The organism is Streptomyces huiliensis, from assembly GCF_020037025.1.
GTDB lineage: Bacteria > Actinomycetota > Actinomycetes > Streptomycetales > Streptomycetaceae > Streptomyces > Streptomyces huiliensis.
The window spans coordinates 1-57,671 of sequence record NZ_JAIQLH010000048.1 but is presented as its reverse complement, the minus strand read 5'-3'; the positions used below and the strand labels follow the sequence as shown (position 1 = coordinate 57,671).

Below are 57,671 nucleotides of genomic sequence, written 5' to 3'. Positions count from 1 at the left end.
CCGGAGGGCGCGCACCGACACGTCGACACCGACGATCTCGGTGAACCGGGTGTCCTTGAGCAGCTCCCCCACCAACTGGCCCTGTCCGCAGCCCAGGTCGAGCACCCGGGCGGCGTCGGCGGCGCGCAGGGCACCGACGATGGCCTCGCGCCGTCGCACGGCCAGCGGCACCGGCTTCTCCTCGGTGTCGACCGTCTCGTCGACGGCGTTGTCGAGCTCCTCCGGCTCCGCGCCCTCGGCCTCGGCGAGGCGGGCCAGGGCGAGCCGGTCGAGGGCGTCCCGGGCGAGGGAGCGGCGGCGGGCCAGGAACCGGTCGGCGATCAGCCGCCGTTCGGGGTGGGCGGCCAGCCAGCCCTCGCCGGAGCGGAGCAGCTTGTCGACCTCGTCCGGGGCGACCCAGTAGTGCTTGGCGTCGTCCAGCACCGGCAGCAGCACGTAGAGCTGCCGCAGCGCGTCGGCGAGCAGTTGCTCGCCCTCCAGCACCAGCGCGACGTACCGGGAGTCCCCCCACTCGGGGAAGCGCTCGTCCAGCGGCAGCGGCCGTGCCGTCACCGTCCAGCCGAGCGGCGCGAAGAGGCGCTCCACCAGCGCGGCGCCGCCGCGCGCGGGGACCACGGGCAGCTCGATCCGCAACGGCAGCCGCCGCTCGGCGAGTTCGGGCCGCGCGGCGCACTTCCCCTTCATCGCGCTGGAGAAGACGCCGCCCAGGGCCACGGCCAGCAGCGAGGACGCGGCGTAGGGGCGGTCGTTGACGTACTGCGCCAACGCCGCGTCGGGCGCGCCCCCGCGCCCCTTTCCGCCGCCCCGCCGGACGAGCGCCACGGGATCGACTTCCAGCAGCAGCGCCGCCGTGCAGCGCTCCGCCGTCGCCTCCGGGTAGAAGACGTGCGCGGTGCCGTGGGAGGTCGAGAACCGCTGCGCCCGCCCGGGATGCTTGTGCAGCAGAAAGCCCAGGTCGGTCGCGGGAACATCGTCATGGCCGGTGGTGGTGATGGTGAGGAACACGCGTCCGAGTATCGCCGTGGAACCGCCTCCTCCCCCACCGGTTTTCCGACCGCCTCCCGCCGGCCGACCCTCAGCCCGGGCCCTCCAGCCGGGCGGACAGCTCCGCGATCCGCTCCGGCCCGACGCGGCAGCAGCCGCCGACGAGCCGCGCCCCCGCGGCCACCCAGGCGTCCGCCATGCCGGGATCGAAGGCGGGCCGACCCCGCCATCGCCGTGCCTCGTCATCCCACCCCTCCCCGCTGTTCGGATACACCACGACCGGTTTTCCGGTCACCCGCGCCGCGACCCGCACGGCGTCCGCCACCTCGCCCGGCTCGCAGCAGTTGACGCCGACGGCGACGACCTGGTCGTTCCCGGCGGCGAGCGCGAACGCCTCCGCCAGCGGCTGCCCGGCCCGGGTCCGCCCGCCGGCGCAGCTGTAGGACAGCCAGACCGGCACCCCGCACCCGTGCACGGCCCGCAGCAGCGCCCGCCCCTCGTCGGCGTCCGGCACCGTCTCCAGCGCCAGGACGTCAGGCCCGGCCGCGGCCAGCACGTCGATCCGCGGCCGGTGGAAGCGCTCCAGCTCCGCCACCGTCAGCCCGTACCGCCCCCGGTACTCGCTGCCGTCCGCGAGCATCGCCCCGTACGGACCGACGGACGCGGCGACCCACACCTCCCTTTCCCCCTCGGCCGCCGCCCGCCGCGCCAGTTCGACGCCGCGCCGCAGCAGCCCGGCGGTCTCCTCCCGCCCGACGCCCCGCCGGGCGAACCCCTCGAAGGTGGCCTGGTAGCCGGCGGTGATGAGCACCCGCGCGCCCGCCCGCACATAGGCCGCGTGCGCCCGCTCGACCTGCTCCGGACCGTCCGCCAGCAGCCCGGCCGACCACAGCGCGTCGGACAGGTCGCAGCCCTGCGCCTCCAGTTGGTTGGACAGGCCGCCGTCGAGGACGAGCGGCCCGCGCGCCAGCGCGGTGGCGAGCGGTGTGCGGGGTGGGGTCATCGCGGGCGGCTCTCGTTCTCCTGGTCCTGCTGGTGCTGCTGGTGCTACGGGTGCTGCCGGTGCTGCGACGGCTCCGGCCTCAGCCCAGCTGGTTCTGGACCTCGGCGGAGATCAACTCAAGGTGGTCGAGGTCGTCCAGGTCCAGGATCTGGAGGTAGACCCGGGACGCCCCGATCTCCGCGTACCTGCCGATCTTGTCGACCACCTCGGCCGGAGAGCCCGCCAGACCGTTGGCCTTGAGCTCGTCGACCTCCCGTCCGATGGCCGCCGCCCGCCGCGCGACCTCGGCGTCGTTTTTGCCCACGCACACCACCAGGGCGTTGGAGTACACCAGGTCGTCCGGCTTCCGGCCCGCCTCCTCGGCGGCCGCCCGCACCCGGCCGAACTGCCGCTCGGTGTCCGCCAGGGACGCGAAGGGGACGTTGAACTCGTCCGCGTAGCGGGCGGCGAGCCGCGGCGTCCGGGACGCCCCCAGGCCGCCGATCAGTACCGGCACCCTGGACTGGGCGGGCTTGGGCAGCGCGGGGGAGCCGGCCAGCCGGTAGTGCTTGCCGTCGAAATCGAACGTCGAGCCCACCTCCGTCTCCCACAGTCCCGTGACGATCGCGAGTTGCTCCTCCAGGCGCCCGAACTTCTCCTTGGGGAAGGGGATGCCGTACGCGGTGTGCTCCTCCTCGTACCAGCCGGCGCCCAGACCCAGCTCGACGCGGCCGCCCGACATGTGGTCGACCTGCGCCACCTGGATGGCCAGCACACCCGGCAGCCGGAAGGTGCCCGCGGTCATCAGCGTCCCGAGCCGGATCCGCCGGGTCTCCCGGGCCAGCCCGGCCAGGGTGATCCAGGCGTCGGTGGGTCCGGGCAGCCCGTCGGAGGAGCCCATGGCCAGGTAGTGGTCGGAGCGGAAGAAGGCGTCGAAGCCGAGGTCCTCGGTGGCCTTGGCCACGGTGAGGAGGGTGTCGTAGCTCGCCCCTTGCTGGGGCTCGGTGAAGATACGCAGGTGCATAACGACCATCCTGCACCTTCGAACACAGGTCAACGCACCGCCCCCGCACCGCCGCACCGGCCCCTGTCGGGTGAATCTCCCCCGCTCGCACCGGCCGTCCGGGCAGCGGCCAGTGTCCGGCCCGCACGGTGATCGTTGGCTTCGGCGGAGCCGGACCGCCCGGCCCGCGCACCGGTTTTCCCCACCGGCGGCGACGACCGTAATGCCGCTCCTCCGCCCGGGAGGAGCCCAGGGCCGAGGAGGCCACATGCACCAGGAAGCCGTGCCCGCCGAGGCGGTGCCCCACCAGGCCGCTTCCCCACGTCAGGACCCACCGAAGGGCCTGCTGCAACAGATGGAGGAGCTGATGGCGGCGCTGGACGCCGACCTGTCGCGGCTCGACGCCGACCTGCAGTCCTCGGCCGAGAAGCCCGCGCGGTCCTCGACCGACGAGCCCACGCAGTCCCCGGTCGGGGAACCCGCGCCCACCAAGCCCGCCCCCGTCAAGCCCGCGCCCGCCCGCGAGGACGCCACCGACGGCTGACCGCCCGCACCCCGGGCCGGATCCCGTCCCGTACTCCGATCCATGCCCCGACCCATGCCCCGCGCCGTACCTCATGCGGCGCCCCCTCTCTCCCGCAGGGCGAGCCGTCTCAGCAGCCCGCCCACCCGGTCCTCGGTCTCGTCGGCCGCGTCGATCGCCTCGATGCACTGCCAGTAGAGGCCGTCCTCCTCGCAGGCGCAGGCCACACCGACCAGGGCGATGCCCACGTCACCGAGGAGCGCGGCGAGTTCCGTCAGGACCCCCCAGGGGTCGCGGACGGCCGAGAGCCGCGCCGCGCGTAAGCCTCCGGAGCGCAGGGCGACCTGCCGCAGCGCCCCGGAGGCCCGGCCGCCGGCCTCGTTCAGCCCGCACGCCGCGGCCCGTGTCTCGAAGGGGCCGTGAGCGGCCAAGTGACCGCCCACGGCCTGGGCCAAGGCCTGGGTCTGCCAGGCCTCGGCGACGATGTCCTGCATCGTCCTGGCTTCGGCCAGGGCGAGCCGGGTGGCCTCGATCAACCGCAGTGCGTCCATTGCCGCTCCCCCAGTTTCCGCCTGTGCGCTCTCACTACCCAGAGTGATGACTAACCGCCGGAAAAGCCAGGGGAATTCAGAAATCTGTGGATACCAAATCCGCTGTGGACAACTCAATCACTCCGGAGAGTGACGATCCGGCGAACCCTGACGCATGTTCGACGCCCCCGCCGCTACCGGAAACCGCTGCTCGTTCCGTTCGATCTTGGCGGACAGGGCGGCCGGCAGGTCGACCCCCAACGCGTCGCAGAACTGCAGGAGATAGGCGAGCACGTCCGCGACCTCGTCCTTCACCCGCTCCGCCGTCCCGGGATCCGCCATGACCCGTGCGGATTCCTCGGGCGTCAGCCACTGGAAGATCTCCAGGAGTTCGGACGCCTCGACGCTGAGCGCCGCCGCGAGGTTCTTGGGCGTGTGGAAGGGCTGCCAGTCGCGCGCGGCGGCGAACTCCGCCAGCCTGCGCCGCAGGGTGTCGAGGTCCGGGGAGGATTCGTGGTGCCGGTCCGGAGCGGACCCGTGGTGCTCGGTCATGCCTCCAGATCTACCATCGACACCCCCGGCACCCCTGACGCCACCTCCGCCACCTCGCCCCGCACAGTACCCACCAGCCTGATGTGCCCCCGCTCGCACATGCGCGCCGCGAGTTCCACCAACTCCCGCGCCTGGAACGGGTCGAGGCACCGGTCGAGGCCGTCCGCCAGCACGGTGAGCGCCTGCAGCGCGGACAGCACCTCGGCGGCGGGCTCCACCGCGAGCACGTCCGGCCCCGTCAGCAGGACCAAGCACAGGGCGAGGTACCGCAGTTCGCCGTCCCCGAGCCGTTCCAGCGGGGTCGTGGCCCCGGCGCCCCGCGCCAGGACGGCCCGCACGAACCCGCCGTCCAGTGTGCGCGCCTCCACCCCTTCCACCCGGCCGCGGCATCCGGCGTCCGCCGCCCTCACCAGCGCCGCGTGCCGGATCGCGCACTCGCTCGCCGTCCGGCCCAGCACGGCGGCGACGTTGTCGCAGGCGCTCCGCAGCCGGCCGTCCCGCGCCGCGACGGGCGTCCGCATCAGCTCGGGCCGGGGGTCGCAGGGGAAGACCGAGCGCAGGGCGACGACGACCTGCTCCGCCGCGTCGAGCACCAGCCGCTGCCCCGCCGTCTTGCCCGCCACCCGCAGCGGCAGCAGCGCGGTGCCCAGCCGGTCGTCCGGCAGGGGCGCGCGGGTGACCGGGACGGCCCCGGCCGTGTGCCACGCCGCCTCCACCGACGGGAGTCCGGGGTCGCGCAGCGCGGTGGTCAGCAGCGTCCGCCCGGCGCCCGTCAGCCGCTCGCCCACCACCCGGACGTCCGGTTCGGCCTGGACGGCCAGGTCCAGCCGGACCGGACCCACGGGCCCGTCGACCGTGCAGCCGATCCGGAACCCGCGGCGCCCCTGCGGGTCCGGCCGGGCCCGGTGCGGGACGCAGGCCGGGGCACCGCCCGCCACCGGCGCGAGGGCCTCGGCCAGCCCGTCGCCTCCCGCGAGCCGGGCCAGCGCCTCGTACGCCTGGAGCACGCTCGACTTCCCGGTGCCGCTGGCGCCCCGGAAGAGGGTCAGCGGGGCCAGAGCGAAGGCGGCGTTGCGGTGCGACTTGAAGGCCGAGAGCCGCAGTTCGGTGACGACGGGGCGCGGGGGCCGGTGCGCGGCGGCCGAGGCGGCCGCGGCGGACGGCCGGGCGCCCCGTACGTCACGCGCCTGCGCGACCGGACCGTGAGGTGCGACGGACATGCCCGGACCGTATGGCGCGGTGGATCAGCCAAACCGTTTCAGCCTGTCGTTCTTCCTACGATCGGAGTACGAGGACGCGACCTCCGTACCTTCGGGGGTCAGCAGGAAGACATTGGTGTCGACGCGGTGCATGCCGCTGCCGAGCCCGAACACGACACCGCTGGAGAAGTCCAGGATGCGCTTGGCGACGTCGGTGTCCGCGCTGGTGAGGTCCAGCAGCACGGGCGTTCCGCCGATCAGGTGTTCCGCGACCTCGCGGGCGTCCGCGAAGATCTGCACCCGGAGGACCACGAGCCTCCGCTGGTTCGGTTCCGTCTCCGGCTCCTCCTCGGGGAGCGACCGGTGGTTGGACCAGGACGGCCAGGTGTGATGACCGCGCAAGGGCACGACCTCGGCCAGCCCCTCCCACTGCTCGTCGGTGGCCTCTGACCTGTTCACCGGATCACCCCTCCGGGGAACGCGCTGGTTATGTACATCCGGCGATTCTAGGGAAAAGGGCGCCTCCATTCGGCCCAATGACACGCGTGACGCCTCGTCCGACGTCATGAAGCCCTTTCCCCCGCGCCCCGGCCGACCCCTCCCGTCCCTCAACTCACCCCGAGCAACCGGAGAATGGCGGTCGTGGCCGCTGCCGCCACCACCACGATCAGGAACGAGACCTTCCGGAGTGCCAGCGCGGCGCCGACGAGGACACCGGCGGGACGCGCCCAGCCCGCGAAGCCGTGACCGGCCGTCAGCGCCGACACGGCCGCCATGGCGCACAGCAGGACGGTCGCGGAGGCCGACAGCACCGCGCGGACGCGTCCCGACGGCTCGAAGCGGCTGTGCAGGAGGGGGCCGCAGAGGCGGAGGAGGTACGTACCGGCGGCGAGGGCGAGGATGGTCCAGAGAATCGTCATCGGGGCTCACCCACCGACGGGCCGGAGAGCTTGGAGGGCTCGGAGAGCTTGGAGGAATCGGAGAGCTTGGAGGGACCAGAGAGCTTGGAGGGACCGGAGAGCTTGGACGACTCGGAGAACTTGGACGACTCGGAGTGCTTGGACGACTCCGAGAGCCCCGCCCGGAGCTCCGTACCCCGGCCGGGTGCCGCCTCCGTCGCCTTCCCCGCGGAGACCGCGCCTCCGGCCGGCACCGGCGTCTTCCACAGCGCCAACGGCAACCCTAGGAGCGCCAGCAGCACCGGCACGCCACTCGGCAGGAAGGGCGCGGCGGCCAGCGCCACCGCGACCCCCGCCGCCGCGGCGCGGCGCGGGCCCGCCTCCCGCAGCGCGGGCAGCACCAGGGCCAGCAGCACCATGGGCTCGGCGGCGTCGAGCCCCAGGGCGTCCGCGTCGCCCACCGCCCGGCCGGCCAGGGCGCCGAGGAGGGTGCCCGCGTTCCAGGTGACGAACAGGACGCCCCCGCTCACGAAGTAGGCGGCCCGGCGCCGGGCGGGGTCCTGTTCGGCGCGGGCGAACGCGACCGCCTGGTCGACCAGCAGGTGGCTGCCGAGCAGCCGGGCCGGCCGGCGCAGCGCCAGGACGTCGGCGACCGTCAGGCCGTACACGAGCAGGCGCGCGTTGAGCACGAGCCCGGCGGCCACCGCGGCGACGGCTCCGCCGCCGCCCAGCACGATGTCGAGCGTCGCGAACTGCGCCCCGCCGGCGAACACCGCCAGGGACATGACCAGCGGCACCCAGGCGGGCTGTCCGGCGGAGACGGCGATGGCGCCGAACGACGCGCCCACGAGGCCCAGCGCCGCACCCACCGCCCCTATGTTCCGCAGCACGGAAGGATCGAGTGTTCTCCATAGCGAACGCATGGTCGATAGAATGAACACCGTAGGCGCCGTTCGTCAAGGAGAACAAGTGGACCGCTACAGCGAACACCCACCGGAGGGCCCGGGCCGGCCGGAGCGCACCGCCCGCCCGCCGCTGGCCCGCATCGCCGCTTCCATCCGGACCGAGCGCGAGCGCATCGGCCTGTCGCTGACGGAACTGGCGAAGCGTGCCGGCATCGCCAAATCCACGCTGTCGCAGCTGGAGTCCGGCACGGGCAACCCGAGCGTGGAGACGCTGTGGGCGCTCGGCGTCGCCTTGGACGTCCCGTTCAGCCGGCTCGTCGACCCGCCCCGGCCCCGCGTCACCGTGCTCCGCCTCGGCGAGGGTGCCACCGTCCCCTCGGAGCACGCCGACTACACCGTGACCCTCCTGGCCTCCTGTCCGCCCCACGCCCGCCGCGACCTCTACGTCCTCCGGGTGGAACCGGGCGCCCCGAAGACGTCCGAGCCCCATTCGCCCGGCACGACAGAACATGCCGTGGTCGCCTCGGGGAGGGCACTGATCGGCCTCAGCGACGAGCCGCTGGAGCTGGGCCCCGGCGACTACATCAGCTATCCGGGCGACGTCCCACACATCTGCCAGGCCCTGGAAGCCGGTACGACCATCGTCGTGGCCATGGAGCACGTCTGAGCGTGGACCAAGCGGCGCCTGCGGCGTCGGTGGCGACGAGCGCGGTGGCCGTCCGTCGCATGCCGTGTGAGGCGGGCAGTTCGCCGCAAAGATCCTGATGCACCGTCATCACATGACAGGGGGGTCTTCTCACCCTATGGAGGGATGCGCATAGAGTAGTTGAGCGATTACGATGGGTTCATGTCTCGGTGGGGTCCCGCGCGCACACGACCTGTTCTCCAGGCCGTGACCGCCGTGCTGGTCTCCCTGCTGCTGGTGCTGTCCGGCGGCGACCCCGCCCTGGCGGCGGGCGACCGCGGCCGGGAGGAGAGCTCCTCGTCCACGGAGTTCGGCCTGTCCGACGACCGTACGGCGGACGCCGTCGAACCGGAGGGCGCGCCGACCGGCGTACAACGTCGGCATCGCGCCGGGCCGGCCGCTCCCGCCGCGCCTTCCGCCGTCACCCCGGACCGCCCGGCTACCCCTCAAGCCCCTCCGTCGTCGCTCCCGGCGCCCCACGCGCGGAACGCCGTCCTGCGCTGCTGAGGTGACCCGCGCCGCCCCGTCGTACGGCGGCGCCGTCGCGTCCCTCGACCACCGGCAAGAGAGCAGAGACGTCATGCCGCTCGACCCCGCGCGGGCCGTGAGCGCCTACATGCGCGCCCAGGCGTACCGCGATCAGTTCCGTCCGCGTTCCGTCGACTCCCCTTCCGGGGCCCGTGGTTCCACGGAGCCGCGCCTCGTTTCCTCCACTTCCTCCACTTCCTCCGCCTCCTACGCCTCCTCCGCTGAAGCGGGTACGGACGCGCGGGCCGATTCCGAACCGCCTCTCCTGACCGCACCGGGAGCGGGACGTCCGGACCGCCGCGCGGTCTGGCCGCTCGCCCGCCTCCTGCCGCTCCTCCGCCGGCTCCGCGGCGTCTCACCACCCCCCTCCGCCACCTCGGGCTCACCACCCTGCGGGCCGCCGCAGCGGGAGCCGTCGCGTTACGCGGGCTAAGAGAACCGTTTCCCCGCGCCGGGCGGCCGGTTGACCGCTTCGGGACTCCTCGCACGCGTCGGCCGTCGCGCGCGAGGAGCCGGGGACGGCCCAGGCCGGGCTCGCCCGCCAGTACGATCGCGGTCATGCGTACCGGACCCCTGACAAGCTTCCTGACATCGATACGGGTGATTTGTTCCCTTATGCCGAAGCACCCGGTACGATGACAGGCTTTACGCAGCGGGCAGCGGGCAGCGGGCAGCGGGCAGCGGGCAGCGGGCAGCGGGCAGCGGGCAGCGGGCAGCGGGAGGCCGGAGGCGTGCGTGTTGTTCGCCGTCCGCTCGGCCGGCGCCCTGCACCGGCTCCTGGACGTCCTCCCGGTCTTCGAGGGCGATGAACGCATCGCCGCCCGCTTCGCCCTCGTCCCCGGCTCGGACTTCGACGTGGACGCCCTCGCCGCCCTCGACCGCTCCGGCGCCCGCCTCCTCACCTGGGACGACGCCCGCTCCCGCACTCACGACCTGATCCTGACCGCGAGCCCGAAGGGCGCGATCCGCGTCCTGTCCGGCCCGCACGTGCTGCTCCCGCACGGCGCCGGCTTCAACAAGGCGCTGCCAGAGGAGGGTTCGCCACACCTGCCGTCCGGCCTCGACCCCCGCTTCCTCCTCGTCGACGGCCGCCCCTGGGCCGCCCTCCACGCGCTCGCGCACGGCGACCAGCTCGACCGCCTCGCCGAACACTGCCCGCCGGCCGCCGCCCGGGCCACGGTCGTCGGCGACCCGACGCTGGACCGCCTCCTCGCCTCGCTCGCCCACCGGGACGACTACCGCACCGCCCTGGGCACGGGGGAGCGCCGCCTCGTCGTCCTCGCCTCCACCTGGGGGCGCGAGTCGCTGCTGGCGCGGCGGCCCGAGCTGCCCGCCGCGCTCGCGCGCGTCCTCCCCCACGACGCGTACCAGCTCGCGCTCGTCCTGCACCCCAACGAGCACAGCAGGCTGGGTGCGTACGACCTCTCCCGGCACCTGGCGCCCGCCCTGCGCGCGGGCGTGGTCCTGGCCGAGCCGTACGAGGAGTGGGCCGCCCTGCTGGTCGCCTGCGACGCCGTGGTCACCGACCACGGCTCCACGGCCCTCTACGCCGCCGCCCTCGGACGGCCCGTCGTCGGCGCCTACGACGGGGGGAGCGAGCTCATACCGGGCACCCCGATGGCCGCGCTCCTCGAACAGGCGCCGCGGCTGACGGACCCCGCCGGCCTGGCGGAGGCCCTGCGGGCGGCCGCCGAACAGGACGTCCGCAAGTGCGCCGACGCCGCGTTCGACCTCCCGGGCGAGTCGCTCCCGCGACTCCGGGAGGAGCTGTACCGGCTGCTGGGCCTCCGGCCGCGGACGGTGCCAGTACGACCACACCCCCTGCCCGCGCCGAGGAAGCCCGCGGCACCGAACGGTCCGGCGGCCTACGCGGTACGGACCCGGGTGGCCGGCCTCCGCATCTCCGTCGAGCGCTTCCCGGCCGACACCACCCTCACCGCTCACCACCTGGCCGCCGAGTCCCCGCACGCCGGCCCCCGCGAGACGCAGAGCGCGGCGGTGCTTTGGCGCCGCGCCCGGCCCGCCTCCGGCAGCCCGCACACGAGCACGTGGACGGCGGGCGGCTGGACGGCCCGGACGCTGGACGAGGCGCCGTACTGCCGCACCGCCGCCGCGATCCTCACACCGGAACGGTGCCTGCTGCGGCACCGCACGGCGGGGACGTTCCGCGTCCGCGTCGAGCCGCACCGGACGGACGGCCGCGTCCTGCGCGCGGATCCGGCGGCCGTGATCTCGGCGGTCCACTCGTGGCTGGGGGGCGCCCGGCCCGAACCGACGCTTCCGGTCACGCTGGTGTGCGACGTCGGCCCGTTCCCCGTCCGGGCCGTCGTGTCCCGGCCCGACGACACCGACCTCGACCACGAGCTCTGAGGGGGAGCAGCACCTACGAACTCGACAGCCCGCCACACCGTTCGGCCAGCAGACGCGCCGCCGCCCGGTACTCTTCCGCCCCTTCCGTCTCCCCCGCCTCGTCGGCGAGCCGGGCGAGTTCCTCCAGCACGCGCGCTTCGTCGGTGGTCGAACCGCGCAGCCTGGCGTTGTCCAGGGCGGCCCGGACCAGCGCGACCGCCTCCGCCGGGCGCCCCGCGCAGCGCAGCGCGCGCCCGAGTTCGAAGCCCGTACGGGCGGTCATGCGCTCCCGGCCCTGCTCCTCGGCCATCCGATGCGCGTCCGTGAGCAGTTCGACCGCCCGCGCGTACTCGCCCATCCCGGCGGCGGCGCATCCGAGGAGGTGGGTCTGGAGCAGCACGCCGTACGCGTTCCCGATGGCCGCGTGCTCCTGCCGGGAACTCTCGAAGTCGACGACGGCGGACGCCCAGTCGCCCTGGACGGACTTCAGCTTGCCGCGGAACTCCACGACGGACGCCTTGAGCTTCCGCTCGCCCGTCGAGTCGCCCAGCGTCCCGGCGGCGTTCACCGCGTGCCGCAGCTGCTCGGCCGCCTCCTCGTAGCGCTCCTGCTCCCAGAGGGGACGGGCGAGCTGGCAGCGCATGCGGATCGCCGCGGGCACGTGCTCCTGACGCTGCGCCGCGGCGAGTCCCCTGCCGAAGGCGTCCATGACGTCCGCGTAGTGCGGATGGTCGAGGAAGTGCGTCCACAGCGGCTCGCAGAGGGCCCACGCGTCCTCGGACAGGCCACACTCGTAGGCGATCCGCACGCAGCCGTACAGGGCGAGCCGGTGCGACTCCATCCAGCGCAGCGCCTCCGCCTTGCCGGCGAACTCGACGTCGGGAACGCCGGGGAGCTCCGGGATCGGCGGCGCGAACGTCATGCGCGGACCGGCCGCCAGGAGGTCGGCGCGGTGCGCCTGGCGCCGGTACCAGCGGACCAGCCGCTCACGGGCCTCCTGCCTGCCGCCCCCGTCGTGTTCCTCCTCGCGGGACCGCCGTTCGGCGTGCCCGCGCAGCAGGTCGTGGATCCGGGCCCCTTCGGGCCGGCTCTCCAGGAGGCCCGCGCCTTCCAACTCGTCCAGGGCGTCCTCGGCCGGCGGCGCACCGCCGCCCAGCAGGGCCGCGGCGGCCGGAACCGTGACCACCGGAGCGGGGAACTCCGGCAGCAGCCGGTACAGCCACGCCGCCTCCGGCCCCAGCCCCGCGTACGCCGCGTCCCACACCGCTTCGACCATCGGGATGCCCCTCTCGTGCAACTCGGCCGAGAGCTCCGCGACCAGCCGGGACAGGCTCCGCCGCCGGTGCCGGCGGATCCACCGGCCGGCCACGTGCAACGCCGCCGGCAGCCCGCCGCACCCCCGGACCAGCTCGGCCACGGCGTCCGGTTCCTCCGCCAGGCGCGCGTCGTCGACGATGTGCCGCAGCAGGCACACCGCGTCCTCGACCGCCAGCGGTCTCATCGGCATCTCCAGCGCGGCCACGCCGTCCAGATCGTGCAGCCGCCCCTGACTGGTCACGATCACCAGACCGCCACCGGACGACGGAAGCAGCGGCAGGATCTCGTTGCCGAACCGCGCGTTGTCCACCACCACGAGCAGGCGCTTGCCCCGCGTCAGCGTCCAGTACTGCTTCGAACGCCCGGCGAACGACCGATCCAGCCACCCGGCGGCCACCCCGAGCCCGGACAGCAGCTCCCCCACCGCGTCCGCGACCTCGACCACCCCGTCCCGCCGCAGGTCATCCAGGTCGACGTACAGCACCCCGTCCGGGAACCGGTCGCTGATCCGCCGGGCGACGTGGAACCCAGCGCCGTCTTGCCGACCCCGCCGATACCGGTCAGCGCGACGACGAGCGGAGCCTCGCCTCCGTCCGAACGCCCGTCCAGTGTCCGGAGGATGCGCTCCTGCTCGGCCCGCCGGTCCTCGAAGTGGGCGATGGCGGGCGGCAGCTGATGCGAAATCGGCGGCGGCGGGGCGGCATGCACATGGTGATGCACCTCACCGATGTCGCGGGCCTGAAAGACCGCGCCCATCCGCGCCTGCCCGTCCACGCTGTTGTACGTATCGTCGGCCACGCGCAAACTCTACGATCCGCACAACGACCTGACGGGGCAACGGCAAAAGATGCCCCTGCCAAGGCAGCGCGCGACGCCCTAGGATGTGCAACCACCACAGCCGACCCGGGGAGCCCGTCCATAAATCCGATCTCTGCGAGCGTTCTCGTGGCCCTCGCCGGAGGCGCCGGCGGAGAGGCCGGCCGGCAGGTGTGGCAGGGCCTGGCTTCCCTGGTCCGCCGCCCGTTCCGGCACGGCGACGACGGTTCCCCCGAACCGGACCCGTCTCTCCAGGTGAGCACGGCCCAGCCCGAACTCACGGCTCTGCGGGACGCTCCCGGCGACCCCGACCGTGCCCAGGCCCTGGTGACGGCCTTGGGCGTGCGCGCCGCCCTGGACGCACGGTTCCGGCGCGACCTGGACGAGTGGTGGCAGCGGGCACAGTCGATCGGGACCGGCGGTGACGTGCACAATCACATCAGCGGGGGCACGCACCACGGGTCGACCATGATGGGGCGGGACTTCTTCCGAACCACCTCGACGGGGTCCTCGGGGCCGGCCGACGGCCGGTAACGCGAACGCTGCCGCACCGGTCGGCGGCAGTCCACCGCGTCGTACGGAACAATGGCCGGCCCGGGAAGCCCCGGCCACATCCCCCCTGCCCCTCACCCCTGTACGTGGTGTGCTCCCAGCGGCTCGAGAAACCGGCTCGGCGCACCGTGCCAGGAGATCGAGCCGGCCTATTGCACCGCCCTGGGGCTGCGCGAGGGGCACCTCGTCTACGCGAAAGGCAACGCGCCGCACGCGGCCCACCGGGTGCGGCACGCGGGGACCGTCATCCATCAGCACGCGCTCGACCTTCATCAGGAGCCGGCGGCGTTGCTCGCGGAGACGGCGGCACTGGCCCGTCGGATGTGCGCGGGCCTGCCCGTGCGACCGGCGTACGGAGGGCACACCGATGATGATCTGTGACAATTCCGGCTTCGCATGCTCGGGTGACCGGCCATCCCGCAGAATGATCGGGTCATGACTCCGACGCCCGACCCCGCAGCCCCGGCCCCGGCCCCGTCCGGGTACGCCCCCTTCGCGCACCTCACCGCGCCCAACTCCGCTCTGTACCGGCGGACGATGCGGGCTTTTCTCAGCGCCAAGGAGCGCTTCGCGGTGCATCTGCGTCCCGAGGACGTGCAGGCGGCGCTGGTCGCCGGCGGGTTCCCCGCGGAGCCGGAGGCGGTCGGCAAGGCGCTCGACAGCCTCGTCGAGTGGGGCAATCTGCGGGCCGACCCGGACACGGCCCGTGTCACCGCCGTCGAGGACTTCTACCGCAAGCGGTACGTCTACCAGCTCACCCAGGCGGGAGAGGCGGCGGAGGAAGCGCTGGCGGCGTACGACGAGGCGCTCGGGCGGCGGGGTGCGTTGCAGGCGGTGGCGCTGCACGACATCGTCACGCATCTGCGCGCCCTGCTCGTCCTGGCGGCCGAGGAGGAACCGGACCCGGCCAAGACGTACCTCGCGCTCGACGCGCTCAGCAGCCGGTTCGCGGCCCTCGCGGACAACGCCCGGGCGTTCATGGGGTCGTTGCAGCGCACCATCGACCTCCACGACGTCGAGGAAGAGGTCTTCCTCGCCTACAAGGACCGGTTGATCCAGTACCTGGAGCGGTTCATCCAGGACCTGATCACGCTCGGCGGGCGCATCGCCCAGCTGATTCTGGAGCTGGAGGACGGCGACGCGATCGTCCCCCTCCTGCGCGGCGCCGCCGCCCGCGAGGCCGCCGACGCCGCCCCGGAGGACGTGGAGCACGCCGAGCGCGAGGCGTACGCGCGGTGGGCCGGCCGCTGGGACGGGCTCGCCGCCTGGTTCCTCACCCGGAACGGGCGGGAATCGCAGGCGCGGCTGCTGCGCGGCCGGGCGCTCGGGGCGATCCCCCAGCTCCTGGCCGTGGTCCGGGCGCTGAACGAGCGCAGGGCCGGGCGCTCCGACCGGTCCGCCGACTTCCGCGCCCTGGCCCGCTGGTTCGCCGAGGCGCCCGACGACGACGCCCGGCACCGGCTGTGGCGCACCGCCTTCGGGCTGTACCCCGCCCGCCACCTCACCGTCGACGCCGAGACGCTCGCCGGCCGCGCGGCCCGGCCCGTGTCCGCCGGCACGCCCTGGGCCGACGCGGAGCCCCTGCGGATCAGCCCGCAGCTGCGGCGCACCGGCAGTTACGAGCGGCGCGGCAAGCCCCGCAGGGTGCAGGACCGGTCCGAGGCCCGCCGGTATCTCGCCGAACTGGCCGCGAAGCAGGCCGCGGAGACGGCCGCCGCCCGGGCGCGGCTCGCCACCGACGGTGTGACGCGGCTCTCCGCTCTCGGTGAGCTCGATCCGCTCGCGTTCGGTCTCTTCCTCCAGCTCCTCGGGGACGCTCTGGCCACCTGGCGGCCCGGGATGACGCGCACGTCGGCCACCAGCAACGACGGTTCGATGGAGATCCGTCTCACCGCCCTTGGCGACGGCACGACCGCCGAGATCACCACACCGGGGGGGACCTTCCGCGGCCCCGACCACACCGTCGAGATCATCGACCTGACCGAGAGGGCCGCCGGGAGATGAGCACCCCGCTCGCCGAGGTTCTGGACGGGCAGCACTCCGCCGAGCTGCGCAAGGCGGCCCGCGCGCTGCTCCGGGAGCCGCTGCTGCTCGCCCGGGGGCCGCGTGCGGACGAGTTCCGGCTGGTCCGCCGGCACGCGTCGGAGCTGCGTGCCTGGTTCGACCGGAACACCGGCTGGACCCTCCATGTGGACGCCGAGGCCGCGCGCCTGCGCAAGGTGCCCGGCCATCCCGCCGACCCCACGCACCCCGCCCGGGAGGCCGGCCGGGCCGGTGCCCCCTTCACCCGCCGGCGGTACGTCCTGCTCTGCCTCGCCCTGGCCGCACTGGAGCGCGGTGAGGCACAGGTGGCTCTCGGCCGGCTCGCCGAGCAGGTGGTGCTGGACGCGGCGGATCCGCCGCTGGTCGCCGCCGGTATCCGGTTCACGCTGGACCGCCGCGACGAGCGCCTCGACCTCGCCGCCGTCGTCCGGGTGCTGCTGAAGCTCGGCGTGCTGCGGCGGGTGGCCGGTGACGAGGAGGCGTACGTCAACGGGGCGGGCGACGTGCTGTACGACGTCGAGCGCCGGGTGCTGGCCGGTCTGCTCGCCACCCGCCGGGGACCGTCCACCGTACGCGCCGGATCCTTCGACGAGCGGCTGGCCGAACTGGTCGCCGAGACCGCTCTGGACAGCGACGACCTGCGGTTCCTCGCGATGCGCCGCGCGCTGACCCGCCGCCTGCTCGACGATCCGGTGCTGTACTACGACCAGTTGACCGATGCCGAGCTCGCCTACCTCACCCGGCAGCGCGGCTTCCTCACCGCCCGGATCACCGAACTGACCGGGCTGGTCCCCGAAGTGCGGGCCGAGGGCATCGCCATGGTCGACCCCGACGACGACCTCACCGACGTCCGGATGCCCGAACAGGGCACCCACGGTCATGTCACGCTGCTCCTCACCGAGCACCTCGCCGCGGCGGACGGGCCGGTCACCGTCGCCGCCCTCCGCAGCAAGGTCCGTGAACTCGCCGGGCAGTACGGCGGATTCTGGTCGAAGACCGCCAAGGAGCCGGGCGCGGAAGGCGAACTGGTCGAGCAGGCGCTCGCCAAGCTCACCGCCCTGGGCCTGATCACCCGCCGGGACGACGTGATCACACCCCGCCCGGCGCTCGCCCGGTACGCCGTCGGCGAGACCGTCGTCCGGGAACCCCGTACGTCCCGCATGCCACAGCAGCGAAAGGCCGACCGGCAGTGACCGCCCTTCCCGTTCCCACCCGCACCCGCTGGCAGCCGCTGCGCATCGGTCTCGTCGACCTCTTCCATTACGACGAGGAGGAGTTCCACTTCCGTGACGGGCGGCTGCTGCTCCGCGGCAACAACGGCACCGGCAAGTCCAAGGTCCTCGCCCTGACCCTGCCGTTCCTGCTGGACGGCGATCTCACCCCGCGCCGCGTGGAACCCGACGGCGACCCGGGCAAACGCATGGAGTGGAACCTGCTCCTCGGCGGCGAACACCCGCACTCCGAACGGCTCGGCTACACCTGGATCGAGTTCGGCCGCCGGGACGCGACGACCGGAGAGAACCACTTCCGTACCCTCGCCTGCGGACTGAAGGCCGTCGCCGGGCGGGGCATCGCCCGGCACTGGTACACGGTCACCGACCAGCGGATCGGCCGGGACCTCAGCCTCCTCGACGCCACCCGCACCGCGCTCACCCGCGACCGGCTCGCCGAGGCCGTCGCCGGGCACGGGATGGTCTACGACCAGGCCGGGACGTACCGCAGGGCCGTCGACGAGGCGTTGTTCGGGCTGGGCGAGCAGCGCTACGCGGCCCTGGTGGACCTGCTCATCCAGCTGCGCCAGCCCCAGCTGTCCAAGCGGCCCAACGAGGCCGCCCTGTCCCGGGCGCTGACCGAGGCGCTGCCGCCCATGGACCAGGCCGTGGTCGCCGACGCGGCGGAGGCCTTCCGCTCCCTGGACGAGGAGAAGGAGGAGCTGCGGGCCGCCGCCGAGGCCGAGCGGGCCGCGGCGGCCTTCCTGGAGCACTACCGCCGCTACGCCCGGATCGCCTCGCGCCGGCGGGCCCGGCTCCCCCGCACCGAGCACTCCCGCTACGAGCGTCTCCAGCGCGACCTCGCCGAAGCGCAGGCGCACCGGACCCGCGCGGAGGAAGACCGCGCCTCCGCCACGGAACGCCTCGCCGGGCTGGAGGAGACGGAGACCCGGCTGCGGGCCCAGGACGCGGCCCTGCGCGCGGGGCCCGAGATGCGCAGTGCCCGGGAACTGGAGCGGGCGGCCGGTGAAGCGGACCGGGCGGCGGACGAGCGGAAGCGCGCGGAAGCCGATCAGCGGCAGGCCGCGGATCTCCACCAGCGGGCACTGGCCCGGCTCGGCGCGGCCCGGAACCGGCTGGCCACGGCCGAAGGCCAGGCGAAGGACCATCTCACCCGGGCCCGGAAGGCGGCCGGCGAGGCCCTGGTCGTCCTGCCGGAGGAGCCGGCCCGGGACGCGGCCGAGGCCGCGATGGACCGCAGGCGGCGCACGCTGGACCATGTGGAACGCCTCGCCGGCCTGGCCGACCGGACGGCGGAGGAGGGCCGGGCGGCCTCCCGGCGGCTCGACGAAGCGGAATCCGACCTCGCCGTCGCGGAGGAGACGCGGCACCGGGCGGAGGAGGACGCGGCGGCGGCCGGGCGCGCCCTGCTGGACGCGGTGCGGCGGCACGCCGGTGAGTGCCGGGAGCTGGCCTACCCGGATCCGGTGGGCGTCCTGGACGAACTCCAGGACTGGGCCGGGCGTCTGGAAGGCCCTTGCCCGGCCCGTGCCCACGCCTCGCGCGCCCACCGCGCCGCGGCGGAGCGGCTGGCCGACCAGGCGGCCGGCCTGACCCAGCGCAAGGCCGGGCTCCGGACGCGCGTCAGGGACGTGGAACGCGAACTGGCCGCGCTCACGACCGGCGGGCAGCGCGGGCCGGAAGCCCCGTACACTCGCACCCCGGAGCTGCGGGAGCGCGTGGAAGGTGCCCCTTTGTGGCGGCTCGTCGACTTCCGTGACGGGCTCGGGGACGCGGACCGCGCCGGTTTGGAGGCGGCTCTGGAGGCGTCCGGTCTGCTGGACGCCTGGGTCCGCCCGGACGGCACGGCCCTCGGCGCCGACGGGCACGACGTGCTGCTCGCGCCGCGGACGGGACCGGTGCCCGGGCCGTCCCTGGCCGACGCGCTGCGCCCGGCCCCGGACCACGGCGATCCCCGGGCCGCGGCCGTCGCCGAGGAGACGGTGACGCGGCTGCTCGCGGCGATCGGGCTGGGCGAGGAGGGCGGCGCGGCCGACTGGGTCGCCGCCGACGGGCGGTTCCGCGTCGGCGTCCTCACCGGACGCTGGGCCAAGCCCACCGCGGAGTACGTCGGCGAGGGCGCCCGCGAGGAAGCGCGCCGGGCCCGGATGGCCGCGCTGGACGCCGAACTCACCACGCTCCGGGAGGAACTGGACGCCGCCGAGGCCGAGTCCGGGACCGTGGCCGCGCGCCGTCACACGCTCGACGCCGAGCTGGCCGCCGTGCCCGACGACGCGCCGCTGCGGCAGGCGTACGCCCGGGTGGCCGCGGCGGCCGAGGCCGTACGCCGGGACCGGGCCCGCCGCGACGAACGGGCCGCCGGCCTGGCCCGGGCGACCGAGGAGGCCGAGCGGGCGGCCTCGGAGTTCGCCACCACCGCCGCCGACGTGGGTCTGCCGTCCGACCGCGCCGAGCTCGCCGCCGTGCGCCAGGCCCTCACCGGCCTCGCCCTCGTCCTCGCCGATCTGTGGCCCGCCCTGCGGGAGCGCGCCGAGGCGGCCCGGCAGGCCGTGGAGGAACGCGACGAGGCCGAGCAGGCCGGGCGGCGGGCCGCCGAGCACGCGGTCCGGGCCGAGGAGGCGGCCCGGGTGGCCACCGCCGCCGCCGAGCGCCACGACACCCTGCGCTCCACGGTCGGCGCGGCCGTCGCCGAACTCCAGCGCCGCCTCGGCGAGACCGCCGCGTCCCTCCGCGCGTGTGCGGACGAGCAGCGCCGCGCACGGGAGGACCACACCGAGGCGGACCGGCGGGCCAGCCGCGCGGAAGGCCGCATCGAGCAGCTGGAGGACGCGATCGCCGAGGCGGCGTCGGCCCGGACCGAGGCCATCGCGGGCCTGCGGCGGTTCGCCGGCACCGGGCTGATCGCCGTCGCGCTGCCCGACCTGGCCGTGCCGCCGGCCGGTGACGGGCCGTGGGCGGCCACGCCGGCCATCGCCCTGGCCCGGGCCATGGAGACCGAGCTGGCCGCGACGGACGACTCGGACGGAGCCTGGGAGCGCGTGCAGCGGCGCCTCAGCGAGGAACTCAAGACCCTCCAGGACGCCCTGTCCCGGCACGGGCACACCGCCTCGGCCCGCATGGTCGAGGACGGCATGGTCGTCGACATCGTCTACCAGGGGCGGGAGCGCGCCGTCCCCGAACTCGCCGAGGCCCTCGCCACCGAGGTCGGCGAGCTCACCCGCATCCTGTCCGCCCACGAACGGGAGCTCCTGGAAACCCACCTCATCACCGAAGTGGCGGGCACCCTCCAGGAGTTGATCGGCGCGGCGGAACGGCGGGTCCGGGCCATGAACGCCGAACTGGAGGAACGCCCGACCTCGACCGGCATGAAGCTGCGTCTGGTGTGGCGGGCCTCCCGCAAGGCTCCGCCGGGACTCGACCGGGTGCGGGAACACCTCCGGCAGTCCGCCGACGCCTGGGCCCCCGGCGACCGGGCGGCGGTCGGCGAGTTCCTCCAGGCGCAGATCGCCCGGCAGCAGACCGACGACGCCGCCGGCAGCCGGCTCGAACACCTCACCACCGCTCTCGACTACCGCGCCTGGCACGAGTTCGGCGTCGAACGGCACCAGCAGGGCCGCTGGGTCCCGGCCACCGGCCCGGCATCGGGCGGCGAGCGCGTCCTCGCCGTGTCCGTGCCCCTGTTCGCCGCCGCGTCCTCGCACTACGCGAGCGCGGGCAACCCGCACGCACCCCGGCTGGTCACCCTCGACGAGGCGTTCGCCGGAGTCGACGACGACTCGCGGGCCAAGTGCCTGGGCCTGCTGCACGCCTTCGACCTGGACGTGGTGATGACCAGCGAACGGGAGTGGGCCTGCTACCCACAGGTGCCCGGTATCGCCATCGCCCAGCTCTCCCGGACCGACGAGGTGGCGGCGGTCCTGGTCACCCGCTGGGAGTGGGACGGGTCCGTACGGACGCGCGGGGAGGATCCGGCGGAGGCGCGGGGAGGGGCCGCGGCCGTGGAAGCGCCGGAGCCCGGCGGGCCGACGGCCGCGGCGGACGGCCAGGACCGGCTGTGGGCATGAGTACGCCGCCGCCCTCCCCCGGCGGGACCGACCCGGACCGCCTCCGCCGCCTGCTCGGTGACCCCGCCCTCGCGTGGCTGGTCGAGCGCGTACGGCGGCGCCTCGAACGCGAACAGCCGCTCACCGGAACCGTCTCCCTCACATCGCCCACAGAGGCGCAGCGCACGGCCGTCGAGCGCCTGCTGGGCCGCGCACCCGGCGGCGGCCGGTCGCTGGCCGTCCGGCTCGACGCCGTGGACGAGGTCCTGCGCCGCTCCGGTGCGAGCCGGGACGGCCTGGCCGCGGCCGTCGAAGCGCTGTCGGGTCCCGTCACCCCGCTCCGCCTGATACAGGAGGACGAGTCCCGCGCCTGGCAGGAGGCGTGCCGGCCGCTCGGGACGCTCGCCCGCGAGCGGCCCGGCCTCGCCGAGTGGGCCACCGAACCCCGCACGCGAAGTCTCGTACGACGCCTCGCCCGCACCCCCCAGGCCGCGGGCCGGCTGACCGCCGACGCCGCGAAGGTACTCCGGCGGCTTCCCGCCGAACCCGCCGTCTCCCTGCCGGCCTTCGCCGCCCGCGTACTGGGCAGCGCGCACGCGCTGGACGACGGAACGCCCCTGGCCACGCTCACCCTGGCCGGAGCCCGTGCCCTCACCGGCTTTCCCGACGGCACTGGCGCGGAATGGCGGCGCGATGCGTGGGCCTCGGCGGGACTGCTGCGCGACGAACTGTCCTCCACCGTTCTCACCCTGAACCTGCGCGGTACCCCGGCCATGGACTGGCTGGCGGACACCGGAGAGCCCACCGTCCTCACCCTCCGCCAACTCGCCGGCCGCCCGCCCGTCGCAGCGCCCCCGGTGGTACGCGTCTGCGAGAACCCGGCCGTCCTGGCGGCCGCCGCCGAGGCCCACGGCGCGCGCTGCCCCCCTTTGGTCTGCCTCCAGGGACAGCCCTCCGCCGCGGCCCTGACCCTCCTGCGCCGGCTCCACGGCGGCGGCACGCGCATCCTCTACCACGGAGACTTCGACTGGGGTGGCTTCCGGATCGCGAGCGTCCTGCTGGAGCACGTGCCGTGGCGCCCCTGGCGGTACACGGCCACGGACTACCGGGCGCTGGTGGCCGCTGTTCCCCGGCTGCCGCCCCTGACGGGCCTGCCGGCCGACGCGTCCTGGGACCCCGCGCTGGCACCGGCATTGGCCGAGTCCGGAGTCCGCGTCGAGGAAGAGGTGGCCCTGCCGTCGCTTCTCGCGGATCTCGCATGACCCCGCCTCACCTTGCGCATCGGAGAGGCACCCGGCGGACGAGGGCGGCATGACCTCTCCCTTCCGGAAGACCGACCGCCCGCCTCTCAGCCCTTCCGTCCCCTCAGCCCTTCCGCCCCCGGCGCGACAGCCGGTCCGCCGCGAAGGCGATCGGGGCCGCGAGGAACATGAAGAGCCAGTTGCCGGTGGCGTAGCTGACGCCCGCGGCCGCGACGGCTCCTACGGGGACGCCGAGGAAGGTGCCGGCGAAGCGGTCGGTGGCGCGGGTCGGGCGGTCGGGGAGGCCGAGGGGGCCCCGGCGGGGCTCCGGTGCGGCGGGGTGGGGCGCCGGAGTGAGCGCCGTGTCGGGAGTGGGCACGGTGAGGGACGGGCGGGGTTCCGGGAGGTCCTTGAAGAGGGCCTCGATGTCCGCTTGCGTACGGGCCTCGTTCAGGGCCTCGGCGCGGTCGCCGTACTCGTCGATGGTCAGCCGGCCCTGGCGGCTGTGCGTGGTCAAGGCTTCGAGGGCCTCTTCTCGCTCGTCGTCGCCGATGCGGAGAGTGGATTTGTCGAGCTTGGTCACGCGTGGGGTCCTCTCGTCGGGCGGGACAGGGTTGGAGGGGGGACGGCTGCGCCGGGGGGCGCGCCGCGCGGGCGGCGCGCCCCCCGGATCGCGTCAGGCCAGGCGCAGTTCGGGGTTGTACAGGTCGAACCAGACCGCCACGTCCAGCGCGCGCTCGATGCCGTTGCGGGCGCCCAGCGGCATCTCCGTGGCGTCGATCGCGAGGACCTGGCGCAGCCAGCCCTCGTTGACGAGCTGGAAGGCCGGGTGGTCGGAGTCGGAGAGGAGGTCGCGGGCCTGGGTCTGGAGGGCCTTGACGTAGTCCGGGTCCTGGGTGGAGGGGTAGAAGTTCTTCGCCCGCTCGACCACCGACCGGGGCAAGCGGTCGCGGGTGGCGGCGCGCAGGAGGCTCTTCTCGCGGCCGTCGAACGTCTTCATCGACCAGGGGGTGTTGTAGACGTACTCGACCAGGCGGTGGTCGCAGAACGGCACCCGGACCTCCAGGCCGGCCGCCATGCTCATGCGGTCCTTGCGGTCGAGCATGGTGCGGACGAAGCGGGTGAGGTGGACGTACGAGCTGCGGCGCATCCGGTACTCGAAGTCGCTCTCGCCCTCGACCGTGCCGACCTCGGCGCTGACCCGGGCGAAGCTCTCGTGCAGGTGGCCGCCCAGGTCGAGGGCGCCGAGGACCTCGGGGCGGACGACGCCGAGGGGGCTGTAGTCGCCGTTCTCACCGAGGTTGATCAGCCACGGGAAGAAGTCCGCCTGCTGGGCCGCCGGGTCGTGGAACCAGCGGTAGCCGCCGAAGAGTTCGTCGGCGGACTCGCCGGAGAGGGCGACCGTCGAGCGCTCGCGCACCGCGCGGAAGAGGAGCAGCAGGGACATGTCGATGTCGCCCATGCCGGCCGGCAGGTCGCGGGCGGCGACGACGGCGCGGCGCAGCTCCGGGTCGGCGAGCTGGCGGTGGTCGATGAGGATGTCGGTGTGGTCGGAGTTCACGTGTCCGGCCACGTCGTGGGCGAACGGGGTGTCGCGGGCGACGCGCAGCTCGTCGGGGGTGAAGCTCTCGTCGTGGCTGGTGAAGTCCACGGCGAAGCTGCGCAGCCGCTCGCCCTTGGCGCTCAGGTGACCGGCCGCGAGGGCGGTGATGCTGCTGGAGTCCAGGCCGCCGGAGAGCAGGACGCAGCGCGGGACGTCGGCCACCAGCTGACGCGCGACGGCGTCCTCCAGCAGCTCGCCGACGCGGGCGACGGTCTTGTCCGTGTCGTCCGTGTGGCGGTTGGCCTCCAGGCGCCAGTAGGTGTGCTCCCGGTGCCCGTTGCGGTCGACCGTCACGACGGTGCCCGGCTTGACCTCGGACATGCCGGCCCAGACGGCCTGGCCCGGGTCCTTGGTGAAGGTGAGCAGCTCGCGCAGGCCCGCGACGTCGACCGCGCGCTTGGCGAGCGGGTTGGCGAGGATCGCCTTCGGCTCGGAGCCGAACAGCACGCCGTCGGCGGTCGGGTAGAAGTAGAGCGGCTTGATGCCGAGGCGGTCGCGGACGAGGACCAGCTTCTCGGTGCGGCCGTCCCAGACCGCGAAGGCGTACATGCCGTTGAGGTGCTCGGCGACCTTCTCACCCCACTCCAGGTAGGCGTGGAGCACGACCTCGGTGTCACTGGTGGTGCGGAACCGGTGGCCGCGGCGGGCCAGTTCGTCGCGCAGCTCGGTGAAGTTGTACGCCTCGCCGCTGTACGTCAGGGCGACGGTGCCGGCGGGCGTCTCCTCGACCATGGGCTGCCTGCCGCCCTCCAGGTCGATGATGGACAGGCGCCGGTGGCCGAGCGCGACGTGGCGGTCCGTCCAGACGCCGTACGCGTCGGGGCCGCGCAGCGCCATGGTGGCGGTCATCGCCTCGACGGTGGGGCGCTCGCGCTCGAGGTCGCGGCCGTAGGAGAGCCAGCCTGCAATTCCGCACATGGTGGTTGTTCACCCAATCCTGGGGTCTGAGGTTGTGAAGTGGTCGTTCGGCCGAGGGACCGGCGGTGTTACCGGGTCTGGTACTCGGTGATCGCGAGGCCCAGCCGGCGGACGCCTTCCGCGATGCGTTCCGGTGTGGGGTAGCTGAAGGAGAGCCGCAGTTCGCTGCGGCCGCGTCCGCTCCCCTCCGCGTAGAAGGCGCTGCCGGGGACGTACGCGACCTTGTGCCGCTCGGCGTAGGGCATCAGCGCGTCCGTGTCGACGCCGTCCGGGACGGTGACCCAGACGAAGAAGCCGCCTTCGGGCCGGGTCCAGCGGCTGCCCTCGGGCAGGTGCGCGGCGAGCGCGTCGAGCATGGCGTCGCGGCGGACGCGGTAGCTGTCCCGGTACGTCTCGATCTGCGCCCGCCAGTCGTGCCGGGCCAGGTAGCGGGAGAGCACGGCCTGGGTGAAGGCGGGCGGGCAGAGGGTCGTGGACTCCGCGGCCTGCACCAGCTTCTCCCGGACGGCGGCCGGGGCGGTGACCCAGCCGATGCGCAGGCCGGGGGCGATGGTCTTGGAGAACGAGCCCAGGTAGACGACGTTCTCGGCGTCGAGCGAGCGGAGCGCCGGGAACGTCCGCCCGTCGAGTGCGAGCATGCCGTACGGGTTGTCCTCGACGACGAGGACGTCGTGCTCGGCGCAGATCGCCAGCACCTCGGCGCGCCGCTCCACGGCGAGCGTGACGCCCGCGGGGTTGTGGAAGTTCGGCACGGTGTAGAGGAATTTCGGCTTCCGACCGGCGCGTTCGGCGTCCGCCAGCGCGGCGCGCAGCGCGTCCGGGACGAGGCCGCGGTCGTCGACCGGCACCTGGACGACGTCGGCCCGGTACGAGGCGAAGACGCCGAGGGCGCCGATGTAGCTGGGGGCCTCGGTGAGGACGAGGTCACCGGGATCGCAGAAGATGCGGGTGACCATGTCCAGGGCCATCTGCGAGCCGACCGTGACGACGACGTCGTCCGGGTCGGCGGTGATGCCTTCCAGGCCCATCACCTCGCAGATCTGCTCGCGCAGCTTGGGCAGGCCCTGGGCGGAGCCGTACTGGAGCACGACCTTGCCGCCGAGGGAGACCAGGCCGGCGGTCTCGTCGGCGATGGCGCGCTGCGGGAGCCCTTCCAGGTTGGGCATGCCGCCGGCGAGCGACACCACGTCCGCGCGGCCGCGCACGGCGAAGAGGGTGGGGATCTCCGAGGGCTTGATGCCCTCGGCGCCGCGGGCCATCCGGGCGAGGTGCCGGTCGCCGGGCCGCGGCGGAGTGGTCGTCGTCATCCGGGTGCCCCCTACGCGGCCGAGGTGACGGCGCCGACGACGACCCACAGGCCGGCGACCGAGGCGAACGCCTCGAAGGTCAGCTCGGACTCGGGGATGCGCACCCCGTACTCCGTCTCCAGGTCCATCAGCAGGCTGATCATGCCCATGGAGTCGAGACCGAGGTCCATGAGGTTGGCCTCCGGGCGGAGGGCCTCCCCGGCGGGGAGGTCGGGGAGGTTGCGGCGCAGGACCTGCTCGAAACGGTCGTCCCAGTGGGTGCTCATGTATGACTCCTGTTGTCTCGGTGTGTCTGCTTGGCGTTGATGACGCGTCAGTTCAGGCTCGCCGCGAGGGCCTTCCGGTCCGGTTTGCCGTTCCCCGTGAGCGGGATGGCGGGGACGGCCAGTACGGCGGCCGGGACCTTGGCGGCCTCCAGGCGGGCACGCAACTCGCGCCGCACGACGGCCGGTTCCGGCTCTCCGACGACGAAGAGGGTGAGGTCCCGCGTGCCGTCGGGCGCGAGGGCCACGGCCTCCCGCACGCCCGGTACGTCCAGCGCGGCGGCCTCGATCTCCAGGGTGCTCACCCGCATGCCGAGGCGCTTGAAGATGTCGTCGCGGCGGCCGGAGAAGTAGAGGTGTCCTTCGGCGTCCTGGTGGCCGTAGTCCCCGGTGAACAGCCTGACCTCGCCGGTCCGTTCGCAGCGCCGGAAGCGCTGCGCCGTCTGCTCGGGCGCCCGCCAGTAGCCGGACATCACGTGCGGTCCCCGGACGACGAACTCGCCGGTCTCGCCGGGCGGCAGCGGCCGGCCCTCGTCGTCCACCACCAGCACCTGGGTGTCCGGCAGCGGGCGGCCGACCGAGCCCGGGCGGGCCAGGTCCTCGTCGGGCTCCAGGACGGAGACCCGCTTGCACTCGGTGATGCCGTACATCAACGACACCCGGGCGCCGGGGAAGGCCGCGCGGAGCGCCGCCACCGCGGGCGGCGGCAGGGCCGCGCCGGTGTTGGTGAACAGCCGGACGGAGGTGGGCTCCGGGTCCCGGGCGGCCAGCCGCACCAGCATCTCGGAGAGGGACGGCACGAGGGGGACGACGGTCGCCCCCGACTCCCGTACGCCGCGCAGCAGCATCACGTCCGGGACCTCGCCCGGCACCACGAGCTCCGCGCCGGCCAGGGCGGCGAGGAAGACCTGGTAGAGGCCGTAGTCGAAGGAGAGCGGCAGCCGGCAGTACACCACGTCGTCGGCGCGGTAGCGCAGCCGGGCGGCGACGGCCCGGGTGGCGGCCACGACCTGGGCGTGCTCGGAGACCACGGCCTTCGGCCGGGAGGTGGTGCCGGAGGTGTACATCAGCAGCGCCACGTCGCGGGAGATGGCCGCGGCGGTGACGGGGGCGGGCTCCTCGGCGGCGATCTCGTTCCACGCCTCGTCGAGGCCGAGCACGGGACGGGTGGTGAGCCCGCCGACCGCTTCGGCGTGCGCGGGGTCGGTGACGATCAGGGACGGCTTGGAGTCCTCGATGACGCCGCGCAGCTGGAAGTCCTTCATCGCCGGGTTGACCGGGACGAGGACGGCGCCCAGCGCCACCGTGCCGTACAGCAGCGCCAGGTACTCGCGGCCGCTCGCCAGGCGCACCATCACGCGGTCGCCGTAGCCGACGCCGCGGCCGGCGAGCCAGGCGGCGGTGCGGCGGCTGTGCGCGGCGAGCTGGGCGTAGCTCCAGCGGCCGGCGGCGTCGCGGACGGCCGGGCGGTCGGGGTGCTCGCCGGCCGCGCGGGCCAGGAGGTCGTAGACGGGTGTGGTGCTCATGTCGGCTGGTCCCCCACGGTGGCCGGTCGGTTGTCGGTACGGGTACGGGAGTCGGCGGAGGTACGGGAGTCGCGAGGGGTACGGGAGTCGTGAGGAGTACGGGCCGCCCGCCCCGCGCGGGCGACCGAGCGGGCCCGCCGGGCCGCGCCACGGGACACCGCCATCGGGTCCCAGTCGGCGGTCCGCCCGGGCAGCAGCGCCGGGTCGGTGAGGACCGCGCCCGCGTGCGCCTCGGCGAGCAGCCGACGGCCGGTGACCCGGGCCGCGCACAGGATGCCGCTGATCGCCACGCCCGCGATGCCGCTGCCGTAGCGGCTGCTCTGCCCGACCACGTACAGGCCCTTGACGCTCGTCCGGGCCTCAGGCCGCATGCCGAACGGCCCCCAGGAGGCGAGCCCGTACGGGGTGCCGCCGGTCGAGGAGATGTACCGCTGGTGGGTCAGCGCGGTGGCCGTCTCCAGGTGGACGGCGCTGTCGCGGATCGGGCCGAGCGCCCGTTCGGCGGCGGTGAGCAGCAGCTCGGTGACGCGTTCCTTCTCCGCCGCGTAGGCGGGGTCGCGCCGGTAGCCGCCCTGCTCCGGACCACCGTAGCGCAGCGCCAGGGGTGCCATGACCTGGAGGTTGGTGTGTCCGGGCGGGCAGACGTGGGGCGACTCGGGGTCCTTCAGGGAGGCGAAGGAGAGGAAGGCGAAGGGGAGTTCGCCGGACGGGCAGCCCTCGGCCACCTCGCGGTACGCGGCCTCGACGTCCCAGCCGTTGTGCCACCACAGGTTGGCGTTCGGGCGGTCGGAGAAGTCGCGGTCGAGGCCCGCGTACAGCACCGCCACCGGCAGCCGCATGGTCGCGTTCCGGGTGCGCTTGACCAGGGCGGGCGGGAAGTGCTCGGCGCCGGCCAGCTCCAGGATGGTGCGCGGGTAGTCGGCGTTCGAGACGACGAGCGGTGCCTCGATCTCCGTACCGTCCGCGAGCCGGACGCCGCGCGCGGTGCCGCGCTCGATCAGGATGCGCTTGACCGCGCTGCGGGTGCGCAGTTCGCCGCCGCGCGCCTCCAGCGCCTCGACGAGCGACGCCACCAGTCCCTGGGCACCGCCCACCGGGTAGTAGGCGCCGCGCAGGTAGTGGTCGAGCACCGAGACGTGGGTGAAGACGGAGGTGGTGCTGGGCGGCGAGCCGTAGTTGGCGGACTGGGCGGCGAGCACCGTACGGGCCCGCGGCGACAGCCCGCAGTGGTCGAACAGGTCGTGGAGCGTACGGCGTCCCCAACGGCCCGTGAGCGGCATCAGCTTGAGCATCCGCGGGTCGTCGAGGTCCATGTCGGCGAGGAGCGCCGCGTGCTTCTCCTCGCCGATGGCCTCGCAGATCGCGGCGAACGCGTCGATGGCCTCGGCGTCGCCGGGCAGGGCGCTCTTCAGCCGGTCCCGGTAGCGGTCCCAGCCGACCGGGACGCGGACGCCGAGGCCGGGCAGGGCGAGTTCGTCGAAGCCGTCCGGGTCCAGGGCGCGGAAGGCCACCCGGCCGGCGAGGCCGAGGCCGGAGAGGATGGCGGGCAGGATGCCGCCGGGTCCGCAGTCGCCGACGTAGTGCAGGCCGACGTCGAACTCGTAGGCGCGGCGCCGCCGGAAGGCGTGCGCGTTGCCGCCGGCCACGTCGTGCTGCTCCAGCACGAGCACCCGGCGTCCGCAGGCCGCCAGGTAGCCGGCGCAGACCAGGCCGCCGAAGCCGCTGCCGACGACGACCGCGTCCCACTGCTCCCCGGGGCGCTGCCCGTTGTCCCCCATGGTGGTCACTCCTTCGTCAGCCGGTCCGGGCCGGCAGACCGGTCAGTTCTTCTTCGATCAGGTCGAGCAGGGCGTCCGCCTTGGCACCCATGCCGGGCTCGTTGCGGCACGAGAGGGAGATCTCGGTGCGGCCCGGCGGCTGGTAGACGGTGAGGAAGGCGGGCGCGTACGGCACGTGCATGGGCAACGAGTACGCGGTCGCGGCCGTGAAGCCGCCGCCGGAGAGCGCGTCCAGGTCGACCTTGCCGAGGTCGGAGACGACCAGCGTGCAGGGATAGGTCTCCCGGTGCTCCCGGGTCGCCCGGGCCGCGCCCAGGGTGGGTGCCATACCGGACGAGGTGACGGGGAACGCGCCGATCGACGACAGCTCCTGCCGCTCGAACATGGCCCGCAGCAGGCGCCCCTGGATCTGCGCCCGGTCGGCGCCGGCCGGGACGTCGACGAACAGCGGCAGACTGAGGTTGGCCGTGGACGCGATCGACGGGTCGTGGCGGCGGATGTTGACCGGCACCATGAAGCGGCAGTCCTCGTCCGGCAGGAGCGCGCACATCGCGGCGGCGGTCCTGGCCACCACGGCGTTGTGGTTGCCCTCGACGGTCCTCCGGCGCCACAGCCAGGGCACGTCGGACGCGGCGGTCCCGGCGTCCGGACCGGCCGGCAGCCGGTCGAAGGGGTTGGGACACTCGGGGGCCGGGCCCGGGGCGGCCGCGCCGGTGCCGAAGCGCTTCACGACGCCCGACTCGGTCTCCACCGAGGGCGCGCCCTCGGGCTCCTCGCCGCGCAGGGCGCGGAAGACCTCCTGCGCCCAGGTCATGACGCCCTTGCCGTCCATGACGGCGTGGAAGGCGCGGAAGACGATCGTCGCGGGCTCGCCGGAGAGCAGCAGCACCTCGCAGTTGGGGCCCTTGACCGGGCTGAACGGCCGGCGCAGCTCCTCGCTGCCGGCCGTGTCGAAGGCCCGGCGGTCGAGGGCGGTGCCGTCCACCTCGATGACGGGCGGGGTGGTCCCGCTGTCCGCCCAGCGGTTGCCCCGCTTGACCAGGCGGGCGCCGGGGCATGCCTCCGACGCCACGGCGACGGCCCGCCGGAGCTCGTCGGCGGTGACGCCGCCCTGGCCCTCGACGAAGATCTGGATGGCCATCGGGGGCGTCACCAGGGCGCCGGCGAGGTACCCGCGTTCGGTGGGCGAGATCGGCCGGCTGTAGCCGGCCTCGGCGCGGCGTGCGCGGCTGACGGCGGTCATCGCTGCGTTCCTTTCGTTCTGGTGAGGCTTTCGGGGGCGGGGGGCTCCCCGCCGGCGTCCGCCGGGAGGGCCGGATCGCCGGCGTCCGCCGGAATGGCCGGGTGCTCCTCGCCGGCGTCCACCGGGAAGGCCGGGTGCTCTCCCGGCCCGTCCGGCGGCAGCGGGCGGATGTCGAGCGGGACTCGCGCCGCCAGCGCGACGTACGTCTCGGGCCGGGAGGACCGGGACGGCCGGGAGCCGGCCGGGGAACCGACCTGTGTGCCGGCCGGGGCATCGGCCTGGGAACCGACCGGGGCATCGACCTTGGCACCGACCGGGGCACCGACCTGAACGCCGGCCAGGCTGCCGCTCCACAGCCACCACCCGTCACCGGCGTCCCGCCACCCCGGCCGCCAGGCGGGCAGCGGCTCCAGCCGCTCGGGCCGGACACCCGCCGTGCCCCGTGCCTTGAGCAGGGCCTCGACCTCGGCCCATTCGCGGAGCGTGGCCACCGACCCGGGCGGCCGGCCCAGGACGCGGGCGAGCCAGCGCAGGGCGGCCGGACGGTCGCGGTGCTCCTGGACGTCCGCCCCCACCCAGGTGTCCCGGGCGAGGGCCGCCAGGCCCAGCGCGCCGGTGTGCGAGACGGAGCCGCGCCAGCCGGAGTCCGGCCAGTGCCAGCGGCCGTCCGGCAGCCGCTCCGGCCGCTCGCGCAGGCCGGCCGCCTGAGCCGCCGCCCCGAGCAGCACCCGTCCGGCGGGGCTGGAGCGGCGGCCGAAGGTGTCGCGCGGGAGCCGAGGGGCGGCGGTGAGGCGGACGTACAGCGTCCCGGTCCGCCCGGTCCGCTCCTCGGCGGGGATCACTTGACGAACCGGAACCGCGGCACGGCCAGGACGAAGAACAGCGCGGCCAGGCCCAGCAGGAAGCCGCTGGCCGGCAGCACCGTCCCGAGGTCGGCGCCCTTGACCATGACCTCCTGGAAGGCGTTGAGCGCCTTGCCGTGCGGGGTGAACCCGGCGATGTCCTGCATGAAGTCCGGCATGAAGACGCCGGGCACCATGCAGCCGCCGAGCGCGGCCAGCACCAGGATCACGATCGTGCCCATGCCGTTGACCTGCGACTCGCTCTTGGCGAACGAGGCCAGCAGCAGGCCGAGCGCCACCGCGCAGCAGCCCAGCGCCACGGTGATCGGCACCAGGGCGACCGGATGCACGCCGAGGTCCATCCCGAAGACGAGCTTGCCGAACGCCATCAGCACGCCCACCTGCGCCACCGCGACCATCAGGTACGGCACCACCTTGCCGAGCAGCAGCTGCCAGCGCGGCACCGGCGCGGACAGCAGCCGGCGGAAGGTGCCCTCGCGGCGCTCGACCATGATCGAGCCGGCCATGACGGTGACGATGAAGAAGACGTACATCACGGTGTAGCCGGGGACGTTCTGCTGGTACACCGAGGGGTACTTCACGCCGGTCATGCCCTTGGGGAAGGTGCTGGTCGACGTCACCCCGCTCCACGTCTCGTCGATCTTGTCGATCTGCTTCTTCAGCTGCGCCTTGCGGACCGGGTCGTGCTCGGCGGCCCGCTGCTTCTCCAGCGAGACCGCGGTGCGGGTGCTGGAGGTGACGGTCAGCACCGCGCTGCGGATGGCGGCCTGGAGCGGGTCGACGGCCTGGCGGGACGACGAGGGGTCGACCACGAAGGAGAAGTGCGGCTTCCGGCCGCTCTCCACCTCCTTCTCGAAGCCGGCCGGGATGACGACGGCGAACGAGTCCTTGCCGTCCCGTACGCGCTTGTCCGCCGCGTCGCCGGACAGGCCCGTGGTGACCTTGAGTTCGTCGCTGCCGCCGAGCGCCTTGACGACGTTCTTGGCGGCGATGCCGCCGTCCTGGTCGACGATCGAGATGTTCATCTTCGGCGCGGAGCCGAGCGTGTCGAAGGAGTTCGACAGGGCGAGGCTCATCACGGTGATGAAGAGCATCGGCGAGACGAACAGGGTGATCAGGGAGGCGCGGTCCCGCAACAGGACCAGCAGCTCCTTGCGAATCATGGCAAACATTCAGGCACCGTCCCTGATCTGGCGGCCGGTCAGGTCGAGGAAGAGGGATTCGAGGTCGGGGCGGCCGAGCCGGATGCCGCCCAGGCCCAGGCCGGTCCCGGCGGCGATCTCGGAGACCTCGCGCAGGGTGGCCGGCATGTCCTTGACCCGGATGCGCAGCACCTGCGTGCCGTCCCCGGCCGCGGCCACGGTGATCTGTCCGTGGTCCGCGAACCGCTTCTCCAGCCAGACCATGCCGCCCTGGAGCCGGTCGAGCTCCTCTCGGGTGGGCGCCCATTCGAGCAGGCCCGCGCCGAGCGGCCGGAGCAGCTCCTCCTGGGTGCCCTCGGCGAGGACCTTGCCGTGGTCGACGATGACGATGCGGTCGCAGAGCTGCTCGACCTCGGGCATGTAGTGGCTCGTGTAGACCACCGACATGCCGAACTCGGCGCGCAGCCGCAGCACCGTCTCGAAGATCTGGTTGCGGCTCTGCGCGTCGACGCCCACCGTGGGCTCGTCCAGGAAGAGGAGCCGGGGCATGTGCAGCAGGGCGGCCGCGATGTTCACGCGGCGCTGCATGCCGCCGGAGTAGGACGCGACCTTGTCGCCGGCGCGGTCGGTGAGCCCGACCACGTCGAGCGCCCAGTCGATCCGCTCGCGGCGTTCGGCGCGGGAGAGCTTGTAGGCGCCCGCGAAGAAGGTCAGGTTCTGCCGCGCGCTGAGCGTCGGGTAGAGCGCGATCTCCTGCGGGACGACGCCGATGAGGGCCTTGGCCCGCATCGGGCCGGCCGCGAATTCGGCGCCGTCCACCTGGATGGTGCCGCCGTCGGGCTTGAGGGCGCCGGTCAGCATGGCGATGGTCGTCGACTTGCCGGCGCCGTTGGGGCCGAGGAAGCCGAGGATCTCGCCGGTGCCGACGCGCAGGGACACCCCGTCCACCACGGCGCGGTCGCCGAACTTCTTGACGAGGCCGGTGGCGGTGAGGACGTCGTCCATACGCACGCCGGCCGCCGGGGCCGTCACAGTGGCGGTCATCACGCGTCCCCCTTTGAGACGACCAGCGACACGTAACTGCCGCCGTAGGCGAAGCTGGAGATCAGGGCGTGGTCGACGCTGCCCTGCCGACCGCCCTGCGGGATCAGACCGGGCAGCTCGTCCGGCGCGTCCGGGACGCCCGCCGTGCCCGGCAGCACGCCGTCGCCCATCGCGCGGAGCGCGGCGGCGAGGGCGAGGCCGGGGGCGGAGCCGTAGGTCTCGCCGAACACCGACTTGGTCGCGGTGACGGGACGTCCCGCCAGGCCGCCGGCGCGGAGCGCGGCGATCTCGGCGTCGTCGACGGCCTCGCGGCCCATGGCCGCCGAGGCGACCAGGCCGATGTCCTCGGGGGTGAGGCCCGCGGCGCGGACCGCCTCGGTCATCGAGCGGGCCCAGGCGGCACCGTCCGGGCGCAGCCCGGCGATGCCGCTGTCGTCGCCGGTGAGTCCGAAGCCGGCGATGCGGCCCAGGACCGGGCGGCCGGACGCCTTGGCGGCGTCGGTGGACTCCAGGGCGATGGCGACCGCGCCGGCGGACAGCACCGTGCCGCCGCCCCCGTACGGACGGACGTCCGAACTCCCCAGGAAGCCGGGGACCTTGACGTGTCCGGCGACCAGGGCGTCGGGGCACTCGTCCGCGACGACCACGACGATGCGCTCGGCGGCGCCGCGGGCGATCAGCCGGTAGGCGTAGTGCAGGGCGCTCAGGGCGCTGGTGCCGCCGCTGCACACGGTGGCGGTGATGCCCTTGAAGCGGTGCAGGATGGCGACGTGTCCGGCGGCGGCGTTCACCACGGTGTTCGGGAAGAACTTCGGGTTGGCACCGGCGGGTCCGCCGGCGAGCACGACACCGCTGTCGAACTCCTGGACCGGGGTGATCGGGGCCAGACCGGTGGCGAAGATGAGCCCGGTCTGGGCGGCCTCCTGGCGGCTCGGCTTGCCGTACGCCCGGTGCAGCTCGGCGACGACGGCCGCGGCCAGCCGGCTGGTGGGGTCCATCCGGCGGAGCACGGCCGGGTTGATGCCGGCGGCGATGGCCTTGAAGTCGACCGTGCCGGCCCGGCGGGTGCCGTAGCCGTCGACGTCGACCTCACCCTGGTAGACGGGGGTGCCCTCGGCGAGCGCCGCGAACAGCTCGTCGTTGCCGGTGGCCGTGCCCGCGATGCCCGCGATGCCGGTGATGACGACGTCCCGGCCCGCGGCGGCCGCGGCGGCGGCCGGCGGCTCGGTGGTGACGCGCTCGGGGTGCCGGATCACCAGGGCGGCGTTGTTGCCGCCGAAGGCGAAGGAGTTGGAGACGACGACGTCGACATCCTGCTCCCGCGCGGCCTCCGGGACGATGTCGAGGCCGCTGGGGGCCTCGGCGCCGCCGGTGTTGGCAGTGGGCGGGAGGACGCCGTCGCGCACCGCGAGGGCGCAGACCACGGCCTCGACCGCGCCGGCCGCGCCCAGGGTGTGGCCGATCATCGACTTGGTGGAGCTGACCGGCGGCGGCGTCTTGAAGAGCGTCTTGATCGCCTTGGGCTCGACCTTGTCGTTGGTCGGGGTGCCGGTGCCGTGGCCGTTGATGTAGTCGACGTCCTCGACGGTGTGCCCGGCGCTGTGCAGGGCGGCGGCCATGGCGCGCTGGGCACCCTCGCCGCCGGGGTCCGGCGCGGTCTGGTGGTAGGCGTCGGCGGAGAGGCCGTAGCCGGCCACCTCGGCGATGGCGGTCATGCCGCGGGCCGCGGCGGCGTCCGCCTTCTCCAGCAGCAGGAAGCCCGCGCCCTCGCCGAGGTTGAGGCCCTCGGAGCGGGTGTACGGGGAGCAGCCGCCGGAGTCCAGCGCGCCCAGCGAGTTGAAGCCGTTGAAGGACAGCTCGGCCAGCGGGTCGACGCCGCCCACGAGCACGGCGTCGGCCTCGCCGCTCCACATGAGCTCCAGCGCGTAGCCGATGGCCACGGCGCCGGCGGCGCAGGCGTTGGAGAGCAGCGAGCGGGGACCGGCCAGGCTCAGCTTCTCGGCCACGGCGTCGGCGACGCTGTGCAGGGCGTAGCCCTTGAGCAGCCGGACGTCGGCCTTGCGCAGGCCCTCGCGGATCCACTGCTGGTGGAACGTGCCGACGCTGCGGCTGGTGCCGAGGCTGCTGCCGATGACGACACCGACCCGCTCGGGGTCGTAGCCGGCCTCGGCGAGGCGGCCGTGCTCGACGGCCTCGGTGGCGGCGGTGACGGCCAGGGTCAGGCAGCGGTCGACGCCGGGGACGTCCTTGACCGGGGACTGCCCGCCCTGGGTGGTGATCAGGCCCGTGGTGTCGACCTCGGTGACCGTGCCGATGCCGCTGCGGGCGGCCCGGATGGCGGTCCAGCACTCGTCGGCGGTGGAGCCGACGGCCGAGATCATGCCCAGGCCGGTGATGACGATGCGCATGGTCAGGCTCCGAGCCGCTCGTTCCAGGACTGCGGGATGACGACCGGGGAGGCGGCGGTGCGCAGCGTGACGGCGGTGCCGTCGGCGGTGCGGCCGGTGAGCTCCAGGCCGGGGACGTCGAAGGGCTTGTCCAGCAGGGCCAGGGCGATCTCCTGGTCGGTACCGGCGAGCGGGGCGACCAGGTGGACGGTGCCGACGGCGCGGCCGCCCGCCTCGACCGGGCTGCCGGCTTCCGGCGCCTGCCCGGCCTCGGCGAGGACGGTGATCAGGCCGCGGCCGGCCTCCTCGGCGGCGGCCAGGGCCTCGCCGCCGCGGAACTCGTCCTCGCGGCCCCAGCTGACCAGCCACTCCAGGCCGGCCTCGCGGACGGTCAGGCCGGCGGACTGGGCGGGGATCTGCGGGTGGCGGACCTCGGTGCGGGCCCGCAGCAGGGCCTCGGCGCCGGCCGGGCCGCCGTCCAGCTCGGCGGCGCGGGCGGCGACCCACTCGGCGGCACCGGAACCGGCCGGGGCGATCAGGAGGTAGCCGTACTCGCCGGTGGTGCCGATGCGGGCGAGGACGCCCTCGGCGCCGCTGTCGCCCGGCAGGGTGACGGTGGTGGCGCCGTGCAGCACGAGGCTGGAGATCTCGAAGTCCAGCAGGTCGGCGGCGATCCGCCAGGACTTGGGGCCCTCGAAGGCGATGGCGACGTGGTCGGCGGCGGCGTCGGTGATCTCGACGTCCTGGACTCCGGCGTCGGCGACGGTCTTCTCCAGCAGGCCGGCCAGGCCGTCGCGGGAGTGGGCGAGCAGCCAGCTGGTGTCGTCCAGCTCGATGTGGGTGACGGCGTCCCAGACGGAGGCGTCCTCGTCGAGGATCAGGCTCTCGCGGGCGGTGTCCGGCTCGACGTACTCGCTGTCGCGGGCCAGGGCACGGGAGAGGACCTCGCCGCGCTCCAGGCCGCCGAGGGCCACCAGGCCGGCGCCCGGGGTGCCCGGGGTGTAGACGCCGACGGTGGTGCGCAGGTGCGCGTACTGCTCGGCGACGGTCTCCGGGGTGGCGCTGGTCATGTCGTCTCCTTGGGTGTTCGGGTGTCGGTTCGGTGGGGTGGTGCGAAGTCGTAGGTGATGCGAAGTGGGGGGTGGTGCGGCGGCGGGGTGGTGCCGAGTCGGGTGCCGCCCCGGGCCCGGGGGTTCGGCCCGGGGCGGCGGTCTCAGCGGCCGGCGGCGCGGGTGCGGAGCAGCGCGTCGGCGGCGTCGAGGTCGGGCAGGACGGCGAGCGACCAGCCGGCCGCGAGGGCCGTGCCGCGCGGCTGCCGGGCGACCAGGCCGAGCAGCGGTCCCGCCTTGGTGGCGCGGTGGAGGATCTCGGTGCCGTGCCCGTCCCGCGGGGTGACGGCCAGCCAGCGGCCGTCGGCGAGCCGGAGGGCGAGCCGGTCGGTCCAGCGCTGCCAGGCGCCGGGTTTCCGGATCAGCCACAGGTCGCCGGTCCTGCCGGGCACCAGGATCTCGGGCCGCTTGGCCGCGGCCGGGGTCAGCCAGACGACGGCCTCGCTCTCGTCCTCCCGAGGCTCGGCCCGCAGGCCGACGTCCAGCAGGTCGGCAGGGCCCTCGGCGGGGGCCTCGACGGACCAGTCGAGGCCGGCCGCGCGCAGCCGTCCCGTCGGCTCGTCGAAGCGCCACTCGCCCTGCTCGGCGCCCCAGCCGAGGCCGCGGTCGGCGTCCTCGCGCGGCCCCTGGCGGGTGACCCAGAGGCCGGCCCGCCAGTGCGGGTTGCTGCCGAAGACCCGCTCCTTGGGGAACGGCGTGGCCAGCACGGACCGGCCCGCCGAGCGCCAGGCGGCGACACCGCCGGCCTCCGCGCTGACCAGCAGCGTGTCCTCGCCGACGGCGGCCCGGTGGACCGGCCGGCGGGCCACCAGGCCGGCCATCCACTCCGCCCGGCCCCCCATGGGGGCGGGGGCCGGGACGGTCTCCGGGGTGCGCGGCGCGAGCGCCTCCAGGCCGTCGACGGTCAAGGGCGCACCGCCCGGCCACTCCGTCCGTACGGCGACGGCGTGGCCGTGCCCGGGGGCGAAGTCCAGCAGCAGCAGCGCGTCGGTGACGAGCCGGGCCCGCGCGTCGCCCTGCCGGATGTCGAGGCCGGTGGCGGACTCCTCGTCCCACCAGCCGACCCGTGCGTCCGGGGCGAGTTCGGCACCGGCGGTGGCGAACTCTGTGGCGTCGACGGGGTGCAGACCGCGGCCGGCCGGCACGTGGCCGTCGTCCGTCAGCAGCAGCCCCTTGCGCAGGCCGCCTTCGACGATCGTGCGCAGCGTGCCGGCGGGCGGCTCGCCGCCCTCCCAGCGGAAACGGTTCTCCAGGACGCCTCCGACGAGCGTGGTCTCCCGGTACAGCACCCCGTCGGGGTGCCGCTCCGCGACCAGCCAGCCGGCGCCGATCGGGGTGACCGTCAGGCCGTCCTCCCGCCGCAGGGCGCGGCGGAAGCCCGTGACGTAGGGCGGGCCGAAGACCGGCCAGGTCTCGCGCAGCAGCGGGCCGAGGTGATCCGCTCCGTGCAGCTCGATCCGGCCGTCCCCGTGGTGCAGTTCGAGGCGGAGGCCGTCCGTCTCGACGGTGCTGACGGCCGGTGGCGCGGGCGCGGCCTTGGGCGCCAGGACGGGCGCCTCCTCCGCGTCCGTGCCGACATGCAGCAGCTCGCCGTCCTCGGGATCCAGCAGGACGGTGAAGACCGTCCCCTCGATCGCGAGCTGCGTGCGCAGGACGGCCCGCCCGTCCAGCTCGTCGACGTCGTTGCCGAGGGAGCGGTCCCCGCCGCCGACCATGTACCGCCAGCTGGCGTTCAGTTGCAGCGACTGCGGGATGAGGTGGGCGTAGTCGCGGCGCAGCCGTGCCATGACCCGCGGCATGTAGCTGACCAGCTCGATGTTGCCGTCCTCGGTGGCCTCCACCGGTCCGGTGACGCTGCAGCCGACCTGCCGGTAGAGCGGGAAGGCCAGCTTGTTGCCGGGGTTGGCCGTGAGCCGGATGACCTCCACGCCGGACAGCCGCAGGGTGCGGATGGCCTGCGAGAAGATCCGCCCCGCGATCGAGCCGCCGCGCAGGGCGGGGCTCAGGAAGAACATGTCCCCGAACACCTCGCCCGGGGCGTACGCCCGCCGGACGTGACCCTGGAAGAAGCCGATGGTGCCGTGGATCTCGCCGCCCACCTCGACCACGAGGAACAGCCGCGTGCCGCGCTCGGCCAGCTCGCCGCGGACGAGCTCCGCGTCGAGCTTCCGGTCCACCGGGTTGGGGACGTCGGCGTACCGGTTGTAGAGCTCGGCGACCGCAGCCGCGTCCGACTCCTCGTAGGGCCGGATCACCGGCTCGCTACTGGAGTCCACTCGGGTCCCCCGCGGTGCGCTCGCTGACGGTCAGCGAGCCCTTGGCGGCGAGCTCGCCGTCGACACTGGCCTGCACGGTGACGGGCGTCAGCCGGTCGAAGGGGCGGCCGAGCTCGACCTTCATGGTGAGCCGGTCGCCGGGGACGACGAGCCGGCTGAACTTCATCTGCCGGATCGCCCCGAGGTAGCCGACCCGGGCCGCGACCTCGGCCTCGCCGCTCTGTCCTGTCTCGCCGCTCTGTCCGGCCTTGCCGCTCTGTCCGGCCTCCGCGAGCCACGCGGAGGCGTAGACGACGGCCGTCAGCTGGGCCATGGCCTCGACGATGAGGACGCCCGGCATGATCGACTGGTCCGGGTAGTGCCCGGCGAAGTACGGCTCCGAGATGGTGACGTTCTTGATGCCGTAGCCGGACTTGCCCGGGATGACGTCGTAGGCGCGGTCAACGAGCAGCATCGGCCAGCGGTGCGGCAGCAGCGCGCGGATCGCGTTGGCGTCGAAGCTGAGGGGGGTGGTGGGGGCCGAGGTGGTCACGCCGCCTCCACCTGGGGGATCTCGCCGCGGTCGGCGACGACGAAGTCGATGAGACGGTTGATCGAGCCGAACGCGGAACGGTCGTCGTCGCTGATCGTGACGTCGAGCTGCTCCTCGACCATGACGACGATCTCCAGCGTGTCGAGCGAGTCCAGCTCCAGGCCGCGGCCGAACAGCGGCTGGTCGTCACCGATCAGCTCGGGGCGGATCTCCAGGCCCAGGCTCTCGACGAGCTGGGTCTTGACGTGGTTGTTGAGGGCGGTGCGCGCCTCGGCGGTGGCCAGCAGTTCCTCGTAGGTGGCGGTCATGGCGGTACTCCTGTCTGTGGTGGGTGGCGGCTTGCGGGCCTTGAGAAAGTGACGGGCCTCGGGGTGACGGGCCTCGGGGTTACGGACCTCGGGGCTACGGACCTCGGGGCTACGGACCTCGGGGCTACGGGACGAGCCCGCCGTCGACGACGAGGACCTTCCCCGTGATGTAGCTCGCGGCCGGCGAGGCCAGGAAGGTGACCGCCGAGGCCACCTCCTCCGGGGTGCCGGCGCGCTTCATGGGCACCGTGCCGATCAGTCGCTCGCGCACCGCGGGGGGCATGTCGCGCACCATGTCGGTGTCCGTGAACCCGGGGGCGACGATGTTGACGCGGATGCCGCGCTCGGCGACCTCGCGGGCGAGGCCCTTGCCGAGGCTGATCAGACCGCCCTTGCTGGCGCTGTAGTTGGCCTGGCCGGGCTGGCCGGTGACGCCGCTGGTGGAGCCCATGAGGACGATCGAGCCGCCGGTGCGGTGCATCATCTTGACCGACTCGCGGCAGGTGAGGAACGCGCCGGTGAGGTTGGTGTCGATGACCCGCTGCCACTTGTCGAGGCTCATCGTGGCGAGGAAGCCGTCGGCCGTGATGCCGCCGTTGGCGACGACGACGTCGAGCCGCTTCCACTCGGCGCGGATGGTCTTGAACATCGCCTTGACCTCGGCCTCGACGCCGACGTCCGCGCGGACCACCAGCGCCTTGCGCCCCATCCCGCGGATCTCCGCGGCCACTTCCTCGGCGGCCTCGGTGCGGGAGACGTAGTGCACGACCACGTCGCAGCCGGCCTCGGCCAGGGCCAGGGCGCAGGCCCGGCCGATGCCCCGGGAGGCGCCGGTGACCAGGGCCACGGTGGACGGTTCGAACTGCATGGCTGTACTCACTGTTGTCAGGCCCCCAGGCGGCGCAGCAGCGCGGTGAGGGAGGTCGGCGTGTCCACCAGGGACACCTGCGGTTTGGCGGCGAAGTGCTTGGCCAGGCCGACGAGGGCCTTGGCGGGTCCGACGGCCACGAGCGGCGCGGCGGGCTCCGGCCGGCCGGCCGTCGCGTCCATCAGCTCCCGCCAGCGGACGGGCGCGCACAGCGCGTCCGCGAGGTCCCGGCGCACGGCGTCCTCGTCGGTGCCGAACGCGCCGGTGGTGATGAGCCCGACGGGGGCGGTGGCGGGGCGCAGCCGGACTTCGGCGACGGCCGCCTCCCAGTCGGCGGCGGCGGGCGCCATCAGCCGGCTGTGGAAGGCGTGCGAGACGTCCAGCGGCTTGGCGCGGGCGCCGACGGCCGCCGCGAACCCCCCGATCGCGGCCAGGTCGCCGGAGGCGACGAACTGGCGCGGGCTGTTGTCGGCGGCGATGTCCAGGCCGTGCTCGGCGGCCTGCGCGAGGGCCTTCTCGCGCTCGTCGCCGGTGGCGAGGACGGCGCACATGCCGCCCTCGCCGGGCGCGGCGGCCATGAGCTCGCCGCGCAGCCGGACCAGGCGGACGGCGTCGGCGAACCCCAGCCGCCCGGTGGCCACCAGGGCGGCCACGGCGCCGACGCTGTGGCCCGCGGCGGCGGTCGCGGTGACGCCCTCGGCCTCCAGTACCCGCCAGGCCGCGACCGAGGCGGTCAGCAGGGCCGGCTGGGCGTTGTCGGTCGAGGCGAGCTCGGACGCCGGGGCGTCCCAGCACAGGGCGCGCATGTCGAGGCCGAGCGCGTCGGACGCCTCGTCGAAGACGGCCGCCGCTTCGGGGCGGGCGGTGGCGAAGGCGCGCGCCATCCCGGGGGTCTGGCTGCCCTGGCCGGGGAAGAGGGCGAGGACGTCGTACGGGCCGCCGCTCATCGTCCGGACCCCGCCGCGTCGTGGCCGGAGCCCGTCACACCGTGCCCGAGGAAGCCCTCGACCTGTACACCCAGCCCGCGTTCGGCGGCCTGCGCGCGGACGTACTCGGCCAGCGCCATGTCCAGGATGCCCAGGCCGAACGGCGAGAAGACGGTGATCCGCTCGGGGTCGCGGGTGAACGGCACGGTGCCGCGGACGAGGGCGCCGATGCTCGCGTCGATGAACTCCCGGTGCCCGGCCTGCTGTTCGGCGAGGTGCAGGGAGGTGCGCTCGCGGCAGACGTGGTCGGCGTCGTCGACGATGTTCTGCGCACCGAGGATCACCTCGGGGTGCAGGTCGCGCAGCGAGACGTGCAGGACGACGGTGCCGGGCCGCAGCTCGTCGGAGCCGAGGTGGGGGGTGCCGCTGGTGGTGGCCAGGGCGACCAGGCGGTGCCGGGCGAGCGCGGTGGGACGGTCGGCGGCCACGTCGACGGTCAGCTCCGGGCCGAGCTCGCGGCAGCGGGCGGCGAACGCCTCGGCGCGGCCGGCGTCGAGGTCGAAGACGGTGACCTCGCGGAGTGTGGGCAGGGCCACCAGCAGGAAACGCAGCACCTCGGTGTTGATGACACCGCCGCCCACGAGGGTGACGCCGGTGGGCTCGTCGCCCTCGGTGAGCAGGCGGGCCGCGAGGGCGGCACTGGCGGCCGTGCGCTTCGCGGAGATCTGCGAGCCCTCCAGCAGGGCCACCGGGAAGCCGTTCTCCAGGGAGTTCAGGACGATGGCGGCGCTGGCTCGCGGCAGCCCCTCGTCGATGTTCCCGGGGAAGGAGGCGATCCACTTCATCCCGGCGACCGGGTGGTCGCCGCCGGCGAAGGCGGGGAGGCCGATGACGCGGTTGCGGTCGTCGCCGGGGAAGCGGAGGAAGGTCGAGTGCGGGACGGCGGTGCGGCCGTCCTCGTGGATCCCGTAGGTCTCCTGGACGACGGCGAGGATCTCCTCCTCGCGTCCGGCGAGCACCTCGTGGACGTCGGCGTGTCTGGCGATCAGCACGGAATTGCTCCTACGGTCTCGGGCACCGGGCCCGGGTTCTCTTGCCACAGATGGGAGACGTCACCGAATTTCCGGGCGACCCAGGAATCCGAGTAGATGGTCTCCAGATAACGCTCACCGCTGTCGGGAAAGACGACCGCGACCCGGGAACCGTCCGGTATCGCGTCGCGCATCCGCTCGACGGCCGCGATGACGGCCCCGGACGAACCGCCGGCCAATATCGCCTCGCGGTCGACCAGGCGCCGGCACATGCGCACGCATTCGAGGTCCGACACGTGCACCACGTGATCCGCCGCCCGCGGGTCGAACAGGGCGGGCCGGAGCGCGGCGCCATGTCCCGGCAGCAGCCGGGTGGTTGGCGACTGCCCACCGAATATCGCACTGCCCAACGCGTCGACCGCGACGATTTCCGTGGAAAGCCCCGACTTCCTGACGTAGTCGGCACAGCCACGAAGCGTGCCACATGAACTGGTAGCACAGAAAAGATAATCGAGCCGCCCGTTCAACCCTTCCACGATCTCACGCATCGTCAACTCGTGGGCCGCCGCGTTCAATGGGTTGCCGTACTGGTTGGGCCAGTAGGCGTCGGGCACGGATCGCACGAGTTCCCGCACCCGCCGAATGCGGCTGGGGAGGAACTCGCCGGTTTCCGGGTCCGGTTCGGTGATGACCTCCACTTCCGCTCCGTAGGAGCGGATGATGGCGATGTTCTGTTCCGTCGTCTTGGCGTCCACGACGCAGATGAACCGCAGCCCGAAATACCGGCAGACCTGGGCGAGCCCGATCGCCAGATTACCCGAGCTGGACTCCACCACGGCAGACCGTCCGGGCACCAGCTCGCCCGAACTCACCTTCTCCAGCAGCATGTTGAGCGCTACCCGGTCCTTGACGCTACCACCCGGATTGAACTTCTCCAGCTTGGCGAAGAGGCGGAACGGAAGGTCCGGAAAGATCCTGTCGAGTTCTATCAGAGGAGTGCCGCCGATCGTGTCGAGCACTCCCCCGATCCCTCGACTCGGCATCGCTTGCGTGAGCATGCGAAAGGTCCCCCTTGGCGCGGCGAATGACCGCATGACGTCGTGAAAACGGGACGCCGGTCGGCCTGCGGGCAGCGCGAATCGGCGTGGGTAATCGGCAGCGCGGCGCGCCCGGCCGGAACCGGGATCACAAATGCGTGGCCGAGAAAAAGGTCCTGTCGTTACCGCGCGCCACAGGGCAGCCCGAAGCCGCGCCTAACGGAGCCGGAAAACCGACGAATCAACCCCCCGCGCCCGGCGCGGGGAGATCAGCGTGCAACGGGCGCGTTGACGGCAGCCCGTGAGAACGGTGAACACGAACGAAACGGAAAGCGGCCACAGCCGGGACACGACACCGGCCGGCCCCCTTGGGCCGCTCGTTGATCGAGGCACATCCCCCTGGAATCTCCGTATGGACGGATTCCGGCCCGATACCCTTCAAGACTCTCCCCCGTATGCCCGACCCGCGCGCTTCCGTTACTGCCGGAGCGCGGTGCGTCGGGCTGTTAACCCCACTTAACGCCGGTGAGCTTAGGCAGATCCGGCCGAGAATGCAAGATCGTCCCGAACGCCATTGAACCGACTGGTCAGTAACCACTCGGACTTCAACCACCGAAGCGCCACACCCGCCCCCCACAACAAGCGCCCCCCACTCCGACCCACCCGGACGCACGACACCCCAGCCACCAGCCTCACAACCTGACACTTCGTCAACTGCGTTACTGGGCAAGTGGAATGGCGCCATCCATTCACCTGCCGCACACCGGGCAACCACCGCCCCCAAACCGGAAGGTAACCTTCCACGCCCGAATTGTCGGCAATGTCCGGTGACCATCCCCACAGCTTTGGACCAGACCTATAGGTAACCGCCGGCAACCAAGTAAAAAAGTGGTCATGAGAGACCCGAACTCGGCTTGCGCCGCAGCCTCGTTGACCCTGGCGCAGAAGCTGGAGTACCTGCGGTCCCGAGGCGGCCCCAACGGCACGGAACCGCCGTCGGACCGCCACATCGCCGACGCCGTCAACAAGGAGGCCGGCGAGACGATCATCTCTCACGTAACCCTCGGCAAACTCCGCAAGGGCGAACAACCCACCACCACCGACGCCCGGCTGGCCGCCCTGGCCGACTACTTCGGCGTCGACCCCCTCTTCCTCCAGCGCAGCAGGGAGGAGATCGTCAACGAGATCGCCCTGCGCCTGCGCTACCTCATCGCCCTACAGGCCGACGACATCACCACGACCGGCCGCGCCGCGAACTCGCACGCGGCCCTGGTGGAGTTCGTCGAGCGGGCGGTGAGCGAGCGGCGGGTGGAAGAGGACCGCTGAGACGGGGCACCCGCGCACGTACTCTCGCGCACGGTCAGCCGAGGCCGCTCCCCTCCACACCCGAAGCGCCGAACAACTCGGCGACGAGCCCGCGCGCGAAGCGCTCGTCCGTCCCCGGGACCGAGAACACCACGCGGAAATACAGCGGGGCCACCACCCGGTCGAGCACCCGCTCCAGCGAGGGCACCACTTCACCCCGCCGGGCAGCCGCGTCCAAAGGCGCCTGAAAACGGGCACTGACCCGCCGCAGACAGGCCCGCAGCCCGGCCCGCCGGTCGTCCACGTCCGGTGCCACCTCAGCGCGGAAGAACGCCACCCCGCCCGGCCGGGACAGATCCGAGAGCGTCCAGACCGCCACCCGCTCCAGATCCCGTCGCAGATCACCGAGCAGTTCGGGCGTCTCCTCGCCCTGCCGCCGGGTGGCCACATCCGCCAGCAGGGCGGCGGCCGTCCCCCACCGCCGGTACACGGAACTGGGATTGACGCCGGCCCGCCGCGCCACCGCGGGGATGGTCACCTTGTCGGCGCCGACGTCCTGCACGAGGTCCACCACCGCCTGATGGACCGCGGTCCGCACACGGGCACTCCGGCCACCGGGGCGACTGTCTTTGCTTTTGGCGGGCACGCCTTCACCTTAAAGCAAAGCCTTGCGCCTTAACAGCCCTCCCCCTACGCTCCCTTAAGGCAAAGACCACCGCTTTAAGTGCATCCCGTGGAGGATCCATGCCCCAGTACGAGGCAGCCCACCAACTCGGCACGCGGTTCCACGCCTTCCTCGCCACCGGCGACTGGAATGGCATCCGCACCCTGCTCACCGACGACGCCACCTGGAAGCTCCCCGGCGACAACACCGTCTCCGGCACGGCAGAAGGCGCCGACGCGGTCGTGGAACGCGCCAAGAAGATCGCCGGCTACGGTCTCCACTTCGAGCTGCTGCACATCCTGGTCAGCCGCGAGAACGTCGCCCTGTCCCTGCACAACACCGCCCGCCGTGGCGACCTGCGCCTGGACGAACACCTGGCCACCGTCTGCCGCCTGCGCGACGGCAAGATAGCGAGCATCGAGACGTACCTGTCGGACGTCGCCGGCATGAACGCCTTCTTCGTCTGACGGCCGGACTCGCGGAGGAAGACGACACCGACGGCCCCGACGGCATCCGGCGGACCGCCGAAGAGGCAGGCGCCTTCACCGGCACCGGTGCGCACAGCCGCACCGTCCCGACGAGCCCGCCCCCGGAGCGGGCGCGGTAGCGCTCGGGCGCGGCCGGCCGCTCGCGCCCCGACACGGTCGTCCGTTCCGTGACCGCGCGTACAGATCACTGTCTCCTGCGCGCAAGGTTCCCCACTCACGATGCACACATCCCTGACGTCCACCAAGGAAGTGCTCGTGAGGACCCAACGCACTCCGCGCAGAACCGCCCTCGTCATGGGCGCCGTGCTCGCCGTCCTGACCGCCGCCCCGGCAGGGGCCGATGACCGGGCCCTGCCGACGGTCACGCCCGTCCACGAGACCCTCGCCCTCCATGACGACAAGGCGGGCGGCGACTCCGACGCGGACGACCCGGCGATCTGGCGCAACGCGGCCGATCCCGACCGCAGCCTCGTCATCGCGACGGCCAAGAAGGGCGGCCTGCGCGTGTACGACCTGGACGCCCACCTGGTGCAGTCGCTGCCCGCTCCCCGGCCGCCGGCCCGGGGCGACGCCCCGGGCCGGTTCAACAACGTCGACCTCGTCACCGGTCTGCGCACCGCCGCCGGCCGCGCCGACGTGGCCGTGGTCAGCGACCGGGGCAACGACCGGCTGCGGATCCACCGCATCGACCCGTCGCGGCCCGGTGGCCCGCTGACCGACATCACCGACCCGGCCGCCGCCCCGGTGTTCTCCGCGGACCAGGCCCAGATCAACGGGCAGCGCACCGCCTACGGCCTCGCCACCTGGCAGGACAAGTCCACCGGACGCGCCTACGCCCTGGTGAGCCAGCGGGAGCGGACCCGCATCGCGCTGGTCGAGCTGCGGCCGACCACGAAAGGCACCGTCACCTACCGGAAGGTCCGCACCCTCGACCTGCCCGCGTCCTTCCGCGTCCCGAACGGCACCACCTGGTCCCCCTGCGCGGAGCCCGGCGAACTGCCGCAGGTGGAGGGCATGGTGGTGGACCCGGCCACCGGAACGCTCTACGCCGCCCAGGAGGACGTCGGCATCTGGCGGATGCGCGCCGATCTCACCGGCAAGCCGGTGCTGGTGGACAAGGTCCGCGAGTACGGCGTCCCCGGCGTCTACGACAAGAGCACCGGAAAGTGCACGGCCGGTGCCGACCCCGGCTACGGGGGCGACCACCTGACCGCCGACGTCGAGGGCCTCACCCTGTTCCGGGAACCCGACGGCAACGGCCACCTCTTCGCCTCCAGCCAGGGCGACAGCACGTTCGCCCTCTACGACCTCAAGGTGGGCGAGGACAACGAGTACGAGGGCGGCTTCCGCGTCGGCGCCGCCTCGGCGGCCCTCGACGGGTCGGAGGAATGCGACGGCGCCACCGTCCTCAACGCCCCGCTCGGCAGCCGCTACCCGCACGGCCTGCTGGTCGTCCAAGACGGCCACGACACCCCCGAAGCCCCCGACGGCCGGGGCGGCACCCGTCCGGCGACCGGCTTCAAGTTCGTCGACCTGCGCGACGTGACAGCCGCCGTCGGCCTCTGATCCCGCGGATCCCCGGGGGACCCGCGGGTCAGGCGCCCTACGCCACCGGCTTCAGGATCGCCACGCACTCCACATGGTGCGTCACCGGGAAGAGGTCGAACGCCCGCAGCGTGACCGGGCGGTAGCCCTCCTCCGCGAAGTACTTGAGGTCGCGGGCGAGGGCGGCCGGGTCGCAGGCCACGTAGGCGATGCGGCGGGCGGCGAGGGCGGCGAGGTGGCGGACGGTGGCGCGGCCGGCGCCCGCCCTCGGGGGGTCGAGGACGATGAGGTCGGCGGAGTCGATGCGGGTGCGCGGGAGGACGTCCTCGACCTTGCCCTGTTCGATGCGGACGCGGTCGAGGTCCTGGAGGTTGTGGCGGGCGTCCTCGACGGCGCGCTTGGAGGACTCGATGCCGAGGACGGCGCCCTTGTCGCCGACGCGCTCGGCGAGGGCGCCGGCGAAGAGGCCGACGCCGCAGTAGAGGTCGAGGGCCATGTCGCCCTTGCGCGGCATCAGACCCTGCATGACGGCCTTCACGAGGGTGTCGGCGGCCTGCGGGTGGACCTGCCAGAAGCCGCCCTCGCCGACGCGGTAGGTGCGGCCGTCGGCGCGCTCGCGGACGAAGGGGCGGCCGTGGACGCGGTGGATCCGCTGGTCCTTCTCGCCGACCCGCAGCACGGACACCGGCTTGTCGAGTTCGACGATCGGGAGGCGGCCGCCCGGCTTCGGGGTGAGGACGACCTGGCGGTCGGCCGAGCCGGAGGCGGCGATGGCGTCCACCGACGCGATCTGCGGCCACTCGCGCTTCTCGATGCCCAGCTCGCTCACGCCCGGCGCCGCGATCAGGCAGTGGTCGATGGGCTGGACCTCGTGCGAGCGGTGCTTGCGGAGGCCCGCGTGGCCCTCGGCGTCGACCGCGTACTGGACGCGGGTGCGCCACGCGGGGACCTGACCCGCCGGGACCTTGTCGCCCTCGGCCGGCGCCACCGTGCCGTCCCAGCCGGCCTCCTCGGGCGTCAGGCCCGCGAGGCGGCGGAGCTGCTCGGCGATGACCTCGCCCTTGAGGCGGCGCTGTGCGCCCGGCTTGACGTGCTGCCAGTCGCAGCCGCCGCACTTGCCCGGGCCGGAGAAGGGGCAGGGCGCCGGTACGCGGTCCTTCGACGCCTCCAGGACCTCGACGGCGTCCGCGCGCAGGAAGCGGGACGTCTCCTCGCCCTCGGTGATCCGGGCGATCACCCGCTCCCCGGGCAGCGTGTGGCGGACGAACAGGACGCGGCCCGCCTCCGTCCGGGCGACGCAGTGGCCGCCGTGGGCGACCGGGCCGACCTCGACCTCGTACTCCTCGCCGACCAGCGACTTCGTCGGTTCCGTCTGCATGGGGGAAGAGCTCCTGGGTCGAGTCGGCGAAAAGGTGGTGCGGCGGGGCAACAGCCGTTCAGTCTACGTCCCGCCGCACCACCACCCTCACCGGTTACTTCTTCGCCGCGGCCTTTTCCTTCTTCTGCGGCGGGGCGACCGGGCCGCGCCGCACCGAGCCGGGCGCGTTCCACTCGGCGCGCTTGCGGGCGCGGCGGCGGGCGACCTCGGAGGAGTCGAGCTGCCAGGGCACCGAGGTGACCATCACGCCCGGCGTGAAGAGCAGCCGGCCCTTGAGCCGCAGGGCGCTCTGGTTGTGCAGCAGGTGCTCGTACCAGTGGCCGACCACGTACTCGGGGATGTAGACGCTGACCACGTCGCGCGGGCTCTCCTTGCGGAGCGACTTCACGTAGTCGATGACCGGGCGGGTGATCTCGCGGTACGGCGAGTCGAGGATCTTCAGCGGGACGTCGACGCCCCGCTGGTGCCACTCCTCGCGCAGCGCCTTCGTCTCCGCCGGGTCGACGCTGATGCTCAGCGCCTCCAGGGTGTCCGAGCGCATCAGCTTGGCGTAGGCGAGGGCCCGCAGGGTCGGCTTGTGGACCTTGGAGACCAGCACGATGGAGTGCACCCGCGACGGCCGGACGGCCGCCTCGCCGGGCTCGTCCTCCAGCGCGATCTCGTCGGCGACCCGGTCGTAGTGGCGGCGGATCGCGGTCATCGTCGCGTAGAAGATGACCATGCCGAGCAGGGCGACCCAGGCGCCGTGGGTGAACTTGGTCAGCAGCACGACGACCAGCACCAGACCGGTCAGGAAGCCGCCGAAGGTGTTGATCGCGCGGGAGCGGATCATGTGGCGGCGCTTGCCGGGGTCGGTCTCGGTCTCCAGGTGCCGGTTCCAGTGCCGGACCATGCCGATCTGGCTCAGCGTGAAGGAGACGAAGACGCCGACGATGTACAGCTGGATCAGCTTCGTCGAGTCGGCCCCGTAGATGTACGTGAGGACGATGGCGGCGCCGGCGAGCAGCACGATGCCGTTGGAGAACGCGAGCCGGTCGCCGCGGGTGTGCAGCTGGCGCGGCAGGTAGCGGTCCTGGGCGAGGATCGAGCCGAGCAGCGGGAAGCCGTTGTAGGCGGTGTTCGCGGCCAGGAACAGGACCAGCGCGGTGGCCGCGGCCAGGATGATGAAGAGGAACGAGCCGTGGCCGAAGACCGCCTCGGCGACCTGCGAGATCACCGGGTTCTGGGTGTAGTCGGCGCCGAGCGGCTTGCCGTCCTTGAGCAGGTCGGTCGCGGGGTTCTCCGCCATCCGGACCTTGGTGGCCATGGCCAGGCCGATGATGCCGCAGAACATGGTGACGGCGAGGCCGCCCATCAGCGCCAGCGTGGTGGCGGCGTTCTTCGACTTCGGCTTCCGGAAGGCGGGGACGCCGTTGCTGATCGCCTCGACGCCGGTGAGCGCGGCGCAGCCGGACGAGAAGGCACGCAGCAGCAGGAAGACCAGCGCGAAGCCGGCCAGGCCCTTGTGCTCGGCGTTGATGGTGTAGTCGGCGGTGGGCGCGCGCATCGAGTCGCCCATGAAGACGCCCCGGATGACGCCCCAGGCGATGAGCAGGAAGACGCCGCCGACGAAGACGTAGGTCGGGATCGCGAAGAGCTTGCCGGACTCCTTGACGCCTCTCAGGTTCATCAGGGTCAGCAGCACGATCACTGCGATGGCGCAGGCGGTCTTGTGCTCGACGACGAACGGGACGGCCGAGCCGAGGTTCTCGATGCCGGAGGCGATGGAGACGGCGACCGTGAGGACGTAGTCGACGAGGAGGGCGCTGGCGACGGTGAGTCCGGCCTTGGGGCCCAGGTTGGTGGTGGCGACCTCGTAGTCGCCGCCGCCGCTCGGGTAGGCGTGCACGTTCTGGCGGTACGAGGCGACCACCGTGAACATCAGCACGACCACCGCGACGGCGATCCACGGGCTGAAGTGGTAGGCCGACACACCTGCCACGGAGAGGACGAGGAGGACCTCGCCCGGCGCGTACGCCACAGAGGAGAGAGGGTCGGACGCGAAGACGGGGAGGGCGATGCGCTTGGGGAGAAGGGTCTCTCCCAGCTTGTCGCTGCGCAGCGCCCGCCCGATCAGGATCCGTTTCGGCAGGTCGGTCAATTTGGACACGCAGAGGATCGTAAGCGTTCGGCCCCCGGCTCGCCCACCCGCCACCCACCGGGCCCGCGTTCGGACTGGTGGGTGGCGGACTCGCGCCCGGGGAGGACCGCCCGTCAGCCGTGCAGCAGGGCCGGGAGGGACCGGTGGCCGTTGGAGATGAAGGAGTCCACCGGCTCCAGGCCGCCGGCCTCCGGGGCGAGGCGCAGCTCCGGGAAGCGGGCGAAGAGGGCGGGCAGCGCGACGGCGGCCTCCAGCCGGGCGAGCGGGGCGCCGAGGCAGAAGTGGGCGCCGTGGCCGAAGGCGAGGTGGTCCTTGGTGGCGCGCGTCACGTCGAAGACGGCCGCCCCCTCGCCGTACAGCTCCGGGTCGCGGCCGGCGGCGGCGTAGGCCGCGACGATGGCGTCGCCCTCGCGGAGGACGGTGCCGTCGTCGAGCGTGATGTCCTCGACGGCGTAGCGGAGCGGGAGGTTGGCGACGGGCGCCTCGACGCGGAGCGCCTCCTCGACGACGTCGTCCCAGCCGGCCTGCCCGGAGCGGACGAGGGCGAGCTGCTCGGGGTGGGTGAGCAGCAGGTGGAGGGCGTTGTCGAGGAGGTTGACGGTGGTCTCGTGGCCCGCGCTGATCACCAGCAGCAGGGTGTCGACCAGTTCCTGCTCGCTGAGCCGGGTGCCGTCCTCGTCGTCGCGGGCCGAGATCAGGACGCTGGTCATGTCGTCGCCCGGCTGCTCGCGCTTGGCGGCGACGAGCTCGCCGAGCAGCCGGTAGATCTCGGTGTAGGTGGCGGTGACCTCGGCGGGGTCGGCGGAGGTGTGGAAGATCGAGTCGACGCAGCGGCGGAGCCCCTCGCGAGTGGGCTCGTCGTCGATGCCCATCAGCTCGCAGATGACCTGGATGGGCAGGGGGTAGGCGTAGCTCTCGCGGAGGTCGACGACGGCACCGGGCTCGGCGGCGGCCAGGCCGTCCAGCAGGTCGGCGGTGATCTTCTCGACGCGGGGGCGCATCGCGGCGGTGCGGCGGGCGGTGAACGCCTTGGCGACCAGCGAGCGGAGGCGCCGGTGGTCGGGGCCGTAGGCGGTGAACATGTTCTGCACGGCGACCCAGGTGTAGAGGGACCACTCCGGCGAGATCTCACCGTTGGCCCAGGCCGGCCAGTGCTGCCGCGGGTCCTTGGAGACGCGGGGGTCGGTGAGGAGCCGCTTGAGCAGGGCCTGCGAGCTCACCGCCCACGCCACCACGCCCCCAGGGAGCTCCACGGGGACCGCCGGCCCGTGGGCCCGGATGCGGGCGGCCTCGCCGTGGATGTCCCGGCCGGCGGGGTCGATCGTGACGGGGCAGGTGGGACGTTCCATCTGCGGTCTCCAAAAGTCTCGGGGGTGGGTGGAGGTGCCGGTGTGGCGGGTACGGCGGGTACGGCGGGTGTGGCGGGTACGGCGGAGGGGTGCGGGGCGATCCGGCCGGGCGTGGTGGCCGGGCGGCGCGTGGGAGACGCGCCCGCCGCGCCGCCCGCGCGCCGCTCGGCCGCCGGTACGGGCACCGGCTGCGGCGGGAAGCGGACGGGCAGCGCCGTCAGCGCCCGGTGGAAGGGGCCGGGCCGCCACACCAGGCGGTCGGCGGGGACGGCCAGTTCCAGGTCGGGCAGCCGGTCGAGGAGCCGTTCCACGGCGGCCGAGGCGATGAGCCGGGCCGGGTCCTTGGCCGGGCAGTGGTGCGGGCCGGCGCTCCAGGCGAGGTGGGCGCGGTTGCCGGTGCGCTGCCCGGAGTGGTGGTCGGGGCGGAGGGCGGGGTCCGTGTTGGCGGCGGCGAAGCTGACGACGACGGGTTCGCCGGCGCGCAGCCGTACGCCCCCGAAGTCGAGGTCGGCCGTCGGGTAGTGGACGCCGTAGTTGGCCATGGGCGGGTCGAGCCAGAGCACCTCGTCCAGGGCGTCGTCGACGGGCATGCTGCCGCCGGCCAGGTCGCCCGCGAACCGGTCGTCGCAGAGCAGCAGCCGCAGGGCGCCCGCGATGAGGTTCTGCTGCGGCTCGGTGCCCGCGCCCATCAGCACCACGAGTTGGTGGATCATCTCCTCGTCGGTGAGCCCGGCCGGGTGGGCCATCAGCCAGGAGGTCATGTCCGCGCCGGGCTGCCGGCGTTTGAGGGCGATGAGCTCGGTGAAGGTGGCGGTGACGAGGGCGTTGGCGCGTTCGGCGTCGACCCCGTCGAAGATCCCGGACATGCCCTCGACGAGCCGGTCGCCCAGCTCGGGCGGGCAGCCGAAGAGCTGGTTGAAGACGAGCAGCGGCAGCACCTTGGCGTAGTCGCCGAGCAGGTCGGCCTCGCCGGCCTCGGTGACCCGGTCGACGAGTACGTCGGCGCTGCGCTCCACGTAGCCGCGCAGGGCGTTGGGGTCGATGCGCTCCAGGCTGTCGGTGACCGCCTGGCGGAGCCGGCGGTGGGCCTCGCCGTCGGTGAAGAGGCAGTTGGGCCGGTAGGCCATCATCGGCACGACGGGATTGTCGGGCGCGACGCGGCCGTCCGCCAGGGCGCGCCAGCGGCGGGCGTCCTTGGCGAACGCCTCGGGGCTGCGGAGGACGTCGAGGGCGGCGCGGTAGTCGGTGACGAGGTGGGCCCGGACGCCCGGGGCGAGTTCGACGGGGGCGACGGGTCCGTACCGGCGCAGCCGGCGGTAGACGGCGTGCGGGTCGGCGGCGAAGTCCGGCCCGTGCAGGGGCGTGGCCTCGTCGCCAGGCGCGCCGGGCCCTTCGCCGCGCGCCCCGCCGTGGGCCGGGCAGCCGGCCGGGGGCTCGTCCACGCCGGTCACAGGGGTCACACGGGTCACACAGGCTCCTGGGCGGTGCGGGCGTGCAGGTGGTCCACGAGGGTGATCAGGGCGCGGGTGGCGGAGATCCGGTCCCGCGCGTCGCAGGTGACCAGCGGGGTGTCCGGGAGGAGGTCGAGGGCCTCGCGGATCTCCTCCTCAGGGAACACCGGCGCGTCGTCGAAGTGGTTGACGGCCACGGCGTACGGCAGGCCGTGGTCCTCCAGCAGCTCCATGACCTCGAAGGAGTGGTCCAGCCGCCGGGTGTCGGCGAGGACGAGCGCGCCGAGGGCGCCCTGCGTCATGTCCAGCCACAGCCGGGTGAAGCGCTGCTGGCCGGGGGCGCCGAAGAGGTAGAGGACGAGGCTGTCGCTGAGGGTGAGCCGGCCGAAGTCCATGGCGACCGTGGTGGTGGTCTTGCCGTCGAGCCCGGCCAGGTCGTCCACGTGCGCGCCGGCCTGCGTCATCGTCTCCTCGGTGCGCAGCGGCCGGATCTCCGACAGCGCGCCGACGAAGGTCGTCTTGCCCACGCCGAAGTGGCCGACGACGAGCAGCTTGGCCGCGGTGCGGACGGTTCCGCGCAGATAGACGCCGCTGTGCGTGGTGTGGACTCGGTCAGAGGCGAGCGCGGAGTCCATCGAGCACCTCCTGGAGGATCTGGGCCTCGGGCAGTTGTGCCGAGGGGATGGGCGCCCTGGTGCTGAGGTGGCCGCTGTCCACGAGGTCGCTCAGCAGCACCTTGGTGACGCTGACGGGCAGTTGGAGGTAACCGGCGATCTCGGCGACGGACAGGGCGCCGCCGAGGCAGAGCTCCATGAGGCGGTACTTCTCCGGGCTGAGCCCGTCGAGCGGCCGGTCGCCGTGTGCCATGACCAGGGTGACCAGGTCGAAGGTGTTGCGGGTCGGGTGCGACCGGCCCTCCGTGACGACGTACGGCCGTACCAGCCCCTTGTCGCGCCGGGGCACGGCCGGGGTCACGCCGGGCTGCCGGGGCCGCCCTGCCACCCGGCGTCGTGCCGCGGCGGGCTGACGAGTTCCTTGCCGAGCCGGTCGACCGTCTTCTGCATGCGGTAGGTGACGGCCTCCATGTCGACGTTCTCGGTGGCCGAGACGGCGAGGTAGGCGCCCGGTCCTGCCGCGATCAGGAAGACGTAGCCGTGCGCGAACTCGATCAGCGTCTGCCGCCAGGGCGTCTCGTGCCGGGCCGGATGGGTGCAGAAGTCCGCCGTGGACCGGCTGATCGACTGGAGCCCGGACAGCGCCGCCGCCTGGCGCTCCGCCTCGTCGCGCGCGATGCCCGCCGAGTGGGCGCGCAGCATGCCGTCGGCGGAGAGCAGGATCGCGTGGCGGGCCTCGGGGATCTTCACGACCTCGTCCAGCATCCAGGCCAGATCGTTGTTCAGGTGGTCGTTCACGCGTGCGGGTTCCCTTCGTCTTCTGCGGGCTCGGGGGCGGGGCCGGTGGTGGGCCGCTGGCCTGGGGCGGAGTGGGGCCGGGGATACGCGCCGGGAGCGGCACCGGGCCGGTCCGGCGCGGCGTGGTACGGCTCCGGGGTGCCGGGGTACGGGTGCGGGGCCTCGGCGTACGGCTCCGGGGTGCCGGGGTACGGGTCCTGGCCGACCGGGCGGGACCCGGCCTGCGGCTCCGACATACCGGGGTACGGGCGCGGGGTACCGGCTTGCGGCTCCGAGACGCCGGGGTACGGACGCGGGGCACCGGCTCGCGGCTCCTGACCGGCCGGGCCGGCGGGCGCGGGGGCCTGGCCGGCCAGCGGCTCACGGCCCGTCGCCCGCCCCTGAGCCCGCGCCCGATCCTCGACGCGCGGGGCACTCTCGGCGGATCCGGGGCGACCGGCCGCCGGATACCGGTCGGCGGCATCGGCGTACCGGCCGCCGGTGCGCTGGGCGGACGGGTCGGTGGCGGACGGGTCGGTGCCGCGGGCGCCCCTGCCGCCGGGCTCGGAAAGCCGGCCGGAGTCGGCGGCGGGCCGGCTCGCGTCGGCGGCAGTGCGGCCGGCATCGGATCGGCCGACACCGAACCGGCCCATGTCGGCGGACGACCGGTCCGCGTCGACAGCCCGGCCACCGGACTCGGCAGGCCGACCGAAATCGGCGGCGGTCCGGCTCGCGTCGACGGCAGTGCGACCCACATCGGACCCGCCCATGTCGGCGGACGACCGGTCCGCGTCGACAGCCCGGCCACCGGACTCGGCAGGCCGACCGAAATCGGCGGCGGTCCGGCTCGCGTCGACGGCAGTGCGACCCACATCGGACCCGCCCATGTCGGCGGACGACCGGTCCGCGTCGACAGCCCGGCCACCGGACTCGGCAGGCCGACCGAAATCGGCGGCGGTCCGGCTCGCGTCGACGGCAGTGCGACCCACATCGGACCCGCCCATGTCGGCGGACGACCGGCCCGCGTCGACAGCCCCGCCACCGGACTCGGCGGGCCGGCCGAAGTCGGCGGCGGTCCAGCCCGCGTCACCGGCAGGGTGGCCGGCGTCGAACCGGCCCACGTCGGCAGCCCGGCCGCCAGGCTCGGCAGGCCGACCGAAACCGGCGGCGGGCCGGCTCGCGTCGCCGACAGGGCGACCTGCATCGAACCGGCCGGCATCGGACCGGCCCGTCTCGGTGGCCGACCGGGCGGCATCTTCGGCGGGGCCGCCGGCGTTCTCCGTGGAGCGGCCTGCGCGGCCGGAGCGCGTGCCGCGGGCGAACGCGCCCATGCGGCGGGCCGTCTCCTCGGCCGTGCGCTCGGTGGCGGCGGGGGCCGGTGTCTCGGGGGGCAGGGGTGCGGAGCCGGACGGCGGG

Annotated in this window: 48 protein-coding genes and 3 pseudogenes (1 of these 51 running past the window's edge); 13 read left to right on the top strand and 38 right to left on the bottom strand. The window is 73.8% G+C overall.

The window, feature by feature from the left end; genetic code table 11:
* The 3 genes from JNW98_RS10665 to JNW98_RS10655 all read right to left on the bottom strand — a co-directional run.
* A protein-coding gene (locus JNW98_RS10665; RefSeq protein ID WP_223767897.1) for a 3' terminal RNA ribose 2'-O-methyltransferase Hen1 crosses the window boundary here: on the bottom strand, positions 1–1,005 show its 5' portion. 579 nt of this gene lie to the left of the window's left edge; only the first 1,005 of its 1,584 coding nucleotides appear in the window; it begins with the start codon at positions 1,003–1,005; its stop codon lies off the left edge, out of view.
* Positions 1,006–1,075: 70 nt separating this feature from the next.
* A complete protein-coding gene (gene mmuM / locus JNW98_RS10660; protein ID WP_223767896.1) occupies positions 1,076–1,987 on the bottom strand; it encodes a homocysteine S-methyltransferase in 912 nt (303 codons plus the stop codon).
* A 79-nt stretch (positions 1,988–2,066) separates the two neighbouring features.
* Positions 2,067–2,990 (bottom strand): LLM class F420-dependent oxidoreductase, encoded by a 924-nt coding sequence (locus JNW98_RS10655; RefSeq protein WP_223767895.1) that lies wholly within the window; start codon positions 2,988–2,990, stop codon positions 2,067–2,069.
* A gap of 247 nt (positions 2,991–3,237) precedes the next feature.
* On the opposite strand from JNW98_RS10655, the pseudogene JNW98_RS10650 reads away from it, so the two are divergent.
* A pseudogene (locus tag JNW98_RS10650) lies at positions 3,238–3,420 on the top strand (hypothetical protein); the annotation flags it as partial.
* A 164-nt stretch (positions 3,421–3,584) separates the two neighbouring features.
* Here JNW98_RS10650 and JNW98_RS10645 read toward each other — a convergent pair.
* The 6 genes from JNW98_RS10645 to JNW98_RS10620 form a co-directional block, all read right to left on the bottom strand.
* Entirely contained in the window at positions 3,585–4,043 is a 459-nt protein-coding gene (locus JNW98_RS10645; RefSeq protein WP_223767894.1) for a DUF6099 family protein, read from the bottom strand.
* A 117-nt stretch (positions 4,044–4,160) separates the two neighbouring features.
* Positions 4,161–4,574 carry a nucleotide pyrophosphohydrolase gene (locus JNW98_RS10640; RefSeq protein WP_223767893.1) on the bottom strand — a complete coding sequence of 138 codons (414 nt, stop codon included), beginning with the start codon at positions 4,572–4,574 and terminating at the stop codon, positions 4,161–4,163.
* Positions 4,571–5,794, bottom strand: coding sequence for an AAA family ATPase (locus tag JNW98_RS10635; RefSeq protein WP_223767892.1), 1,224 nt, complete (start codon positions 5,792–5,794; stop codon positions 4,571–4,573). The genes JNW98_RS10640 and JNW98_RS10635 overlap by 4 nt, the downstream gene beginning before the upstream one ends.
* A gap of 24 nt (positions 5,795–5,818) precedes the next feature.
* Positions 5,819–6,232: a cell division protein SepF gene (locus JNW98_RS10630; RefSeq protein ID WP_223767891.1), complete on the bottom strand. Its 414-nt coding sequence runs from the start codon at positions 6,230–6,232 to the stop codon at positions 5,819–5,821.
* 149 nt (positions 6,233–6,381) lie between these two features.
* Positions 6,382–6,693 carry an AzlD domain-containing protein gene (locus JNW98_RS10625; RefSeq protein ID WP_223767890.1) on the bottom strand — a complete coding sequence of 104 codons (312 nt, stop codon included), beginning with the start codon at positions 6,691–6,693 and terminating at the stop codon, positions 6,382–6,384.
* Complete coding sequence (locus tag JNW98_RS10620) at positions 6,690–7,562, bottom strand: AzlC family ABC transporter permease (RefSeq protein ID WP_308015547.1); 873 nt, start codon at positions 7,560–7,562, stop codon at positions 6,690–6,692. Before JNW98_RS10620 ends, JNW98_RS10625 begins: the two co-directional genes overlap by 4 nt.
* A gap of 79 nt (positions 7,563–7,641) precedes the next feature.
* Between JNW98_RS10620 and JNW98_RS10615 the strand changes: the two genes are divergently transcribed.
* From JNW98_RS10615 to JNW98_RS10605, 3 genes are all read left to right on the top strand, one after another.
* The gene (locus JNW98_RS10615) at positions 7,642–8,244 is read left to right on the top strand and encodes a helix-turn-helix domain-containing protein (RefSeq protein ID WP_372459209.1); all 603 of its coding nucleotides are present in this window, start codon (positions 7,642–7,644) and stop codon (positions 8,242–8,244) included.
* A gap of 180 nt (positions 8,245–8,424) precedes the next feature.
* Positions 8,425–8,769, top strand: coding sequence for a hypothetical protein (locus JNW98_RS10610; protein ID WP_223767889.1), 345 nt, complete (start codon positions 8,425–8,427; stop codon positions 8,767–8,769).
* A gap of 756 nt (positions 8,770–9,525) precedes the next feature.
* Complete coding sequence (locus JNW98_RS10605; protein WP_223767888.1) at positions 9,526–11,160, top strand: CDP-glycerol glycerophosphotransferase family protein; 1,635 nt, start codon at positions 9,526–9,528, stop codon at positions 11,158–11,160.
* 13 nt (positions 11,161–11,173) lie between these two features.
* Here the strand turns inward: JNW98_RS10605 and JNW98_RS10600 are convergent, their stop codons facing one another.
* Positions 11,174–12,940, bottom strand: coding sequence for a tetratricopeptide repeat-containing protein (locus JNW98_RS10600; protein ID WP_223767887.1), 1,767 nt, complete (start codon positions 12,938–12,940; stop codon positions 11,174–11,176).
* 461 nt (positions 12,941–13,401) lie between these two features.
* Here JNW98_RS10600 and JNW98_RS10595 point away from each other — a divergent pair, with 461 nt between their 5' ends.
* The 6 genes and pseudogenes from JNW98_RS10595 to JNW98_RS10570 all read left to right on the top strand — a co-directional run bounded on the left by JNW98_RS10595 (position 13,402) and on the right by JNW98_RS10570 (position 22,404).
* Positions 13,402–13,806 (top strand): hypothetical protein, encoded by a 405-nt coding sequence (locus tag JNW98_RS10595; protein WP_223767886.1) that lies wholly within the window; start codon positions 13,402–13,404, stop codon positions 13,804–13,806.
* A 165-nt stretch (positions 13,807–13,971) separates the two neighbouring features.
* Positions 13,972–14,205 (top strand): annotated as a pseudogene (locus JNW98_RS10590) (hypothetical protein); the annotation flags it as partial.
* A gap of 54 nt (positions 14,206–14,259) precedes the next feature.
* On the top strand, positions 14,260–15,828 hold the full coding sequence (locus JNW98_RS10585) for a TIGR02677 family protein (protein WP_223767885.1): 1,569 nt from the start codon (positions 14,260–14,262) through the stop codon (positions 15,826–15,828).
* On the top strand, positions 15,825–17,060 hold the full coding sequence (locus JNW98_RS10580) for a TIGR02678 family protein (RefSeq protein ID WP_223767884.1): 1,236 nt from the start codon (positions 15,825–15,827) through the stop codon (positions 17,058–17,060). Before JNW98_RS10585 ends, JNW98_RS10580 begins: the two co-directional genes overlap by 4 nt.
* Complete coding sequence (locus JNW98_RS10575; protein WP_223767883.1) at positions 17,057–21,163, top strand: TIGR02680 family protein; 4,107 nt, start codon at positions 17,057–17,059, stop codon at positions 21,161–21,163. The genes JNW98_RS10580 and JNW98_RS10575 overlap by 4 nt, the downstream gene beginning before the upstream one ends.
* Positions 21,160–22,404: a TIGR02679 family protein gene (locus JNW98_RS10570; RefSeq protein WP_223767882.1), complete on the top strand. Its 1,245-nt coding sequence runs from the start codon at positions 21,160–21,162 to the stop codon at positions 22,402–22,404. Before JNW98_RS10575 ends, JNW98_RS10570 begins: the two co-directional genes overlap by 4 nt.
* A gap of 103 nt (positions 22,405–22,507) precedes the next feature.
* Here JNW98_RS10570 and JNW98_RS10565 read toward each other — a convergent pair whose 3' ends face one another.
* The 19 genes from JNW98_RS10565 to sbnA all read right to left on the bottom strand — a co-directional run bounded on the left by JNW98_RS10565 (position 22,508) and on the right by sbnA (position 44,565).
* A complete protein-coding gene (locus JNW98_RS10565; protein WP_223767881.1) occupies positions 22,508–22,966 on the bottom strand; it encodes a DUF1707 domain-containing protein in 459 nt (152 codons plus the stop codon).
* Between the two features lie 93 nt (positions 22,967–23,059).
* Positions 23,060–24,904: an asparagine synthase (glutamine-hydrolyzing) gene (gene asnB, locus JNW98_RS10560; protein ID WP_223767880.1), complete on the bottom strand. Its 1,845-nt coding sequence runs from the start codon at positions 24,902–24,904 to the stop codon at positions 23,060–23,062.
* A 68-nt stretch (positions 24,905–24,972) separates the two neighbouring features.
* Positions 24,973–26,211, bottom strand: coding sequence for an aminotransferase-like domain-containing protein (locus tag JNW98_RS10555; RefSeq protein WP_223767879.1), 1,239 nt, complete (start codon positions 26,209–26,211; stop codon positions 24,973–24,975).
* An 11-nt stretch (positions 26,212–26,222) separates the two neighbouring features.
* Positions 26,223–26,477 (bottom strand): acyl carrier protein, encoded by a 255-nt coding sequence (locus tag JNW98_RS10550; protein ID WP_223767878.1) that lies wholly within the window; start codon positions 26,475–26,477, stop codon positions 26,223–26,225.
* A 47-nt stretch (positions 26,478–26,524) separates the two neighbouring features.
* Positions 26,525–28,000: a class I adenylate-forming enzyme family protein gene (locus JNW98_RS10545; RefSeq protein ID WP_223767877.1), complete on the bottom strand. Its 1,476-nt coding sequence runs from the start codon at positions 27,998–28,000 to the stop codon at positions 26,525–26,527.
* Positions 27,997–29,778, bottom strand: coding sequence for a phytoene desaturase family protein (locus JNW98_RS10540; protein ID WP_223767876.1), 1,782 nt, complete (start codon positions 29,776–29,778; stop codon positions 27,997–27,999). The genes JNW98_RS10545 and JNW98_RS10540 overlap by 4 nt, the downstream gene beginning before the upstream one ends.
* Before the next feature lie 16 nt (positions 29,779–29,794).
* Positions 29,795–31,021, bottom strand: coding sequence for a hypothetical protein (locus JNW98_RS10535; RefSeq protein ID WP_223767875.1), 1,227 nt, complete (start codon positions 31,019–31,021; stop codon positions 29,795–29,797).
* The gene (locus JNW98_RS10530) at positions 31,018–31,863 is read right to left on the bottom strand and encodes a 4'-phosphopantetheinyl transferase family protein (RefSeq protein WP_223767874.1); all 846 of its coding nucleotides are present in this window, start codon (positions 31,861–31,863) and stop codon (positions 31,018–31,020) included. Before JNW98_RS10530 ends, JNW98_RS10535 begins: the two co-directional genes overlap by 4 nt.
* A complete protein-coding gene (locus tag JNW98_RS10525) occupies positions 31,860–33,056 on the bottom strand; it encodes an ABC transporter permease (RefSeq protein ID WP_223767873.1) in 1,197 nt (398 codons plus the stop codon). The genes JNW98_RS10530 and JNW98_RS10525 overlap by 4 nt, the downstream gene beginning before the upstream one ends.
* Positions 33,057–34,070, bottom strand: coding sequence for an ABC transporter ATP-binding protein (locus JNW98_RS10520; RefSeq protein ID WP_223767872.1), 1,014 nt, complete (start codon positions 34,068–34,070; stop codon positions 33,057–33,059). It abuts the gene before it with no gap.
* On the bottom strand, positions 34,070–36,478 hold the full coding sequence (locus tag JNW98_RS10515; protein ID WP_223767871.1) for a beta-ketoacyl-[acyl-carrier-protein] synthase family protein: 2,409 nt from the start codon (positions 36,476–36,478) through the stop codon (positions 34,070–34,072). The genes JNW98_RS10520 and JNW98_RS10515 overlap by 1 nt, the downstream gene beginning before the upstream one ends.
* Before the next feature lie 2 nt (positions 36,479–36,480).
* On the bottom strand, positions 36,481–37,527 hold the full coding sequence (locus JNW98_RS10510) for an aminomethyl transferase family protein (protein WP_223767870.1): 1,047 nt from the start codon (positions 37,525–37,527) through the stop codon (positions 36,481–36,483).
* Positions 37,528–37,670: 143 nt separating this feature from the next.
* Positions 37,671–39,842 (bottom strand): GNAT family N-acetyltransferase, encoded by a 2,172-nt coding sequence (locus JNW98_RS10505; RefSeq protein ID WP_223767869.1) that lies wholly within the window; start codon positions 39,840–39,842, stop codon positions 37,671–37,673.
* Positions 39,829–40,374, bottom strand: coding sequence for a 3-hydroxyacyl-ACP dehydratase FabZ (gene fabZ, locus JNW98_RS10500; protein ID WP_223767868.1), 546 nt, complete (start codon positions 40,372–40,374; stop codon positions 39,829–39,831). The genes JNW98_RS10505 and fabZ overlap by 14 nt, the downstream gene beginning before the upstream one ends.
* Positions 40,371–40,682 carry a phosphopantetheine-binding protein gene (locus JNW98_RS10495; protein ID WP_223767867.1) on the bottom strand — a complete coding sequence of 104 codons (312 nt, stop codon included), beginning with the start codon at positions 40,680–40,682 and terminating at the stop codon, positions 40,371–40,373. The genes fabZ and JNW98_RS10495 overlap by 4 nt, the downstream gene beginning before the upstream one ends.
* A gap of 124 nt (positions 40,683–40,806) precedes the next feature.
* The gene (gene fabG, locus JNW98_RS10490) at positions 40,807–41,550 is read right to left on the bottom strand and encodes a 3-oxoacyl-ACP reductase FabG (protein WP_223767866.1); all 744 of its coding nucleotides are present in this window, start codon (positions 41,548–41,550) and stop codon (positions 40,807–40,809) included.
* Positions 41,551–41,567: 17 nt separating this feature from the next.
* A complete protein-coding gene (locus JNW98_RS10485) occupies positions 41,568–42,497 on the bottom strand; it encodes an ACP S-malonyltransferase (RefSeq protein ID WP_223767865.1) in 930 nt (309 codons plus the stop codon).
* Positions 42,494–43,528: a 2,3-diaminopropionate biosynthesis protein SbnB gene (gene sbnB, locus JNW98_RS10480; RefSeq protein WP_223767864.1), complete on the bottom strand. Its 1,035-nt coding sequence runs from the start codon at positions 43,526–43,528 to the stop codon at positions 42,494–42,496. The genes JNW98_RS10485 and sbnB overlap by 4 nt, the downstream gene beginning before the upstream one ends.
* Positions 43,522–44,565 (bottom strand): 2,3-diaminopropionate biosynthesis protein SbnA, encoded by a 1,044-nt coding sequence (sbnA, locus tag JNW98_RS10475; protein ID WP_223767863.1) that lies wholly within the window; start codon positions 44,563–44,565, stop codon positions 43,522–43,524. Before sbnA ends, sbnB begins: the two co-directional genes overlap by 7 nt.
* Positions 44,566–45,438: 873 nt before the next feature.
* On the opposite strand from sbnA, the gene JNW98_RS10470 reads away from it, so the two are divergent.
* Positions 45,439–45,870: a hypothetical protein gene (locus JNW98_RS10470; protein WP_223767862.1), complete on the top strand. Its 432-nt coding sequence runs from the start codon at positions 45,439–45,441 to the stop codon at positions 45,868–45,870.
* A 34-nt stretch (positions 45,871–45,904) separates the two neighbouring features.
* On the opposite strand, the gene JNW98_RS36565 is transcribed toward JNW98_RS10470, so the two are convergent.
* Positions 45,905–46,447 carry a TetR/AcrR family transcriptional regulator gene (locus tag JNW98_RS36565; protein ID WP_223767861.1) on the bottom strand — a complete coding sequence of 181 codons (543 nt, stop codon included), beginning with the start codon at positions 46,445–46,447 and terminating at the stop codon, positions 45,905–45,907.
* Positions 46,448–46,593: 146 nt separating this feature from the next.
* Between JNW98_RS36565 and JNW98_RS10460 the strand changes: the two genes are divergently transcribed.
* Positions 46,594–46,980 carry a nuclear transport factor 2 family protein gene (locus JNW98_RS10460; protein WP_223767860.1) on the top strand — a complete coding sequence of 129 codons (387 nt, stop codon included), beginning with the start codon at positions 46,594–46,596 and terminating at the stop codon, positions 46,978–46,980.
* Between the two features lie 240 nt (positions 46,981–47,220).
* Complete coding sequence (locus JNW98_RS10455; RefSeq protein WP_372459208.1) at positions 47,221–48,567, top strand: phytase; 1,347 nt, start codon at positions 47,221–47,223, stop codon at positions 48,565–48,567.
* 37 nt (positions 48,568–48,604) lie between these two features.
* On the opposite strand, the gene JNW98_RS10450 is transcribed toward JNW98_RS10455, so the two are convergent.
* The 8 genes and pseudogenes from JNW98_RS10450 to JNW98_RS10415 all read right to left on the bottom strand — a co-directional run.
* On the bottom strand, positions 48,605–49,924 hold the full coding sequence (locus JNW98_RS10450) for a class I SAM-dependent RNA methyltransferase (RefSeq protein WP_223767858.1): 1,320 nt from the start codon (positions 49,922–49,924) through the stop codon (positions 48,605–48,607).
* A gap of 94 nt (positions 49,925–50,018) precedes the next feature.
* On the bottom strand, positions 50,019–52,073 hold the full coding sequence (locus tag JNW98_RS10445) for an APC family permease (RefSeq protein ID WP_223767857.1): 2,055 nt from the start codon (positions 52,071–52,073) through the stop codon (positions 50,019–50,021).
* Between the two features lie 104 nt (positions 52,074–52,177).
* Positions 52,178–53,284 carry a cytochrome P450 family protein gene (locus tag JNW98_RS10440; RefSeq protein ID WP_223767856.1) on the bottom strand — a complete coding sequence of 369 codons (1,107 nt, stop codon included), beginning with the start codon at positions 53,282–53,284 and terminating at the stop codon, positions 52,178–52,180.
* On the bottom strand, positions 53,281–54,882 hold the full coding sequence (locus tag JNW98_RS10435; protein ID WP_223767855.1) for a cytochrome P450: 1,602 nt from the start codon (positions 54,880–54,882) through the stop codon (positions 53,281–53,283). Before JNW98_RS10435 ends, JNW98_RS10440 begins: the two co-directional genes overlap by 4 nt.
* A complete protein-coding gene (locus tag JNW98_RS10430) occupies positions 54,879–55,499 on the bottom strand; it encodes a GTP-binding protein (RefSeq protein WP_223767854.1) in 621 nt (206 codons plus the stop codon). The genes JNW98_RS10435 and JNW98_RS10430 overlap by 4 nt, the downstream gene beginning before the upstream one ends.
* On the bottom strand, positions 55,477–55,839 hold the full coding sequence (locus JNW98_RS10425) for a DUF742 domain-containing protein (RefSeq protein ID WP_223767853.1): 363 nt from the start codon (positions 55,837–55,839) through the stop codon (positions 55,477–55,479). The genes JNW98_RS10430 and JNW98_RS10425 overlap by 23 nt, the downstream gene beginning before the upstream one ends.
* Entirely contained in the window at positions 55,836–56,276 is a 441-nt protein-coding gene (locus JNW98_RS10420) for a roadblock/LC7 domain-containing protein (protein ID WP_185943282.1), read from the bottom strand. The genes JNW98_RS10425 and JNW98_RS10420 overlap by 4 nt, the downstream gene beginning before the upstream one ends.
* A pseudogene (locus tag JNW98_RS10415) lies at positions 56,273–57,671 on the bottom strand (hypothetical protein); the annotation flags it as partial. The pseudogene JNW98_RS10415 and the gene JNW98_RS10420, both read right to left, overlap by 4 nt.

Coding starts and splice junctions, on each gene's coding strand:
- JNW98_RS10470 (WP_223767862.1), top strand. CDS start 45,439: ATGAGAGACCCGAACTCGGCTTGCGCCGCAGCCTCGTTGACCCTGGCG.
- JNW98_RS10655 (WP_223767895.1), bottom strand. CDS start 2,990: ATGCACCTGCGTATCTTCACCGAGCCCCAGCAAGGGGCGAGCTACGAC.
- JNW98_RS10520 (WP_223767872.1), bottom strand. CDS start 34,070: ATGACCGCCACTGTGACGGCCCCGGCGGCCGGCGTGCGTATGGACGAC.
- JNW98_RS10495 (WP_223767867.1), bottom strand. CDS start 40,682: ATGACCGCCACCTACGAGGAACTGCTGGCCACCGCCGAGGCGCGCACC.
- asnB (WP_223767880.1), bottom strand. CDS start 24,904: ATGTGCGGAATTGCAGGCTGGCTCTCCTACGGCCGCGACCTCGAGCGC.
- JNW98_RS10455 (WP_372459208.1), top strand. CDS start 47,221: ATGCACACATCCCTGACGTCCACCAAGGAAGTGCTCGTGAGGACCCAA.
- JNW98_RS10510 (WP_223767870.1), bottom strand. CDS start 37,527: ATGACCAGCGCCACCCCGGAGACCGTCGCCGAGCAGTACGCGCACCTG.
- JNW98_RS10640 (WP_223767893.1), bottom strand. CDS start 4,574: ATGACCGAGCACCACGGGTCCGCTCCGGACCGGCACCACGAATCCTCC.
- JNW98_RS10645 (WP_223767894.1), bottom strand. CDS start 4,043: ATGGACGCACTGCGGTTGATCGAGGCCACCCGGCTCGCCCTGGCCGAA.
- JNW98_RS10535 (WP_223767875.1), bottom strand. CDS start 31,021: ATGACCGCCGTCAGCCGCGCACGCCGCGCCGAGGCCGGCTACAGCCGG.
- JNW98_RS10635 (WP_223767892.1), bottom strand. CDS start 5,794: ATGTCCGTCGCACCTCACGGTCCGGTCGCGCAGGCGCGTGACGTACGG.
- JNW98_RS10580 (WP_223767884.1), top strand. CDS start 15,825: ATGAGCACCCCGCTCGCCGAGGTTCTGGACGGGCAGCACTCCGCCGAG.
- JNW98_RS10550 (WP_223767878.1), bottom strand. CDS start 26,477: ATGAGCACCCACTGGGACGACCGTTTCGAGCAGGTCCTGCGCCGCAAC.
- JNW98_RS10570 (WP_223767882.1), top strand. CDS start 21,160: ATGAGTACGCCGCCGCCCTCCCCCGGCGGGACCGACCCGGACCGCCTC.
- JNW98_RS10460 (WP_223767860.1), top strand. CDS start 46,594: ATGCCCCAGTACGAGGCAGCCCACCAACTCGGCACGCGGTTCCACGCC.
- fabG (WP_223767866.1), bottom strand. CDS start 41,550: ATGCAGTTCGAACCGTCCACCGTGGCCCTGGTCACCGGCGCCTCCCGG.
- JNW98_RS10450 (WP_223767858.1), bottom strand. CDS start 49,924: ATGCAGACGGAACCGACGAAGTCGCTGGTCGGCGAGGAGTACGAGGTC.
- JNW98_RS10610 (WP_223767889.1), top strand. CDS start 8,425: ATGTCTCGGTGGGGTCCCGCGCGCACACGACCTGTTCTCCAGGCCGTG.
- JNW98_RS10625 (WP_223767890.1), bottom strand. CDS start 6,693: ATGACGATTCTCTGGACCATCCTCGCCCTCGCCGCCGGTACGTACCTC.
- JNW98_RS10515 (WP_223767871.1), bottom strand. CDS start 36,478: ATGCGCATCGTCATCACCGGCCTGGGCATGATCTCGGCCGTCGGCTCC.
- JNW98_RS10485 (WP_223767865.1), bottom strand. CDS start 42,497: ATGAGCGGCGGCCCGTACGACGTCCTCGCCCTCTTCCCCGGCCAGGGC.
- JNW98_RS10430 (WP_223767854.1), bottom strand. CDS start 55,499: ATGGACTCCGCGCTCGCCTCTGACCGAGTCCACACCACGCACAGCGGC.
- JNW98_RS10585 (WP_223767885.1), top strand. CDS start 14,260: ATGACTCCGACGCCCGACCCCGCAGCCCCGGCCCCGGCCCCGTCCGGG.
- mmuM (WP_223767896.1), bottom strand. CDS start 1,987: ATGACCCCACCCCGCACACCGCTCGCCACCGCGCTGGCGCGCGGGCCG.
- sbnA (WP_223767863.1), bottom strand. CDS start 44,565: ATGCTCACGCAAGCGATGCCGAGTCGAGGGATCGGGGGAGTGCTCGAC.
- JNW98_RS10525 (WP_223767873.1), bottom strand. CDS start 33,056: ATGTTTGCCATGATTCGCAAGGAGCTGCTGGTCCTGTTGCGGGACCGC.
- JNW98_RS10555 (WP_223767879.1), bottom strand. CDS start 26,211: ATGACGACGACCACTCCGCCGCGGCCCGGCGACCGGCACCTCGCCCGG.
- JNW98_RS10545 (WP_223767877.1), bottom strand. CDS start 28,000: ATGAGCACCACACCCGTCTACGACCTCCTGGCCCGCGCGGCCGGCGAG.
- JNW98_RS10540 (WP_223767876.1), bottom strand. CDS start 29,778: ATGGGGGACAACGGGCAGCGCCCCGGGGAGCAGTGGGACGCGGTCGTC.